The sequence below is a fragment of the Methylobacterium sp. Leaf106 genome (assembly GCF_001422895.1).
Taxonomy (GTDB): Bacteria; Pseudomonadota; Alphaproteobacteria; order Rhizobiales; family Beijerinckiaceae; genus Methylobacterium; species Methylobacterium bullatum.
The window spans coordinates 397012-451825 of sequence record NZ_LMNB01000023.1; the positions used below are offsets into that span (position 1 = coordinate 397012).

At 67.8% G+C, this 54814-nt stretch carries 53 protein-coding genes and 1 tRNA gene (2 of these 54 running past the window's edge); 26 read left to right on the forward strand and 28 right to left on the reverse strand.

Annotation, left to right across the window (positions count from 1 at the left end):
* The 5 genes from ASF34_RS13595 to ASF34_RS13615 all read right to left on the reverse strand — a co-directional run.
* Positions 1–335, reverse strand: partial view of a transglutaminase-like domain-containing protein gene (locus tag ASF34_RS13595; RefSeq protein ID WP_018045137.1) — the 5' end (the start) only. The gene continues 472 nt to the left of window position 1, outside the view; only the first 335 of its 807 coding nucleotides appear in the window; its start codon is at positions 333–335; the stop codon falls past the left edge of the window.
* Between the two features lie 72 nt (positions 336–407).
* A complete protein-coding gene (locus tag ASF34_RS13600; protein ID WP_051074427.1) occupies positions 408–1328 on the reverse strand; it encodes a transglutaminase family protein in 921 nt (306 codons plus the stop codon).
* Positions 1329–1549: 221 nt separating this feature from the next.
* The gene (locus ASF34_RS13605; RefSeq protein WP_018045135.1) at positions 1550–2161 is read right to left on the reverse strand and encodes a response regulator; all 612 of its coding nucleotides are present in this window, start codon (positions 2159–2161) and stop codon (positions 1550–1552) included.
* Positions 2162–2367: 206 nt separating this feature from the next.
* Positions 2368–3513 carry a transglycosylase SLT domain-containing protein gene (locus tag ASF34_RS13610; protein WP_018045134.1) on the reverse strand — a complete coding sequence of 382 codons (1146 nt, stop codon included), beginning with the start codon at positions 3511–3513 and terminating at the stop codon, positions 2368–2370.
* A gap of 317 nt (positions 3514–3830) precedes the next feature.
* A tRNA-His gene (locus ASF34_RS13615) sits at positions 3831–3907 on the reverse strand.
* A 235-nt stretch (positions 3908–4142) separates the two neighbouring features.
* Between ASF34_RS13615 and ASF34_RS13620 the strand changes: the two genes are divergently transcribed.
* Positions 4143–5975, forward strand: a complete 1833-nt coding sequence (locus ASF34_RS13620; protein WP_056161653.1) for a chloride channel protein — start codon at positions 4143–4145, stop codon at positions 5973–5975.
* 94 nt (positions 5976–6069) lie between these two features.
* Here the strand turns inward: ASF34_RS13620 and ASF34_RS13625 are convergent, their stop codons facing one another.
* Positions 6070–7431 carry an MFS family transporter gene (locus ASF34_RS13625; RefSeq protein WP_056161654.1) on the reverse strand — a complete coding sequence of 454 codons (1362 nt, stop codon included), beginning with the start codon at positions 7429–7431 and terminating at the stop codon, positions 6070–6072.
* Positions 7432–7831: 400 nt separating this feature from the next.
* Here ASF34_RS13625 and ASF34_RS23690 point away from each other — a divergent pair, with 400 nt between their 5' ends.
* Both ASF34_RS23690 and ASF34_RS23695 read left to right on the forward strand, forming a co-directional pair.
* Positions 7832–8269, forward strand: a complete 438-nt coding sequence (locus ASF34_RS23690) for a hypothetical protein (RefSeq protein WP_338011533.1) — start codon at positions 7832–7834, stop codon at positions 8267–8269.
* A complete protein-coding gene (locus ASF34_RS23695; RefSeq protein WP_338011534.1) occupies positions 8266–8643 on the forward strand; it encodes a DUF1236 domain-containing protein in 378 nt (125 codons plus the stop codon). The genes ASF34_RS23690 and ASF34_RS23695 overlap by 4 nt, the downstream gene beginning before the upstream one ends.
* Before the next feature lie 410 nt (positions 8644–9053).
* Here the strand turns inward: ASF34_RS23695 and hrcA are convergent, their stop codons facing one another.
* Positions 9054–10151 (reverse strand): heat-inducible transcriptional repressor HrcA, encoded by a 1098-nt coding sequence (gene hrcA, locus ASF34_RS13635; RefSeq protein ID WP_056140363.1) that lies wholly within the window; start codon positions 10149–10151, stop codon positions 9054–9056.
* A gap of 213 nt (positions 10152–10364) precedes the next feature.
* On the opposite strand from hrcA, the gene ASF34_RS13640 reads away from it, so the two are divergent.
* Complete coding sequence (locus ASF34_RS13640) at positions 10365–11294, forward strand: glutaminase (RefSeq protein ID WP_056161658.1); 930 nt, start codon at positions 10365–10367, stop codon at positions 11292–11294.
* A gap of 29 nt (positions 11295–11323) precedes the next feature.
* Here ASF34_RS13640 and ASF34_RS13645 read toward each other — a convergent pair whose 3' ends face one another.
* Positions 11324–12028 (reverse strand): helix-turn-helix transcriptional regulator, encoded by a 705-nt coding sequence (locus ASF34_RS13645; protein ID WP_056161659.1) that lies wholly within the window; start codon positions 12026–12028, stop codon positions 11324–11326.
* A 75-nt stretch (positions 12029–12103) separates the two neighbouring features.
* Here ASF34_RS13645 and ASF34_RS13650 point away from each other — a divergent pair, with 75 nt between their 5' ends.
* Complete coding sequence (locus tag ASF34_RS13650) at positions 12104–12706, forward strand: glutathione S-transferase family protein (protein WP_056161662.1); 603 nt, start codon at positions 12104–12106, stop codon at positions 12704–12706.
* A gap of 188 nt (positions 12707–12894) precedes the next feature.
* On the opposite strand, the gene ASF34_RS13655 is transcribed toward ASF34_RS13650, so the two are convergent.
* On the reverse strand, positions 12895–13935 hold the full coding sequence (locus ASF34_RS13655) for a glutamine synthetase beta-grasp domain-containing protein (RefSeq protein ID WP_018045125.1): 1041 nt from the start codon (positions 13933–13935) through the stop codon (positions 12895–12897).
* A gap of 490 nt (positions 13936–14425) precedes the next feature.
* On the opposite strand from ASF34_RS13655, the gene ASF34_RS22340 reads away from it, so the two are divergent.
* The 4 genes from ASF34_RS22340 to hemW all read left to right on the forward strand — a co-directional run bounded on the left by ASF34_RS22340 (position 14426) and on the right by hemW (position 17509).
* On the forward strand, positions 14426–14746 hold the full coding sequence (locus tag ASF34_RS22340; RefSeq protein WP_056140371.1) for a hypothetical protein: 321 nt from the start codon (positions 14426–14428) through the stop codon (positions 14744–14746).
* A gap of 124 nt (positions 14747–14870) precedes the next feature.
* On the forward strand, positions 14871–15584 hold the full coding sequence (gene rph, locus ASF34_RS13660) for a ribonuclease PH (RefSeq protein ID WP_018045122.1): 714 nt from the start codon (positions 14871–14873) through the stop codon (positions 15582–15584).
* Positions 15581–16216: an RdgB/HAM1 family non-canonical purine NTP pyrophosphatase gene (rdgB, locus tag ASF34_RS13665; RefSeq protein ID WP_056161663.1), complete on the forward strand. Its 636-nt coding sequence runs from the start codon at positions 15581–15583 to the stop codon at positions 16214–16216. The genes rph and rdgB overlap by 4 nt, the downstream gene beginning before the upstream one ends.
* Before the next feature lie 114 nt (positions 16217–16330).
* Positions 16331–17509, forward strand: coding sequence for a radical SAM family heme chaperone HemW (hemW, locus tag ASF34_RS13670; RefSeq protein ID WP_056162068.1), 1179 nt, complete (start codon positions 16331–16333; stop codon positions 17507–17509).
* A gap of 111 nt (positions 17510–17620) precedes the next feature.
* Here the strand turns inward: hemW and ASF34_RS13675 are convergent, their stop codons facing one another.
* Positions 17621–18793 carry a penicillin-binding protein activator gene (locus tag ASF34_RS13675; RefSeq protein ID WP_200913282.1) on the reverse strand — a complete coding sequence of 391 codons (1173 nt, stop codon included), beginning with the start codon at positions 18791–18793 and terminating at the stop codon, positions 17621–17623.
* A gap of 208 nt (positions 18794–19001) precedes the next feature.
* Between ASF34_RS13675 and rsmI the strand changes: the two genes are divergently transcribed.
* Positions 19002–19964 (forward strand): 16S rRNA (cytidine(1402)-2'-O)-methyltransferase, encoded by a 963-nt coding sequence (rsmI, locus tag ASF34_RS13680; protein WP_056161667.1) that lies wholly within the window; start codon positions 19002–19004, stop codon positions 19962–19964.
* Positions 19957–20343, forward strand: coding sequence for a YraN family protein (locus ASF34_RS13685; RefSeq protein WP_056162071.1), 387 nt, complete (start codon positions 19957–19959; stop codon positions 20341–20343). Before rsmI ends, ASF34_RS13685 begins: the two co-directional genes overlap by 8 nt.
* 40 nt (positions 20344–20383) lie before the next feature.
* On the opposite strand, the gene ASF34_RS13690 is transcribed toward ASF34_RS13685, so the two are convergent.
* Positions 20384–20773, reverse strand: a complete 390-nt coding sequence (locus ASF34_RS13690) for a response regulator (RefSeq protein ID WP_018045115.1) — start codon at positions 20771–20773, stop codon at positions 20384–20386.
* 187 nt (positions 20774–20960) lie between these two features.
* On the opposite strand from ASF34_RS13690, the gene ASF34_RS13695 reads away from it, so the two are divergent.
* The 4 genes from ASF34_RS13695 (at position 20961) to ASF34_RS13710 (ending at position 24403) form a co-directional block, all read left to right on the forward strand.
* Positions 20961–21929, forward strand: a complete 969-nt coding sequence (locus tag ASF34_RS13695; RefSeq protein ID WP_056161669.1) for a glycine betaine ABC transporter substrate-binding protein — start codon at positions 20961–20963, stop codon at positions 21927–21929.
* A 23-nt stretch (positions 21930–21952) separates the two neighbouring features.
* Positions 21953–23110: an ABC transporter permease subunit gene (locus tag ASF34_RS13700; RefSeq protein ID WP_056161671.1), complete on the forward strand. Its 1158-nt coding sequence runs from the start codon at positions 21953–21955 to the stop codon at positions 23108–23110.
* On the forward strand, positions 23107–23847 hold the full coding sequence (locus ASF34_RS13705; protein WP_056162073.1) for an ABC transporter permease: 741 nt from the start codon (positions 23107–23109) through the stop codon (positions 23845–23847). Before ASF34_RS13700 ends, ASF34_RS13705 begins: the two co-directional genes overlap by 4 nt.
* A gap of 259 nt (positions 23848–24106) precedes the next feature.
* Entirely contained in the window at positions 24107–24403 is a 297-nt protein-coding gene (locus ASF34_RS13710; RefSeq protein ID WP_056161673.1) for a hypothetical protein, read from the forward strand.
* Positions 24404–24744: 341 nt separating this feature from the next.
* On the opposite strand, the gene ASF34_RS13715 is transcribed toward ASF34_RS13710, so the two are convergent.
* Entirely contained in the window at positions 24745–25875 is a 1131-nt protein-coding gene (locus ASF34_RS13715; RefSeq protein ID WP_056161676.1) for an aldo/keto reductase, read from the reverse strand.
* Between the two features lie 96 nt (positions 25876–25971).
* Between ASF34_RS13715 and ASF34_RS13720 the strand changes: the two genes are divergently transcribed.
* Positions 25972–26871, forward strand: coding sequence for a LysR family transcriptional regulator (locus ASF34_RS13720; protein WP_056161677.1), 900 nt, complete (start codon positions 25972–25974; stop codon positions 26869–26871).
* Between the two features lie 51 nt (positions 26872–26922).
* Here ASF34_RS13720 and ASF34_RS13725 read toward each other — a convergent pair whose 3' ends face one another.
* The 6 genes from ASF34_RS13725 to ASF34_RS13750 all read right to left on the reverse strand — a co-directional run bounded on the left by ASF34_RS13725 (position 26923) and on the right by ASF34_RS13750 (position 32533).
* Positions 26923–28206: a L,D-transpeptidase family protein gene (locus ASF34_RS13725; RefSeq protein ID WP_082494169.1), complete on the reverse strand. Its 1284-nt coding sequence runs from the start codon at positions 28204–28206 to the stop codon at positions 26923–26925.
* A 77-nt stretch (positions 28207–28283) separates the two neighbouring features.
* Positions 28284–29063 carry an extensin-like domain-containing protein gene (locus tag ASF34_RS13730; protein ID WP_156465719.1) on the reverse strand — a complete coding sequence of 260 codons (780 nt, stop codon included), beginning with the start codon at positions 29061–29063 and terminating at the stop codon, positions 28284–28286.
* 390 nt (positions 29064–29453) lie between these two features.
* Positions 29454–29645 carry a hypothetical protein gene (locus ASF34_RS13735; protein ID WP_018045106.1) on the reverse strand — a complete coding sequence of 64 codons (192 nt, stop codon included), beginning with the start codon at positions 29643–29645 and terminating at the stop codon, positions 29454–29456.
* A 124-nt stretch (positions 29646–29769) separates the two neighbouring features.
* A complete protein-coding gene (locus ASF34_RS13740) occupies positions 29770–31176 on the reverse strand; it encodes an ATP-binding protein (RefSeq protein ID WP_082494170.1) in 1407 nt (468 codons plus the stop codon).
* 12 nt (positions 31177–31188) lie between these two features.
* On the reverse strand, positions 31189–31914 hold the full coding sequence (locus tag ASF34_RS13745; protein ID WP_018045104.1) for a response regulator: 726 nt from the start codon (positions 31912–31914) through the stop codon (positions 31189–31191).
* Position 31915: 1 nt separating this feature from the next.
* A complete protein-coding gene (locus ASF34_RS13750; protein WP_082494171.1) occupies positions 31916–32533 on the reverse strand; it encodes a MarR family winged helix-turn-helix transcriptional regulator in 618 nt (205 codons plus the stop codon).
* A gap of 204 nt (positions 32534–32737) precedes the next feature.
* On the opposite strand from ASF34_RS13750, the gene ASF34_RS13755 reads away from it, so the two are divergent.
* Positions 32738–33625, forward strand: coding sequence for a branched-chain amino acid aminotransferase (locus tag ASF34_RS13755; protein ID WP_056140863.1), 888 nt, complete (start codon positions 32738–32740; stop codon positions 33623–33625).
* 285 nt (positions 33626–33910) lie between these two features.
* Here ASF34_RS13755 and ASF34_RS13760 read toward each other — a convergent pair whose 3' ends face one another.
* On the reverse strand, positions 33911–34603 hold the full coding sequence (locus ASF34_RS13760) for a glutathione S-transferase family protein (protein ID WP_056161680.1): 693 nt from the start codon (positions 34601–34603) through the stop codon (positions 33911–33913).
* Positions 34604–34721: 118 nt separating this feature from the next.
* Here ASF34_RS13760 and ASF34_RS13765 point away from each other — a divergent pair, with 118 nt between their 5' ends.
* A complete protein-coding gene (locus tag ASF34_RS13765; RefSeq protein ID WP_056161682.1) occupies positions 34722–35285 on the forward strand; it encodes a TetR/AcrR family transcriptional regulator in 564 nt (187 codons plus the stop codon).
* Between the two features lie 110 nt (positions 35286–35395).
* Here the strand turns inward: ASF34_RS13765 and ASF34_RS13770 are convergent, their stop codons facing one another.
* Positions 35396–36439 carry a YihY/virulence factor BrkB family protein gene (locus ASF34_RS13770; protein WP_056161683.1) on the reverse strand — a complete coding sequence of 348 codons (1044 nt, stop codon included), beginning with the start codon at positions 36437–36439 and terminating at the stop codon, positions 35396–35398.
* A 189-nt stretch (positions 36440–36628) separates the two neighbouring features.
* On the opposite strand from ASF34_RS13770, the gene ASF34_RS13775 reads away from it, so the two are divergent.
* On the forward strand, positions 36629–36886 hold the full coding sequence (locus ASF34_RS13775; protein ID WP_056161685.1) for a DUF3072 domain-containing protein: 258 nt from the start codon (positions 36629–36631) through the stop codon (positions 36884–36886).
* A gap of 134 nt (positions 36887–37020) precedes the next feature.
* Positions 37021–37248 carry a Flp family type IVb pilin gene (locus ASF34_RS13780; protein ID WP_056161687.1) on the forward strand — a complete coding sequence of 76 codons (228 nt, stop codon included), beginning with the start codon at positions 37021–37023 and terminating at the stop codon, positions 37246–37248.
* 15 nt (positions 37249–37263) lie between these two features.
* Here the strand turns inward: ASF34_RS13780 and ASF34_RS13785 are convergent, their stop codons facing one another.
* The 5 genes from ASF34_RS13785 to ASF34_RS13805 form a co-directional block, all read right to left on the reverse strand.
* Positions 37264–38106 (reverse strand): DUF937 domain-containing protein, encoded by an 843-nt coding sequence (locus ASF34_RS13785; RefSeq protein ID WP_056161690.1) that lies wholly within the window; start codon positions 38104–38106, stop codon positions 37264–37266.
* A gap of 119 nt (positions 38107–38225) precedes the next feature.
* Positions 38226–39680: an MATE family efflux transporter gene (locus tag ASF34_RS13790; protein ID WP_018045095.1), complete on the reverse strand. Its 1455-nt coding sequence runs from the start codon at positions 39678–39680 to the stop codon at positions 38226–38228.
* Positions 39673–41565, reverse strand: a complete 1893-nt coding sequence (locus ASF34_RS13795) for a monovalent cation:proton antiporter-2 (CPA2) family protein (protein WP_056161691.1) — start codon at positions 41563–41565, stop codon at positions 39673–39675. The genes ASF34_RS13790 and ASF34_RS13795 overlap by 8 nt, the downstream gene beginning before the upstream one ends.
* A 155-nt stretch (positions 41566–41720) precedes the next feature.
* Positions 41721–42011: a DUF1127 domain-containing protein gene (locus ASF34_RS13800; RefSeq protein WP_056161693.1), complete on the reverse strand. Its 291-nt coding sequence runs from the start codon at positions 42009–42011 to the stop codon at positions 41721–41723.
* A 255-nt stretch (positions 42012–42266) separates the two neighbouring features.
* Positions 42267–42563, reverse strand: a complete 297-nt coding sequence (locus ASF34_RS13805) for a DUF1127 domain-containing protein (protein ID WP_056161695.1) — start codon at positions 42561–42563, stop codon at positions 42267–42269.
* Positions 42564–42704: 141 nt separating this feature from the next.
* On the opposite strand from ASF34_RS13805, the gene ASF34_RS13810 reads away from it, so the two are divergent.
* Both ASF34_RS13810 and ASF34_RS13815 read left to right on the forward strand, forming a co-directional pair.
* Positions 42705–44102 carry an aminotransferase-like domain-containing protein gene (locus ASF34_RS13810; RefSeq protein ID WP_056161697.1) on the forward strand — a complete coding sequence of 466 codons (1398 nt, stop codon included), beginning with the start codon at positions 42705–42707 and terminating at the stop codon, positions 44100–44102.
* Positions 44103–44193: 91 nt separating this feature from the next.
* Positions 44194–45435, forward strand: coding sequence for an acyl-CoA dehydrogenase family protein (locus tag ASF34_RS13815; RefSeq protein WP_056161699.1), 1242 nt, complete (start codon positions 44194–44196; stop codon positions 45433–45435).
* A gap of 55 nt (positions 45436–45490) precedes the next feature.
* Here the strand turns inward: ASF34_RS13815 and ASF34_RS13820 are convergent, their stop codons facing one another.
* Positions 45491–47113, reverse strand: a complete 1623-nt coding sequence (locus tag ASF34_RS13820) for a hypothetical protein (protein ID WP_056161701.1) — start codon at positions 47111–47113, stop codon at positions 45491–45493.
* 467 nt (positions 47114–47580) lie between these two features.
* Between ASF34_RS13820 and ispH the strand changes: the two genes are divergently transcribed.
* Both ispH and ASF34_RS13830 read left to right on the forward strand, forming a co-directional pair.
* Positions 47581–48576 (forward strand): 4-hydroxy-3-methylbut-2-enyl diphosphate reductase, encoded by a 996-nt coding sequence (gene ispH / locus ASF34_RS13825; RefSeq protein WP_018045088.1) that lies wholly within the window; start codon positions 47581–47583, stop codon positions 48574–48576.
* A gap of 79 nt (positions 48577–48655) precedes the next feature.
* Positions 48656–49621 carry a homoserine kinase gene (locus ASF34_RS13830; RefSeq protein ID WP_056161704.1) on the forward strand — a complete coding sequence of 322 codons (966 nt, stop codon included), beginning with the start codon at positions 48656–48658 and terminating at the stop codon, positions 49619–49621.
* A 76-nt stretch (positions 49622–49697) separates the two neighbouring features.
* Here the strand turns inward: ASF34_RS13830 and adh are convergent, their stop codons facing one another.
* Together adh and ASF34_RS13840 are read right to left on the reverse strand one after the other, a co-directional pair.
* Positions 49698–51218 carry an aldehyde dehydrogenase gene (adh, locus tag ASF34_RS13835; RefSeq protein WP_056161706.1) on the reverse strand — a complete coding sequence of 507 codons (1521 nt, stop codon included), beginning with the start codon at positions 51216–51218 and terminating at the stop codon, positions 49698–49700.
* Between the two features lie 353 nt (positions 51219–51571).
* Positions 51572–53011, reverse strand: coding sequence for a serine hydrolase (locus ASF34_RS13840; RefSeq protein ID WP_244478993.1), 1440 nt, complete (start codon positions 53009–53011; stop codon positions 51572–51574).
* Between the two features lie 259 nt (positions 53012–53270).
* Between ASF34_RS13840 and ASF34_RS13845 the strand changes: the two genes are divergently transcribed.
* Positions 53271–53858, forward strand: a complete 588-nt coding sequence (locus ASF34_RS13845) for a hypothetical protein (protein WP_056161711.1) — start codon at positions 53271–53273, stop codon at positions 53856–53858.
* Positions 53859–54119: 261 nt separating this feature from the next.
* Positions 54120–54814 carry the 5' portion of a multidrug effflux MFS transporter gene (locus ASF34_RS13850; protein ID WP_056162082.1) on the forward strand. Its footprint extends 472 nt past the window's final position, so 695 of the gene's 1167 nt are visible here — the first part of the coding sequence; the start codon lies at positions 54120–54122; its stop codon lies beyond the right edge, outside the window.

Here is a 54814-nt window from a genome sequence, read left to right on the forward strand (position 1 = left end):
TCGCAGTAGCGGCTGCCGAGAAGGTAGACCAGCACGTCGCTCGGCAGGTTCTGAACATCGATCTGCTGTGCGTAGGGAGCGTATTCGTCCGGCATTCCCGTGTCATAGACAGTGAAGTCGGCCGAGATGTCGAGACGCCCCACCGGCGTGACGATGCGGGTGCAGATGTTGTCGTAGACGTCCCGGTATTCCTGGAAGGGGATGGGCGGATTGAAGCTGATGACGTGCGGCGTCATCACATCCGGCATGCGTGACGGGTGCACGCTCAGTTCGAGGATCATGGGCGTCGGCTGAACCGATTCGAAGGCGATGTCGAACCCAGTCCTGATCTTCATCGTAATGGCCCCATGTCTGTAAAAATCTGGTCTGAACCCGGTCGCCGTCCGGCGACAGGGGCGTGATCGTCGTCAACGCACGAGGATCGGATCCGGTGTGCGCTGCTCGACGGAACCCGGTTCGATTTCGTCGACCTCGACACTCACCGACATGCCGAGATCGTCCGCGGGAAACCCGAAGAAGGAGCCGTGCAACGGCACCGCCTGGCGCGGGTCGCGCGCGACGGCGACGCGGATGAGGTCGCGGTTGCCGACGATGCCGTTGGTGGGGTCGAACTCGATCCAGCCCGCGCCCGGCAGGTAGACCTGGACCCAGGCATGGGTCGAGCCGCCGCCCACATGGCGGTTGCGGTCCCCGCGCGGGTTGTAGAGGTACCCGGAGACGAAGCGGGCGGCCATTCCGAGAGCGCGCACGGCCTCGATCATCAGCACCGCGAAATCGCGGCAGCTTCCGCGCTTGAGGCGCAGGGTGGTGACGGGATCCTGAACGCCTTTTTCCGAGCGGGCGAGATAAGCGAAATTGCGTCGGACATGGCGCGTCATGTCGGCCAGCAATTCCTGCGTGCCGACGCGGCCGGCGGGCGGGACGAAGCTGCGCGCCCAGGCATCGACCTCGTTCTTCGGGTCGCGATGCTCGCGCTCGATGGAGCGGCTGAGATCGGGCATGTCGTCGGCGCCGTAGCCGAAGGGGTAGAAAGCCGCGTGCGGCGCGATGGGGAATTCCGGCGCCAGTTCAGGCGTATGGTCGAGGGTGATCGAGCAATCGAAAATGAGGGACGAGGCCCGCCCCTGAAAGGTGGCCACCGCGACGCAATTGCCGAACACGTCGTGAAGCCAGCGCAGGGACGAGGGCTCCGGCGTGATCTTCAACGTCGCTGCGAGCAGGCGCTGGTCGTAGCTGTCGCGAGGCCGGAACATGATTCGATGCTCGCCCAACCCGACGGGCTGGCGGTAGCGGTACGTGGTGATGTGTCGGACGGACAGTATCGGCACGTTGACGGGCTCCGCGGCACCGGTCGGTACCACTCTCTTGGATCGACGCAATGCAAGAGGTGCGCCCAACTCCGTGGCGGAGCAGGATTCCGCCGCCACGCCTGCGCAGCATTGTCCTGGATATCATCGCCGGGGCAATGGTCGGCGGGCCTGCTCGACAGGGATGTTTTTGGATGAAGGACCGTGCGGCCCGAGTCGATGTCTCGGTGCGCAGCCGTCCATCAGGGTACGGCCGGCGGAGGATTGCTCGTGGCGTGCTCGGCCTCCACCAGAACGTCCTGCGGTCGCCAGGGTTTAGGGATGAACACCACTCTCTCGGGCAACGCGTCCGGTCGCGGGGCGCGCCGGCCGGAGGTGACGACCATGCGGGCCGTGGGCCACAGCATGGCCACGGCCCGTGCGAGCTGCAGGCCGTCCATGACACCGGAGAGCTGGATATCGGCAAAGACGAGAGCGACGTCCCCACCCCGATCCCGCATCACGGCGAGCGCCTCTTCCGCCGAGCTGCAGCCGATCGTGTCGAGTTCGGTCTCATCGAGAAGGGCGACCGCCAGACCTTGCGTCGACGCGTCGTCTTCCACCACTAAAGCGAGGCGACCGGACTTGCGCACCGGTGCGGAGACGACGGGCTCCGGCTCGGCCGCAGCGTCCGGCGAAGGAACCTGACGAACGAGGGCCGCCAGATTTTCGGGGATGCCCTCGGCGATCAGGTCGTCATAGAAGGAAGCGAGCGCCTCGCCGATCTGATCCAGGGCGAGGCTGGGCGCGAGGGTATCGTGACCGGCGCGCTTGGCGGGAGCGGCCTTGAACGGTGTGGGGGACCGATCCTTCAACGGGCCTTTTGGATCGAGCACGTCATCCCTCCGACTTTCGTAATCCGCCCCCGCACGACCTGCGCGACTGCAAGCTCAACGTCGGGAGTTCGGCGTCAGTTGCCCAATGGACAACAAGAGGGGCCGGCATGCGGCGAACGCGGCCGTAAGGCGCGTGGTCCGTGCCGGCGACGGACAGCATGAAGATGGAAATCGGTCTCGCGCGCCTACTCGGCCGACGCGTCGGCATAGGCCATCACGCCCGAGAGCGAGCGGACATCGCGGTAGCGGGCGCCGCGGGTGCTCATCATGGTCTCGAACTTCTCGTGAACCTCGGCCACCGACAGGCTTGCGGCCTTGCGACGACCGCGCTGCGCCGCGAAGAAGATGGTGCGGTTGGCGCGTGCCGGGCCGGGCAGCATCTGTGCCGCGGCGGATTTCGGCTTGTCGACCACGCTGGCGAGGAATTCCTCGGCATCGTCCGGCCCGAGGAAGTGCGCGAGGTAGACCTCGCCGAGGGTGAGTTCGCGGCCGATGCGCAGGGAGATTCGCGCCGCGTCGCGCTTGAGCATCTCGCCCGCCATCAGGGCAGCGAGGTAGGGATCGCGCCGCAATTCGAGGATGCGGGTCCGCTCGGCGGCATCGGCGACGCTCGGCTTGCCATTGTCGCCGGAGACCACGAGGGCCGCTTCCTGCGTCAGCCCGTATTTCGGTCCGAAGTCGCGCACGACGCCGAGCCAGGTCCGCTCGATGAACTGGAACAGACCGGTGGCCGAGGAGGTCTTGGCCTGCACTTCGGTGATGAAGCTCGATTCCTTGTCGGCCACCGCCATCAGCAGGACAGGATCGGTCTGGACGGCCTGGGCCGCGCGGACGATCTTCTGCACGAGGTGGCGCCGGATCTTCATCGGCCCGAATTCGAGGATGTCGTTCGGGTCGCCGACGGCGCTCTCGGTGAGCAGATAATCGTAAGACACCCGGTCGACCGCATTGGAGCCGATCTCGGTGTCGAGGTCGTGGACGGCAGCGAATGCCGAGGACGCCGTGAGCACGGTGGGCGCCGCATCGAGGACCGCCGGTACAGACGATTGAATTCTGGGCTTGGGCATCGACGGCTCGGTCATCGCCTGAGCCGACTGCACCACGGCGCCAAAGCCGCTCGTGCCGGTGCCGTTGAGGACGACGGCGCTGAGGCCGCCGGCAACCAGCATCATCGCGATAACGGAGCGCGTGAGTGCGGGGCGGCTGCCATGGTCGCGGCCGACGCGATTCTTGAGGGTCAGAGCATCGGACGATGTCGCGACGTCACCGCCAGCGCCGAAGCGGCGCGAGGGAGGGGAAATTCGTGATGATCCGACCTTCTGAACCCGCATCTGATCGACTCGTCTCCGTGTGGTGGCGCACATCGGCATTTACGAGGACAGTTGTGGCGACAAAACGGCTAGGCTTGTGCTCATCCCGTGGCGTCGATGGCCGCTTTGAGGCAGCTTGGCCGTAAGTCGAGGCAACGGCCGCGCTATCGCGCGCTCGATCGGACCCGCTCCGTGTCCATCGGACACTTACGGCATCGCCGATTCCAGTCTTTCGATGGAGGGATGGCGTCTCGGCCGTCGGACCTCATGGAAGTCCGTGACGCGAACCCGTGCCCGATGCCTTGCTGGGCGTCTTCATACGCGCCCGGAAGGTCGAATGGTACCACTGCCCCGGCTCGAACGGGGGACCTCTTGATCCACAATCAAGCGCTCTAACCAACTGAGCTACAGCGGCACTCGGGCTGCGATGTATCCCGAGGCCGCGGGCATTTCAAGCGCCTGCGGCGCAGGGAATGCAGAATGGGGAAAACTCATTGTCGCGCGCAGTCGGGCTCACACCGGAAACCGGTCGACGCCTCCGGCCTTTGCCCCCTAAGGTGGCGGCTGTTTCCCACCCCTTTCGTCTCACTCTTTCCCATCGGTCGATGAAGCCAAGAAGCGTGCCGCGCCGTGGATTTCCCGCCGGCCAGATGCTGGTTCACGTGCCCGGCCGATTGCGCGCCCTGGTGCGCGGCAGCGAGTTCGGCCTCGTGATCCTGGCCGCCTGCGTTGGAACCATCGCCGGGATCGCCGTCTCGGCCATGAGCCTCACGACTCAGGGCCTGCGGGAAATCCTCTATCGCCTGCCGCACGGCGCGCGCCTCAGCGCATCGACGGATGTGGATCCGCTCCTCATCCTGTTCGGCCCGGCCATCGGCGGCTTGGCTATCGGCTTCATCGCTTTCGGGCTCGCGCGCTGGCGCGGCGGCCCGCAACGGCCCATCGTCGATCCCATCGAGGCCAATGCCCTGCATGGGGGGCGGCTCTCGGTGAAGGGGTCCGTCGCCGTGGCGGCCCAGAACGTGATCTCGAACGGCAGCGGTGCCTCGGTCGGCCTCGAGGCCGGCTTCACCCAGATCTGCGCCAGCCTCGCCTCCCGTCTCGGCGTCGCCTTCGAGATGCGCCGCTCCGATCTACGGACCCTGGTTGGCTGCGGGTCGGCCGCTGCCATCGCCGCCGCCTTCGGCGCGCCGCTCACGGGGGCGTTCTATGCGTTCGAACTCATCATCGGCACCTACTCCATTGCCACACTGACACCGGTCGTGGTGGCGGCCCTGTGCGGCAGCCTCGTGGCCAAGGCGCTGGTGACGCAAAGCCCCCTCGTCAGCGCCAATGGGTTCGAGGCCCTGACGACCCGGGCGATTACGGGAATCGACACCCTGCCGAGCCTCGCCCTCGGTCTTGCCTGCGCCGGGCTCGGCATCCTGATCATGCGCGGCGTCACCCTGGTGGAGCAGGGGGTGCGGGCGACCGGTCTGCCGTCCTTCCTCGCGCCGGCCCTCGGCGGTCTCTGCGTCGGCGCCCTGGCTCTCGCGGTCTCGCCGCAGATTCTCTCCGGCGGTCATGGCGCGCTCCATCTCCACCTCGATGTCGACATGCCCGCCATGGGGATCGGTGCCCTGGCGCTGCTGTTCGTGGCCAAAGCTTCGGCCTCGGCGATCTCCATCGGATCTGGCTTTCGCGGCGGGCTGTTCTTCGCTTCCCTCTTTCTCGGCGCCCTTGCGGGGAAACTCTTCGCCGCGTTGGTGGCGGAGACGATCCCCGGCCTGTCAGGCCTTCACGGATTGTCCGGTCTGGAGAGCCTCACAATGTTCGGCCTCACGCCGCTCGCCTATGCGGTGATCGGCATGAGCGCGCTTGCGGTGGCCGTCATCGGCGGCCCGCTGACGATGACGTTCCTCGCCCTCGAACTCACCGGCAGCTTTCCCATAACCGGCCTCGTCCTCGTGGCCGTGATCGCCTCGTCGATGACCGTGCGAAAGACCTTCGGCTATTCCTTCGCCACCTGGCGCTTTCACCTTCGCGGCGAAAGCATCCGCAGCGCGCACGATATCGGCTGGATCCGGTCGCTCACCGTGGGGGCGCTCATGCGCCGCGAGGTCGAAACCACACCGGTCGACATGACGCTGCGGGATTTCCTGAAAGCCCATCCCCTCGGCTCGCCCTCGCGCGTGGTGCTGGTCGACGGGGAAGGGCGCTATGCGGGGATCGTGCTGGTGCCCGAGGCCCATGCCCTAGCTACCGCCGATGGCGAGGCCGCTCTCGCCGAGGCCATGCGTTATGCCGACGTGTTCCTCACTGCCGACATGAACGCCAAGCAGGCGGCCTCTGCCTTCGATGGTGCCGAGAGCGAGGCGTTGGCGGTGGTGGACGATCCGGCCTCGCGCCGGGTGGTTGGCCTGCTCACCGAGAGCCACACGCTGAAGCGCTACAGCGAGGAACTCGACCGGCAGAGGCGGGCGATCATGGGCGAGGCCGGATAAGCGCTGGACGCTTCGCGATCTTCCGTGCCGGACCCGGGAGTTGGTTCCGCCATCGCCCCATCCGCCCGGGAGGGGGCGGATGGGATTGGTCGTGTCAGGCCGGCAGCACCCGGCGCGACTTGCGCATCAGCGCCTCTTCTACGGTGCCGTCGCCGTCGAGATAGCCGTGGCGCTTGGGGTTCGGCATGATCAGCGAGCCGATGAAGGCAATGGCGAGCATCGCCGTGACGTACCAGAAGAAGCTGCTCTCAGAGCCGATCTGCTTCAGATACAGGGCCACCATTTCCGCCGTGCCGCCGAAGATGGAGTTCGCCACCGCGTAGGAGAGGCCGACGCCGAGCGCGCGGACCTGGGTCGGGAACAGTTCGGCTTTCACGATGCCGCTGATGCCGGTGTAGAAACTGATCACCGTGAGGCCGATCATGATCAGGCCGAACGAGAGGTATGGGTTGGTCGTGGCGCCGATGGCGGTCATCAGCGGCACCACCATCAGCGTGCCGAGCCCGCTATAGAGCAGCATATTGGTCTTGCGGCCGATCCGGTCCGACAACCAGCCGAAGAAGGGCTGGATCACCATGTAGACGAGAAGCGCCGCCGTGGAGATCTGCGAGGCGGTGATCTTGTCGATATGCGCCGTGTTGAAGAGATACTTCGGCATGTAGGTGGTGAAGGTGTAGAAGCTCAGGGAGCCGCCGGCGGTGTAGGCGAGCACCACGCAGAACGCCCGCCAATGCTTGAAGAGGGCGGCGAAGGTGCCGGATTCCTTCGAGGCCATGTCCTCTTTCGTGGCGGTTTCCGCGAGCGACGAGCGCAGGAACAGGGCGACCACAGCCGCCATCGCGCCGATCAAGAACGGGATGCGCCAGCCCCAGGCGGTGAGTTGCTGGGCGGTGAGGACGCTCTGCAGGATGATCAGCACCAGCGAGGCGAGGAGCTGGCCGCCGATCAGGGTGACGTACTGGAACGAGGCGAAGAACCCGCGCTGACCCTTCAGGGCGACCTCGCTCATGTAGGTCGCGCTGGTGCCGTACTCGCCGCCCACGGACAGGCCCTGGATCATGCGCGCGAGCAGCAGCAGGGCGGGAGCCCAGTGCCCGACGCTGGCATAGGTCGGCAACACGGCGATCATCAGCGATCCGCCGCACATCATCAGCACCGAGATCATCATCGAGGTTTTGCGGCCGAGACGGTCGGCGATGCGGCCGAACAACCAGCCGCCGATGGGGCGCATGAAGAACCCCACGGCGAACACGGCCGCGGATTTCAGGAGCTGGCTGGTATCGTCACCCTCTGGGAAGAAAACCGGCGCGAAGTAGAGGGCGAAGAAGGCGTAGCAATAAAAATCGAACCACTCGACCAGGTTGCCCGACGACGAGCCGACGATGGCGAAGATGCGGCGACGGCGATCTTCCGGATCGTCGGGCCGCGAAGGATCGATCGCGATAGCGTCGGACATGTGGACTCCCAGACTTCGAGCAGGACCTTCGGAGTAGGTCTCTTGGGCGGCGACGTTAAGCACCGGTCCACGATTCACAAGGGCTTAAGCGCGGCTTTTCTACAGCGCGCTTGAAATGTCAGCCGTTCTTCGCGCCGGGGCGGTTTGCTGTTCAGAGCCAAAGGATAGGCGAGCGCGCCCGTCCAATGAAAGGCGCATCATTCAAGCTTGAGCGTGCTTGAGCGTAGCGGTCTCCATGATGAGAGGCGTCATGTTACAAAAAATGAGGAACGGTTTTGCCGGTCTTTCTGTTTCGGCTTCGCATCGGCGCCTGTCGGCGTCTGAGTTCCACATGAGAATGGACTGATCGATATGAGCAAGCTCTTGCGGAGTACGATGACGGCTGCCGTTCTGGTCGTCGGTGCGGCGACTGCTTTCGCCCAAGGTGGGCCTGGAGCCGGCGGTGGAGGCGGTGCGGGCGGCGGCGCGGCAGGAGCCGGGGCGCCGGGTGGTGGCGGCGCGGGTGGTGCGGGATCGGCCGGTGGCGCCGGAATGCGTGGCGGCGGTGGCGCCGGAGCGGAACGTGGTGGAGCGGCAGGCGGTTCGGAGCGTGGCGGTTCCCCGGGGGAACGTGGCGGTCCGGCGGGCGAGCGTGGCGGATCTGCCGGGATGGAACGGGGCGGTGGCGACCGGAATGGCCGCATGGAGCAGGGTGAACGTCCGGGCGCCGGCGGAAGAACAGATGCAGGCCGGCCCGATCGTGACGGCAAGGCCGATCGCGATGGTAAGCCTGAACGCGATGACAAGCCGGACCGGGGCGAGCGCATGGAGCGAGGCGGCAAGGCCGATCGCGACATGAAGGACGGCAAGGCGGACCGTGGCGAGCGGATGGATCGCGAGAGGGGTGATCGCGGTGACAGGGGCGGGCGTGGAGATCGTGGCGGACGAGGCGACAGTGGCGCCGTGCGCGGAGCCTATGGCCGGCTTGGTGCTCCGCAGCGGACGGAGTTTCGCCAGAACGTGCTGCGTCGCGGCATTCCACGCCTCGCCGCCGGTGCCTTCGCCCTGACGGTGGGGACCGCCATTGCTCGCAATTACACCCTTTACGACCTCCCGCCGGATATCGTTCGGATCGTGCCGGAATACGAAGACTACCGCTACGTCCTCGTCGATGATGACATCGTCATCGTCGATCCCGATACCTACGAAATCGTGGACGTCATTCGCGGCTGATCTCGGATCGGCGGTTTCCCCGAGAGGGGAGCCGCCGCAGGGCGAAGCATCTTCCTTTGTCGTCCGTAGCCGCGATGCCGGCCATAGCGATACTGGTGCTCAACAGCCGCGACGTGATGATGCGAAAGTAAGTCCAGAGGCTCCGGATCGGTTGTCATTGCCGATCCGGAGTTTCTACGTTTAAGCTTTTCCACCGATCTGTCGCTCTCTGCGAAAGGCTCATCCTCCGCCGGCATCGGCATGCGATCCTGTTTTGTCGCCTTCATCTCTCGGTTCGTGGTTTCCGCCGCCGACACCGCTTGGTCGTTCGGGCCTTCGGCGCGTCACAGGTTCTCAAAGGCAGAAACGGGTGTGCCTTCGCGCGGCCCACTCGGCTCGGGCGAGCCGGCCCTCACGGTGCCTGGTTTCGCTCAGCGGCCGCCTCGATCCAGCATCCGCGAGACCACCCTGGCGGTGTAATCCACCATCGGAACGATCCGTGCGTAGTTGAGCCTGGTCGGACCGATCACGCCGACGACACCGACGATCTTCTGCGAACCGTCCCGGAACGGCGCCGCGATCATCGATGAGCCCGAGAGCGAGAACAGCTTGTTCTCCGAGCCGATGAAGATGCGGACGCCCTCGCCGCCCTCGGCGCGGGAGAGGAGTTCGATGACGTCCTTCTGCGTCTCGAGATCGTTGAACAGCAGGCGGATCCGTTCGAGATCCTCCACCGCGCGCAGGTCGTCGAGCAGGTTCGCCTGGCCGCGTACGATCAGTTGGCGTGCCTCTGACGGCCCGACCGTGGTGGCGAGACCGGCATCGACCAGCCGCTCGGTGATGACGTCGAGTTCGCGCTTCATCGCCTCGCGGCCAGCCTCGATTTCCGCTCTCAAGCCTCCGAGGGTCCGCCCCTGCAAGCGGGCATTGAGGTAGTTCGAGGCCTCCTGCAGGGCGCCCGCCGGAAGGCCGGGCGGCAGGTCGAGGAGGCGGTTCTCCACCGAGCCGTCATCGGAGACGAGGACGACGAGTGCGCGGGCGGGATCGAGCCGTACGAACTCGATGTGCTTGAGATGGACGTTGCTCTTGGTCGTGACGACCACGCCCGCCCCCCGCGAAATGCCCGACAGCATCGACGAGGCCTCGGCGAGGGCGCTTTCGAAGGTGTGGCCCGACGCGGCGGCGCGCATCTGCGCCTCGATCCGCTCCTGCTCCTCGCGGCCGACATCGCCGATCTCCAACATGGCGTCGACGAAGAAGCGCAGGCCGAGTTCCGTCGGCAGGCGCCCGGCGGAGGTGTGGGGCGCGAAGATGAGCCCGGAATGCTCCAGATCCGCCATGACGTTTCGGATCGAGGCCGGGGACAAGGCCATCGGCAGGATCCGCGCGAGGTTGCGTGACCCCACCGGTTCGCCGGTCGTGAGATAGCTCTCGACGATCTGCCGGAAGATCTCGCGTGTCCGCTCGTTCAGGGCCGAGAGGGCCTGAAGTTGCTGCGACGAGGAATAGGGATGCGCGCGTTCGGTCACTGGGTGTTTCCTGACCGCCGATTGTGTCCGGCCCGGAGCCCGGGCACAACCTTTACCGGTGAGGCATAGCCGCCCTGTGGTCTGCTAATCCGTTTGCCGCCCGAACGGAACGGCCTTTGCGTTGCGTCGCCGCCCTCGCGAGCCTGCTCGCCGTGGCCGGCGGGTCTGGTTGACGGACCCGCCGCTCCCGTCCGTTCGGAGGAACACGCCGCCGTGCCCGACCTCGACACCGTCGTCAAAGAGATCGCCGAGGAGATGGCGGACAGGCCGGACCGGGGGGAGGTCGCCACATACATACCGGAACTCGCCCGGGTCGATCCGAAGGCGTTCGGTCTCGTCGTCATCGATGCGGACGGTCACGTGGCGGCGGGAGGCGACAGCGACACGCCGTTCTCGATCCAGAGCATCTCGAAGGTTTTCACCCTCACCCTGGCACTCGGCATGGCCGGCGACCGTCTCTGGCGCCGGGTGGGACGCGAGCCCTCGGGCAGCCCCTTCAACTCCATCGTCCAGCTGGAGCGCGAGCGCGGCATTCCGCGCAATCCCTTCATCAATGCCGGTGCCATCGCGGTCACCGACGTGATCCTGTCGGGCCATCAGCCGAGGGAGGCCCTGGGCGAGATCCTGCGTTTCATGCAGTTCCTGGCGCAGGATCCCACGATCATCATCGACGAGGCGGTGGCGGCCTCGGAGCTGCGCACGGGCTTTCGCAACATCGCGCTCGCCAACTACATGAAATCCTTCGGCGTTCTCGACAATCCGGTGGATTTTACCCTCGGCGTCTATTTTCACCACTGCGCCATCGCCATGTCATGTCGGCAGCTCGCCAACGCCACCCGTTTCCTGGCGCATTCCGGGCGCAACCCGCTGACCGGTTATTCCGTGGTCTCGGCTGAGCGAGCCCGGCGTATCAATGCGGTGATGCTCACCTGCGGTCACTACGACGGCTCGGGTGAGTTCGCGTATCGGGTCGGCCTGCCGGGCAAGAGCGGAGTCGGCGGCGGGATCATCGCCGTGGCACCGGAAAAGGCTTCGATCGCGGTCTGGTCGCCGGGCCTCGACGCATCCGGCAATTCCCATCTTGGCCGGATCGCCCTCGAACAGCTGACCAAGCGCCTCGGCTGGTCGATCTTCGGCGCTTGATCGCGCTCGCCCGGGCGCCTTTCCGGTCCTCAGCCCTCCGGCGCGTCCGCGGCCTTTCTATTCAACACAGCGAGGTAGTCCCGCAGGAGCCCCACGCGTTTCGGCCGGAAGCTCGCGCCCGCGAGTTCGGCAGCGGCGATCCGGTCCACTCTGAACATCCGGTGCGCCTCGCGCAGACAGCACCAAGTGAGGACCACCAGCTTGCGGTCGAGATAGACGATCGCAAGCGGCCAGATCGTCCGTTCCGTGATCCGCGCCTCACCGTCCGCGTAGCGGATCGTCACCGCCTCTTCGCGCCAGCACCCTTCGCGGATCACCGCCGTGGCGGGGGAGGGGGCGAAGCGCTCCTCGGAGCGCCGGACCTTCGAGACCGCGTGGAGCAGGTGCTGTTGGCCGGTATCGGGGAGGGTCGCCGCCACCTTGGCGAGCACTGCGGCGGCGGCCCTCGCCAGCGCCGGATCCCCCATGTGCCGGACCTCGGACAAGCCGAGCACCAGTGCTTCGATCTCGATTCGATCGAAGATCTGCGGCGGCAGAGCCCCGTCCTCGATCAGTCGGTAGCCGTAGCCGCGCTCACCCTCGATATGGGCGCCGGCTGCGCGAAGGCTATCGATGTCGCGGTAGAGCGAGCGGAGGGAGACGCCCGTCTCCTCCGCCAGCCGGGCCGCCGTCACCGGCGCAGGCAGCATGCGCAGAGCCTGAAGCAGTCGGAAGAGGCGGTCCGTGCGAGCCAAAGTTCAACTGACGCAGAGTGGCAGTAGCGCTCGTCTATAAGCATCGGTGTCGACCCCGCCAACACGAGTACTTCGATGCTGACCCTCGTTCATTCGCCCAAAAGCCGCTCGACCCGCATCATCGCGCTGCTGCACGAACTCGGCGCCCTCGACGACGTGTCGGTGGAAATCGTCGCCATCGCGCGCCAGGACGGCTCCGGCCAGTGCGATCCCAGCAATCCCCATCCCGAGGGAAAGGTGCCGCTCCTCGTTCATGACGGCGTGACGATCTGGGAGAGCAGCGCGATCATGCTCTACCTCGCCGACCTCTTCCCGAAGGCTGGCCTGACTATCCCGCTGGGTCATCCGCAGCGGGGGGCCTATCTCAGCTGGTACGCGTGGTATTCGGGTGTGGTCGAGCCGGTCATGCTGCTGGAAGCGGTCGGGCTCACGCATCCCGCCATCGCTTCGACTTTTCGCGGGAGTGTGGAGGTGCGACAGCGGCTCGCTGCAGCACTCGCCAAGGGGCCCTATCTCTTCGGCGAGCGCTTCACGGCGGCGGACCTACTGCTTCACTCGCCTTATGCCTGGTTCGGCAAACCGGGCGATCCGGTCCTCGATGCGTGGGTCGAGCGCTGCATGGCCCGTCCTGGGGCGGCTTTCGCCACGGAGTTCGACCTCCTGCACCCACTGAAATGAGCGGTCTCAGCAGGCCATCTCATTCTCCGCATCGGTGAAGCGCGGCGGTTCTGATCTGATGCTTCGACTATCATCAGCGCAGCGTCGATATCGGGCATCGTGCCTAAAAAGACGTCATTTGGCTCATGAAGCAGTCATGGAGAACGAAAATTGCCACGGCGCCGAGGAGCGCCGTGGCGGATGTCGTGTCAGGCTGCTGCCTTCGCTTCCTCGGAAGTCGGAACCGAGGCGACGGTCTTCAGGATCTGCGAAGCGATCTGGTAGGGGTCCCCCTGGCTGTTGGGACGGCGGTCTTCCAGATAGCCCTTGTACTCATTGTTGACGAAGCTATGCGGCACGCGGATCGAGGCGCCGCGATCGGCGATGCCGTAGCTGAACTGGTCGATCGCCGCAGTCTCGTGCTTGCCGGTCAGACGCATGTGGTTGTCCGGGCCGTAGACGGCGATGTGGTCGTCCAGGTTCTCCTTGAACGCTGCCATGAGCGCCTCGAAATAGGCTTTGCCGCCTACCGTGCGGAGATGCTCCGTCGAGAAGTTGGCGTGCATGCCCGAGCCGTTCCAATCGGTCGCACCGAGTGGCTTGCAATGGTATTCGATGTCGATCTCGTACTTCTCGCACAGGCGCTGCAGGATGTAGCGGGCGACCCACATCTCGTCGGCGGCCTTCTTGGAGCCCTTGCCGAAGATCTGGAACTCCCACTGGCCCTTTGCCACCTCGGCGTTGATGCCCTCGTGGTTGATGCCCGCGTCCAGGCACAGGTCCAGGTGCTCTTCGACGATCTTGCGTGCGATCGAGCCGACTTCCTTGTAGCCGACGCCGCAGTAATACGGGCCCTGGGGGGCCGGGTAGCCGCTGGCGGGGAAGCCGAGCGGACGACCGTCCTTGTAGAAGAAATACTCCTGCTCGAAGCCGAACCAGGCGCCGTCGTCGTCGAGGATCGTGGCGCGCTTGTTGGAGGCATGCGGCGTCACGCCGTCCGGCATCATCACTTCGCACATCACCAGCACGCCGTTCTTGCGTGTGCTGTCGGGGAAGTGGCGCACGGGCTTGAGCATGCAGTCGGAGCTGCCGCCCTCGGCCTGCATCGTCGAGCTGCCGTCGAAGCCCCAAAGCGGAAGCTGCTCGAGGGTCGGGAAGCCGTCGAATTCCTTGATCTGGGTCTTGCCACGCAGGTTCGGCACCGGCGTGTATCCGTCGAGCCATAGATACTCGAGCTTATATTTCGTCATTTCGAGCCTCTCGTCCCTCAAGCGATCCGACGGCCGGGTCTCCCCCTCACATCGTTCGCGGCCGTTCGTAGCCGGAATCGCCGCTAGCATAACGTGTGCCAGCCATGGTCGTGGGGCCAGGCGCCATCGACGGCGGGATCCAGCCGCAACGAGGCGGACGCTTCACTCGCAGGGATAGAGAATCCTTAGCGCGGGAATGTTTCTGCCTACCGAATAAGCGCCCCTAAATGGGCATCCAGGAAGTGCTCGAGCGAATGCTCATATTCTGTTCGCCGTCAGTGCCTTGCCCATTTGCTTAGCAAGCGACGACGCAGCGTGGTCGTGTGGCTAGGAAAATCGTCTGATGGAAGCGCGCCTTCTGCTTAATCCCGAAACAAAAAATATAAATTCGGAGCAGCGCATGCTGCCTTTCCAGGCGAGCGCGCGTTCCATCGCATCCGCACCAATACGGTCGGCGATACGAGTAACTCACGGAACGGAGTCCGTCCTGATGAAGAACCCAACCCTGTCCGCCATGGCGAAGACCCTCGCCATCGTGGTCGCCCTGGTGGGCGCGATGATCCTCGGTACTCCGCGCGGCGCCCAAGCCGCACCGATGGCGGTGTCCAGCGAAGTCGCCGGCTCGGTCAACGTGGCCGCCACGCAGGTCCAGTACGGTGGTGGTCACTGGCGCCATCACGGCCGGCATCATCGCCGTCACTTCGGTCACCATCGCGGTCGCCACTTCGGCCATCACTACGGCCGTCGATTCGGCCACCACCACCATCACCGCCGTTTCGGTCATCATCATCGTCGCCACTACCGCTACTGAGCCGTGAGTTGGGGGCGCGTCCCCGTCGGCGCGCTCCTCTCCATTCTGGCCGCGCTTGCCGGTGGACAAACCGGGGCCTAAGAGCCCGGACGATCAATCCGGAACTCGACCAAGGAGAGTGCCCATGCGGCCCTCGAAGCGCGCGAACGACGAACTGCGCACCGTCACCCTGGAGCGCGCCGTCGCCCGCTATGCCGAGGGTTCCTGCCTCGTCACCTTCGGCCAGACGAAAGTGCTCTGCACGGCCTCCCTCGAGGAACGCGGCCCGCCATGGCTGCGCGGCTCGGGCAAGGGCTGGGTCACCGCCGAGTATTCCATGCTCCCCCGAGCCACCCACGAGCGCACTCGCCGCGAGGTGAATTCCGGCAAGCCCTCCGGGCGGACGCAGGAGATTCAGCGGCTGATCGGCCGCTCGCTCCGTGCCGTCACCAATCTTCCCGCCATCGGCGAGCGACAGATCACCGTGGATTGCGATGTGATTCAGGCGGATGGCGGTACCCGCACCGCTGCGATTACCGGAGCCTGGATTGCCCTGCACGATTGTTTCACCTGGATGCGCGGGCGCTCCATCATCTCGGTCGACCCCCTGCGCGAGCATGTCGCCGCGATTTCCTGCGGCATCTACAAGGGTACCCCGGTGCTCGATCTCGAATACGCGGAGGATTCCGCCGCCGAGACCGATGCGAATTTCGTCATGACCGGCTCCGGCGGCCTCGTGGAGGTGCAGGGCACCGCCGAGGGCAAGCCCTTTTCGGAGGCCGAACTCATCGAATTGCTGCGGCTGGCCCGTGGCGGAGTCGAGCAGCTCGTTTCCCTTCAGAAGCAGGCAATCGCATGAGCGAGCCGCGCATTCTCACAGGGCGGGTCGTCATCGCCACCCACAATCCCGGCAAGCTCGTGGAGATGCGCGAGCTGCTGGCGCCGTTCGGCGTGGAGGCCGTCTCGGCGGGCGAACTCGGTCTGCCCGAGCCCGATGAGACCGGTACAATGTTCTCCGAGAATGCGGCGATCAAGGCCATCGCCGCAGCCCAGGCCTCGGGCTTGCCCGCTTTCGCCGACGATTCCGGCCTCTGCGTCAATGCCCTCGACGGTGCACCCGGCCTGTTCTCCGCCCGCTGGGCTGGTCCGAACAAGGACTTCTCCGGCGCCATGGCCCGCATTGCGGCCGAACTCGACAAGCGTGGCGCCGCGACCCGCCGAGCTCACTTCGTCTCTGCCCTCGTCATCGCCTGGCCGGATGGCCATACCGAAACGTTCGAGGGTCGGGTGTTCGGCGATCTCGTGGAGCCGCGCGGCTCACAGGGCTTCGGCTACGACCCGATGTTCTTGCCGGACGGCTACGATCGCACCTTCGGCGAGATCTCCTCGGAGGAGAAGCATGGCGTCGACTGGCAGAGCGGGAACGCCCTGTCGCACCGCGCCCGCGCGTTCGTGCTTCTGGCTGCGAGCTGCCTGCGTCGGCCCGGCTGAACGGGCGGGCGAGCTTCTTTACGCCTCACCTCGGCCGCATGCGGAGGTGAGGCGGTAGACGTGGATCGTCCCGGCACCATTGCCAAAATCCCCAGCCGCGCGCACATCCGCCCGATGACCGATCGTTCAGGCCCGGACCACCCGACCCGCGATGCCGGGTTCGGCGTCTATGTCCATTGGCCCTTCTGTGCCTCGAAGTGCCCCTATTGCGACTTCAACAGCCATGTCCGTCACGCGCCGGTGGATGAAGTCCGCTTTCTCGCGGCGTTCCGGGCCGAGATCGCCCATGTGGCGGCGCGAGTTCCGGGCCGCACCGTGTCGAGCATCTTCCTGGGGGGCGGCACCCCGTCACTGATGCAGCCGAGCACCGTCGCGGGGTTGCTTGAGGCCATCGACGATGCCTGGGGCGCGGCGCCCGATATCGAGGTGACGCTGGAAGCGAACCCGACCAGCGTCGAGGCCGGCCGTTTTCGCGGTTATCGGGCCGCCGGCGTGAACCGCGTTTCCCTCGGGGTCCAGGCCATGGACGACGCCTCCCTGAAGGCCCTCGGGCGGCTCCACACGGCTGCAGAGGCGATGGCGGCGGTTGAGATGGCCGCCGCGCATTTCGAGCGCTACTCCTTCGATCTCATCTATGCGCGGCCGAACCAGAGCGCGGTCGCCTGGCGTGCCGAGCTGAGGGAGGCCATCGCCAGGGCGGCCGAGCACCTGTCGCTCTATCAACTGACCATCGAGCCAGGGACGCCGTTCTTCGGCCTTCACGCCGCCGGCAAGCTCGTCCCACCGGACAACGACATGGCGAGAGCGCTCTACGACGTGACGCAGGAGGTCTGTGACGCGGCCGGGCTCTCCTCCTACGAGATTTCCAACCATTCCCGCCCCGGCGCGCAATCGCGGCACAACCTCCTGTACTGGCGTTATGGCGAATATGCCGGCATCGGTCCCGGCGCGCATGGCCGGCTGGTGACCGGCGAAGGGCGGATCGGTACGGTCACCGAACGCGCGCCGGAAGCCTGGCTCGCCCGGGTCGAGCGCGACGGCCACGGCATCGTCGAGACCGAAACTCTCTCGGCCGCCGACCAGGGCGACGAGTTCCTCATGATGGGCCTGCGTCTCAGGGAAGGGGTCGATCCGGCCCGCTATGCAATGCTGAAGGGTCGCCAACTCGATCCGGTCCGTATCCAGGCCCTGATCGGTGACGGGCTCGTCGCCCGTCTGGATGGAGGCCGTATCGCCGCGACCCCCCGCGGTGCGCCGGTTCTGAACGCGGTGGTGGCGGAACTCGCTGCCTGATGCTGCGCCGCGCCCTGCCGCTCATGACCTATTGCAGCGGCGATCCCGGTGAGACCTACCCGATCACCCTCGGTAGGGCCTTCCTCTGCCACACCTGATGCGCAAACCGCATCATGTGCCGGAGGGGCCTAGCGTGCGCGGGGCCGGGCTGACGATGGTTGGTGCGCCGCTACGGATCTCGTAGATCGCCAGCGCCCTGTCGCTCACCCCCTCCGGCCGGAATCGGAAGGTGCCGTCGATCCCAGAGAAGCCTGCCTGCGTCGTGAGGGTGACGTCGGCGAAGCGCTGCGATCCGTATTGCCGTGTCAGCGCCGCCATGAGCGAGACGGCGTCGTAGGCTAACGTCGCCACGCGTGGCGGCACGGAGCCGAAACGCGCCTGATAACGCTGCGAGAAACCGTTGAACCCATTGGCATCCGCTGCTGCGAACCAGCCGCCCTGCAGGGCGGGGACGGCAAAGACGCGTGGATCGTTCCACACCGCCGTGCCAATGGGTTTGACCCGGCCGGGAGAAAACCCCGCCTTGGTGAGCGCGGGTGCGACGACGGCCAAGCCCTCCGGGCTTTCCGGCAGGAACAGGGCATCGGCCTGGGCGCCGGGACCGTTGATCAGGCCGGCGAGGCGCGAGATCGCGGGGGCGGGCGCGCCCGGCGCGTAGCGCTCGATTCCCACCAGGCGGGCGCCCTTCCTCGCCACCGCCTCGCGGAACTGCGCCTCCACGGCATTACCGTAGCTGCTCTCGGGGATCAGCGCGGCGAAGGAGCGGCGGCCGGCTGCGACCGCCTCGTCGACCACGCGGTCCACCTCGGCCTGCGGCAGGAAGCTGAGGAGGTAGACGCTGCGCGCCGCGACGCTCGCATCGGTGGAAAAGGCGATGATCGGCTTGCCGGCCCCACGCGTGACCCCCGCCGCCGCCTGGACATTGGCCGCGAAAAGCGGTCCGAGCACCAGCTCGGCGCCCTCGGCGAGGGCGGCCTGGGCCGCTTCGCGCGCGCCATCCGGCGAGCCGCGGTCATCCTTCACCAGAATCTGCAGGTCGGGTTTCTGGAAATCCTCCACGGCGAGTTCTGCGGCATTGCGCAGAGCCGCGCCGACTGCCGAACCCGGACCGGACAAGGGCAGGATGAGAGCGATCTTCACCGACCCGGTGCCGATCTTCGTTGCACCCAATGACGTCGCCTGCGGATCGCCCGCGGCGGCCATATCCGGGTTAGGCGCGGCTTTCGTGGCGCGCGGGCCGCCATCGGGACCGCCGATGCAGCCGCCAAGCCCCCCGACGAGCATGAGGATCGCCGCGGCCCTTGCCCAACCGACCGTGGCGGGACCGTGGCCCCTTGCAAGGCTTTTCCCCATTGCACGGTACTCCCCGTCGCTCATCTGCATCGCCCGCCCGATCCGTGCACGGTTAAAGCCTGGACGACAAAAGTAAATGTGCCGACACCCCCGGCGCGGGCATTCCTCCGGCCCGTGTCCCCGTGGCAAAGTCCGCCTCATGACTCAGAGAATCGACAATCGGACGCGCCGCTCCAAGGCGGTCCACGATCCGGCCAAGCCCGTCTCCACCTTCACCGCTTTCGGCCTTGCGGCGGAGGCCGAACCGCTCGACCCCGGACTGCACGTGGTGGCGACCCCGATCGGCAACCTCAAGGACGTCTCGTTCCGTGCGCTGGCGACTTTGGCGGCGGCCGATACCGTGCTCGCCGAAGACACCCGCGTCACCCGCACCCTGCTGATGCATTACGGCATCACGACGCCGCTGGTCGCCTATCACGAGCATTCGAACGCGGCGGTGCGTGAGCGTATGATCGCACGGATGCAGAACGGCGAGGCCTTGGCCCTGGTCTCGGATGCCGGAACGCCGTTGGTCTCCGACCCCGGTTTCAAGCTCGTCCAGGCTGCGATCGAGGCGGGCATTGCGGTGACGCCTATCCCCGGTCCATCCGCGGTGATGACCGCCATCGTCGCGGCGGGCCTGCCCACCGACCGCTTCTTTTTCGAAGGCTTTCTGCCGCAGAAATCCGGTGCCCGGCGCAATCGCCTTGCGGCGCTCGGGCAGATCCCCGGAACGCTGGTCCTGTTCGAATCACCCCACCGCCTGCCCGAGATGCTGGTGGATGCCGCCGCGATCCTCGGAGGGAGCCGGCCCGCGGCGGTCGCCCGCGAACTCACCAAGCTCTACGAGACGATCCGGCGTGGCACCCTCGCGACCCTGGCCGATACCTTTACCGAGGAGGGGGCTCCCAAGGGCGAGGTGGTGGTGGTGATCGGGACCAACCCGGAAGAACCGCCGGAGGAGGAGGTCGAGGCCGGTCTCGATGCGGCGATCGAAGCGGCGCTGTCCCGCCACTCGATCAAGGACGCCGCCGCCCTCGTGGCCGATGCCACCGGCCAGCCCCGTCGCGTGGTCTATGCCCGCGCCCTCGTCCTCGCCCGGCGCACCGATGCCGATGTCTAGGCTCGTCGACGCCAAAGAGCGGCGGCGCGCCACCTACCTGCGCGGCCATTCGGGCGAGACCCTCGCGCTCCTCGCCATGATGATGAGGGGGTATCGCCCGCTCGCCCGGCGCTTCAGCGCGAGCGGCGGGGAGATCGATCTGATCCTGCGCCGGGGCGACACGATCGCTTTCGTGGAGGTGAAGGCGAGAGCCACCCTCGACGCGGCCCGGACCGCCATCGATGCGAAGAAGCGCGCCCGTTTTTCGCGCGCGGTGCGCGCCTGGATGGCGCGCAATCCGCGCTATGCCACCATGACGTTGCGTGCGGATGCTGTCTTCGTGGCACCGCGCACTTGGCCGCGCCACCTGCCCGATGCCTTCGCGATCGAGGGCATGTGAGGCGGCGCGACGGCCGTTCCGCACATCGTAAGGTGGCCGCTTACTTCCTCGCTGCGGCGAGGGCGGCGATCAGCGTGCGCTTGAGATCCGCCTGGCTGAACGGCTTCTGCACCACGGGACGGTCGCGGAACGGCTCGCGGATTCCCGCGCCGCCATACCCCGTCGAGAACACGATGGGCAGGTTGCGCTCCGTGATCGCCTCGGCCACCGGATAGATGGGTTCGCCGGCGACGTTCACGTCGAGGATGGCGACCTCGAAGGTCTCGCTCCGTGCCATTTCCAGGGCCGTCGCGAGACGCGCCGCGGGCCCGACGACGGTGCACCCGAAATCGAGCAGCATGTCTTCGAGCAGCATGGAAATGGCGGCTTCGTCCTCCACCACCAGAACCCTGGCGCCGTCGAGGAGAGTGTCGTTCTGTTCAGCACTCACGCTGGGGATTCTTCCCTTCGATTCGTTCCGGCCTGGAACGGTGCCGTCATCCGGAGCCTTACAGGCTTGCCATCCGTGAGGTTGGCGAGAATGACGTTTAGCGCCTGCGGCAACGGTCGAGCCGTCGCCCGTTCCGCTTGGCGTGTCAAGGCGCAGAAAGTGGCCGCGGAGGTTCAGGATCGGGTTAATGTTATCGGACGATACATTTTCACGCAGATCGGCGGGACCTGTTGCGCCCGGAGCGACGAACCGGCGCGGTGCCCTGGCACTCCTTGTCAGCTGGGCCGTCGCGGCGGGCACCTCCGCCCGGGCGGAGCGACCCCTCGTCGTGGCCTCGAAGAGCGACACCGAAGGCGCGCTCACGGGGGCGATGATCGCCCTCGTGCTGGAGCATCTCGGCGTGCCGGTGGTCCGCAAGCTCGGCCTCGGCCCCACCCTGATCGTCCGCGAGGCCCTCCTCTCCGGCGAGGTCGATATCTACCCGGAATACACCGGCAACGGCGCGTTCTTCACCGGCACCGAGACCGATCCCGCCTGGAAGATCCCGCAGGAGGCCTACGAGACCATCCGGCGCAAGGACGCCGAACGGGGGTTGGTCTGGCTCGCCAGGGCGCCCGCCAACAACACCTGGCTCATTGCCCTCAACGGGGATTTCGCACGGACGCGGCATCTGGCCACGATGGCGGATTTCGCCAGGGCCGCCAATGACGGCCTCATCCTGCTGGCGGCCTCCACCGAGTTCGTGGAGAGCCCGGCGGCTTTGCCGTCCTTCGAGGCGGCCTACGGCTTCGGCCTGCCCCTCGACCGCATCGTCAGCCTGCCCGGCGGCGACACGGCGGTGACGGCCAGGGCCGCGGCGCAGCGGATCAGCGGGGTCAATGCGGGCATGGTCTATGGCACCGACGGGGCGCTCGCCGCCCTCGATCTCGTGGTCATGAGCGATCCCAAGGCGGCCCAGATCGTCTACGAGGTCGCCCCGGTGATCCGCGCCTCCGCGCTGGAGCGCTACCCGGCCATCGGTCCGGCCTTGGCGCGGGTCTTCGCCGGCCTCGATGCACCGACCCTGCGCGGCCTCAACGGGCGAATCACCGTGGACGGCGAGGTCGCGGATCGGGTCGCCCGGCGCTACCTCAACGAGCGCGGACTGATCGGGTGAGAGCGCCATCGCCACCCGCTTTCATGCGCCATGCGACGGGCCATCGAGCGCCATGGGCCGGGCTTTTCGCGGCCGGACTTCTCGTCGCGTCCCTCCATGGGATGGCGCTCCTCGACGTGGCTGCAAACCGCCTCCTGCCCGGCGATCCCGTCCGTGCGTCCGCGTTCCACGAATGGTCGATCGGCCTCGTCTCACTCCTGTCGCTGGCCGGCCTCGTCGTCGGCACGACACTGCCCCGGCGGACGGGCGGCCTTCTCGCCCTGGGATTTTTCCTGTCGGCCTGGGCCGTGTTCCTGCTCGGCCTCGGCGCGGAGGCGGCCCGGATCGTGTCCTCCATGCCGTCGGCCGCGAGAGCCAGCCTCGGCTCCGGCTTCTGGCTGGCCTCGTCCTGCCTCCTCGCGCTGGCCGGAGGCAGCATCGCACGGGTCCGACGCCGAGGGCTCGGCGTGCTCGCCATCCTCGCAGCCTCGGGATTCCTGGTCGCGGCCTGGCGCGGCGGCGGGTTGGACGGGCTGTCCCTGGCGGTGGAATATGCCGGGCGGCGGGAGGCGGTGCACGAGGCCATCGCCGAGCACCTGCTCCTGGCGGGGGGAGCGATCGCCCTCGCCATCCCGGCGGCCGTGCTCCTCTCTCTCTGGCGCTCCGCGCAGGGGCTCGTCGGGCTCCTCGTCAGCGGCGTGCAGGTGATCCCCGCCGTCGCCCTGCTGGGCGCCCTCGTGGCTCTCGTCGGCGGAGTGCTGCGCGCCGTGCCGGCGATGCGCGATCTCGGCCTCTCGGCCCTCGGTCCGTGGCCCGCGCTCCTCGGCATCGCCGCCTACCTGCTGCTGCCCCTCTGGCGCGGGATCGGCACGGCCCTGCGCGCCGCCGATCCCGCCGCCATCGATGCCGCCGAGGCCATGGGTCTGACGAAGGCCCAGATCCTGGCCCGAGTGACGCTGCCCCTCGGCGCGCCGATGCTCGTGGGCGCCCTGCGGGTCGCGGCGGTGCAGAGCCTCGGCCTCGCGACGTTGGGCGCCCTCATCGGAGCGGGCGGCCTCGGGCGGATCGTCTTCGACGGTATGGCTCAATTCGCCCCGGACCTGATCCTGCTGGGCGCCATCCCCATCATCCTCCTGTCCCTGGCAGCGGAAGGGTCGCTGAGCGCCGTCGAGGCCTCCTGCCGGGCACGGTGGCGCGCATGAGGCCCGGCCTGCGCACCGCCCTCGCCACCGGTCTCGTCGGGGCGGCCCTCGCCGCCATGAGCCATCCGACCGTGGCGGCCTGGATCGTCTCGGGCCTCGGGGAGGCGCCGCGACGCGGCTTGAGCGCGGAGCGCCTGCTGGCCCTGGCAACGCATCACCTCGCCCTCGCCGGGACCGGGCTCGCCCTGGTGGCGTTGCTCGGCCTCGGCCTCGGCATCCTCGCCACGCGCGCCGGCGCGGCGTCCCTGCGCGGCGGCATCGACGGCATCGCGGCCGCCGCGCAGGCGGTGCCGCCGGTGGTGATGGTGGCCCTGGCCCTGCCCATCCTCGGCTTCGGCGGTCCGCCGACCCTGCTGGCGCTCGTCGCCTACGGCATCATGCCGGTCCTGCGCGGCACGGTGGGTGCGCTGGAAGCGGTCTCGCCCGAGGCACGCGAGGCGGCGCAAGCCCTGGGGTTCACCCGCCTCCAGATCCTCTTGCTCGTGGAACTGCCCCTGGCGATGCCGGGCCTCGTCGATGCCCTGCGCACGGCCCTCGTCCTCGCCATCGCCACCACGGCGGTGGGCGCGCTCGCGGGGGCCTCCACCCTCGGCACGCCCATCGTCGCCGGGCTGCAGAACCAGAACGTCCTGCCGATGCTCCAGGGCGCGCTCGCCACCGCCGCCCTGGCCTTCCTCGGCGACGCGGGCATGCTGGCGCTGGCGAGCATCGGCTCGGCGGACCGGGCGCGGCGATGAGCGGGTTTCGCAAAGGCGGTGACCGATTTTGCGATCTGAAATCGGCGACGAGTTGGAGCCTGTTTGAGTTGTTTGTCCAACGCATTAACCTCATCCTGAGGTGCCGCGCAGCGGCCTCGAAGGAGGGCTCCAGAACCCGCTGCGCGAACTGGAGCCCTCCTTCGAGGCCTCCGCTCCGCTTCGGCACCTCAGGATGAGGTGGTCGGCTGGGGCGATCGGTGCGGTCGTTTCCTGGCCTGTTCGAACGTCACGAGGCGGCATGACAAACCCGACGGCGCAGGACATCGCGGCATTGCGGAGCGAGTGGATCACCGGAGGCCGGCTGGTCGTCGGCGACGATCCCTCTCCATCGGACCATGAAGCGGTCTACCGATGGGTCTTGGACTTCATCGACGGCGGCGCTGACGACCCCGATTACAGCACCGTCCTCGGCCTGATCTATCATAGCCTGAACTTCGACATCCCGTTCAGCGCGACGAAGTCGGTGCGGGACGATCTGATGCACATGGCACGGAGAAAACTCGAAGATCCGCAGTGGCGCAAACAAACGATCTAGCCGACAGGATGTGAGACTTTCTCGGTATCCGCGGCGACGCGAGCCTGCTCGGCGTTGGCACGTGATTGGCCGGACGGCGTGAACGGCCACCGAGGGCGCGTCGGGCCGGTGCCGTTGGCGGAACATCGTCCGGGGCGACCGGATGCGGCGCTCGCCTGTCGTCGACCAGAACGGCATGACGAGGCCGTGTCCATCCCGGGTGGTCTTGAGACGGGACGGTTCGTGGAAGCCGGTGCGTAAAATCAGACGTTCGAGGGGACAACGATCCCTGTTGTCCCTCGCGCGCGAGACGTCTGGCACGGCCCCTCGCGCGTTCTACAGCAAACCGCTCTAGGCGGATGTCAGCGGCATCGAGAGATGTCTGCCAAAGCGTGAACCTGCGCACCTCCGAAGACGACCTGTTGCCGCAACGGCGGTTGCGCCAGGGCGTAAATCAGTCGCGGCTCGGCGGGCATGCTGGCCGCATCGAGGGCGGCACGGTGCTGGGGTTCCAGTACGAGTCCGAGGGACGCCACATTGTCGGCGACCTGTGCCGCGCGGCTGACGCCCATCAGGGTCGAGGCCACGCCCGGTTTGCCCACGACCCAAGCGAGCGCGACACGGGCCGGCGATTGTCCGATCGCGTCGGCCACGCGGCGGACGGCCTCCACGATATCCCAGTTGCGCGGCGTGAACAGGCGGTCGCCGAACGGATTCGCGCCGTCGAGGCGCTTGTCGTCGGCCGGGCGCGCCTCACCGGCCTGCGCCGCGTCTTTCGGCAGGCCACCCGCGAGTGGGCCGGCCGCCTCCACGGTGGCGCGGTCGTACTTGCCCGTGAGCAACCCGTAGGCGAGAGGTGACCAAGGCACCATGCCCATGCTGAATTCAGCCGCGAGCGGGATGTGCTCGTCCTCCACCTCCCGATTGACGAGCGAGTAGAAATACTGGAGCGCGACCGGACCCCGCAGACCGCGCGAGGCGGCGAGGGTCGCGAGCTTGGCGGCATACCAGGCCGGTGTGTTCGACAGACCCCAGTAGCGAACCTTGCCCGCACGAACGAGGCCGACCATCGTTTCGAGGAGTTCTTCCGCCGGCGTGATCCCGTCCCAGACGTGAAGCCAGTACAGGTCGATGTAGTCCGTTCCCAGGCGGCGCAGCGAACCGTCGATCGCCGCGTGGACGTGCTTGGCGCCGCAACCACCCGCGTGCGGTCCACTCCCGGTGGCGAAACCCGATTTGGTGGCGAGGACGAGCCGGTCGCGCAGGCCGCGTTCGGCGACGAAACGACCGACCATCGTCTCGCTGCCGCCACTCGCGTAGACGTCGGCCGTATCGACGAAGTTGCCGCCACGCTCGACATAGGCATCGAACACCGCGCGACTGCCGGCCTCGTCGAGCCCCCAGCGCGCCGTGCCGAACGTCATGGTGCCCAAGGCCAGGGGGCTCACCGCGAGTCCCGAGCGGCCCAGCGTCCGATAATGCGTCAAATCCATTGTTGAGCCTCGCTAATGATCCGGCGGATGGTAGCGATACCGCCCCCAGGCGATTAGCCGTTGCCGGCGGCAAGGGTCTGTGAATGGAATGCAGCAATGCGGCGTGGCGCACTCGACGATCTCGCGGCCTTCGCGGCGGTGGCACGGACCCGCAGCTTCACGCGGGCCGCGGCCGAACTCGGCCTGTCGCCGTCGGCCCTCAGCCATGCGATGCGAGGCTTGGAGACGCGTCTGGGTGTGCGCCTGCTCGCGCGCACGACGCGTAGCGTCGCCCCGACGCCAGCCGGCGAGCGACTGTTGCGCTCGCTCGGCCCGGCGTTGGAAGAGGTCGAGCGTGGCCTCGCGGCGTTGGCCGATTGGCGCGACGCGCCGTCCGGCACCCTCCGGTTGACGACGTTCGCCTACGCCGCCCGCACCATCCTCGAGCCGACCCTGCCACGGTTCCTGCTCGAACACCCGGCGGTCTCGGTCGAGGTCGTGATCGACGATCGCCTCGCCGACGTCGTCACGGCCGGCTTCGATGCCGGCATACGCTTCGGCGACACGGTGGAGCAGGACATGGTGGCGGTCCGCGTCGGACCGGACCTGCGCACGGTCGTCGTCGGCACGCCAGGCTATTTCGCCCACCATCCTCGGCCGGCGACCCCAAGCGACCTGGAGGCCCATAACTGCGTGAACTACCGCCTGATCGGTGGCGGCGGCCTCCTGCCCTGGGAGTTCACCGACACAGACAAGGGCCGCGAGATACGGGTGCGCGCGGGCGGACAGCTCATCGTCAATGACGGCCCCCTCGCGGCTGCGGCGGTGCGCGCGGGGGCGGGGCTCGGCTACATGTTGGAGGACGAGGTCGCAGCCGATCTCGCGGCCGGAACGTTGGTTCAGGTGCTCGACGCGTGGTGCCCGCCCTTCTCGGGCTGTCACCTCTATTATCCCAACAGGCAGGTCACGCCAGCGCTCCGCGCTCTGATCGACGCCTTGCGATGGGTGAGACCGTGACCCCTATGGGTCGACGGCGCCCCAACCATCGATCCCACGCCGCAACAGGTCTCACTCGTCCTTGAACACCACCTTGGCGCCGCGCTCGATGCGGGTGGCGAGGTCGCGGGCGTCCCAGTTGGTCAGGCGGATGCAGCCGTGGGATTCGGTCTTGCCCACCTTCTCCGGCTCGGGCGTGCCGTGGATGCCGTAGGACGGGATCGACAGGTCGATCCAGACGATGCCGACCGGGTTGTTCGGGCCGGGGCGGATCGAGAAGGTCTTCTTCGTCTTCACGCCCTTGAACGCGTATTTGGGGTTGTAGGTGTAGACCGGCGCGAAGGCGACGCCCTTCACCTTGGCCTCGCCGGAGGGAGCGGGCTTCTCCGCGCTGCCGATGGAAGCGGGGTAATAGGCCCGCAGGGTGCCGTCCTCGCCGAAGCCACGGACATGGCGGGTGACCTTGTCGACCTCGACCCGCACGATGTCCTTCTTGGGGGTGTCATCCTTCTTGGAAGTATCAGCTTTCTTGGGCGCATCTTCGCCCTTGGTCGCATCGTCCTTCTTCGACGTCTCCGTGCCCTTCTCAGCGTCCGGCTTGTCCTCGGATTTGCTGGCGGACTTGCCCTCGGACTTGCCCTCGGATTTGCCCTCGGATTTGTTCTTCGGCTTCGCCTCGTCCTTCGCCGGCTTGCCGGTCTCCAGGGGCGGGACCGCCGCCACGGTGATGGTGGTGCCGGCCTTGTCGAGGGCGGCGTCCGGGTTCAGGGCGGTGAGGAGGTCGCGCGACATGTGAAAGCGCTCGGCCAGCATTTCGCGCGGATTGGTGTAGCTCATCGCCTCGAGATCGGCCTGCTCCTCCATCTTGGCGGGGATTTTCTCCGCGAAGGTGCCGGCCGCGTCGGACTCGGTGATCGTGTAGGGGACCACCACCGGGTCGGCGCTCGATGCGGCGAGCTTGTCGAAGAGCTCCTGGTTCAGGGTCTGGCTCGCAGGCAGCCCCTGCGCCACCGCGTAGGCCGACAGGGCGTTGCGCATGTTCTCGCCGTCGCGGCCGTCGATGGCGCCGGGGGAGAAATGCGCCCGGTCGAGGAGCACCTGGACCTTCACCAGAAGCGGCTGGGGCCGTTTGTCCTTCGCGCTCGTGCGGGCCTTCTTGTCGCCCGCCTTGTCGCCGCTCTCCGACCCCGTGAAGGTCGCGCCGTTGATCTCCTCGACGGTCAGGGCCTCCCCGGGTGTGGTCTTGCCCGCGTCGGAGGACGTGGTTCCTGCCGGCTTCGCCTCTAGTGCCGCCGGTGTCGCCAGGCAGACGAGGGCCATGAGCGCGACGGCGCTCGGCAGGGGCAGATGGGCCATTTCAGGGTCAACTTTCGCCGGGGGATCGACAGGTGCGCTCCTTAAAGCCGGCGCGCCCCTTCGGCGTTCCACATCTCCTACTGGCAGAGACGATGTCCCGCGTTCCTCTCGCGCTCGTCGAGATGGAGGTGGTTGCCGTGGGCCGCATCCGACCCCGGTCCGAGCACGGTGCGGAAGAAGCCGCAGGCCTTGGCCCGGATGGCGGCCTGGAACGTCGCCTCCGATGCGTCGTCGAGACCGGCGCCGACCTTGATCGGTGCACGCCCGTCGAAACCATAGCCCATGATATCGACGCCGTTGGCGAAGCTGTGCTCGCTGAGCTTGGCTTCGGGATCGTGGTTCTGGCCGCGGCACTCGTAGGAGGTGCCGATGGACAGGCTCCTGAGGGGGGCCTTCAGGATGCGCTCGGAGGCTTCCTGCGCCTCCGTCGCCAGGCGCGCCAGGGCCTCGGCCGTGTTGCAGACCAGGGTCGCGGGAGGCGTGAGCGCCACGTCGCCGGAGAGGCGGGTGAGCTTCAGCGGCTTCTCGGCGCCGCATTGGCCGTTCGAGATCGGCGGCAGCGCCTCGAAGGTCGCCCCCAGGCGCTCCAGGCGCTTGCGGCAGGCGGTGTCGTCGAGGGGGGCGACCGTCAGGGTGAGGGCGGGCGATGTGGTCGGCGGCGTCGAAAGATCGGCCGGGCGCGGGGGCGGCGGCGGCATCTCGGCAGCCGGACCCGTCTCCGGCGCGGCCGGGGGAGGGGGCGTCAGTTCGGCCGGGCGTTCGGGCGGGGCCGGAGCGTCCGGGAGCGGCGGAACCGTCGCGGGTGTCGGCGCCGGTTCGGGCTTTAGCTCGGCGGGCCGGGCCGGGGGCTCGGGCATCGAAGCGGGCGGAGGGGCCGACTTTTCCTCGGCGGCCAGGGCCGGAAGCGACAGCGCTGAGACGCCCGCCGCGAGGCAGAGAGCGAGGATTCGAACCGTCCCCCGCCATCTACGGGCTTCGCCGATCTGCGCGACGGGCTTCCTCTCTTGGAAGGAGAGGGTTGGGGAGAGGTGCGTGGACTCTCCGAAAAGGTCGCACACCTCACCCTGTCCCTCTCCTTCCAGGAGAGGGGACCCGAGCGGCCCGCGAGATCTGCGACTATCGTCGTTCTGCCGGGCAGACGCAGAGATGCGAGCGAGGGCGGCCTTCATGTCGTCCTCGATCCCATCGTCACCGTTGCGTCAGAGCAGGACCGGCCCCGCCACGGGGCCGGTCCGGAGACGCGGTTGTCAGCCTTCCGAGCGGGCGGCGAGCCGGCTCGCGCCGTAGGACAGGATCCCGGCGATGGCGAACAGGGCGACGAAGGTCTTCACGGTGGCGGTGAACAGCGCCGGCTCGATGCCGGTATCGGTGTAGAGCAGGAGGCCGATGGCGGAGATCGGCAGGAGCAGGACGATCAGGACGGGACCCAGCGGGTTCATGGCGTACTCGCGTATGTCGGGACCGGGGTTCGGCCCTTCTCTCTGTAAAGCGGCCCCGGTCATAGCATTGCTCAGCGCCCGAGGGGACACCCCGGACGCAACAAAATTCACAGGGATCGGACGGTCACGCCGGGATGCGGACGGTGGCGCGCAATCCCCCCAGCGGACTGTCGTGAAGGGCGACGTCGCCGCCATGGGCGCGGGCGATGTCGCGGGCGATGGCGAGGCCGAGGCCCGATCCGCCGGCATCCTGGCGCGCATCGTCGAGGCGGACGAAGGGCTTGAACACCTCCTCGCGGCTCTCGACGGCGATGCCCGGACCGTCGTCGTCGATGCAGACGAGGAAGGACCGCGCCTCCGTGCGGCCCCGGATCGCCACCGTCTCGCCGTAGCGGGCGGCGTTGGCGGCGAGGTTGAACAGGCAGCGGCGGAACGCGTCCGGCCGCAGCGTCACCATGGCGCGGCCGTCGAACTTCACCTCGGCCACGTGGGCGCCGAGGCGCTCCACGTCGGTGCGCAGATCCTCCAGCATCGCCCGCATGTCGGTGGGCACGGCGGCCTCGCCGGAATCGCCCCGCGCGAAGGCGAGGTAGGCCTCCAGCATCCGGCTCATCTCGTCGACGTCGCGCTGGAGGTCTTCCACCTCCGACGTCTGCTCCACCAGGGCGAGCGACAGCTTGAACCGGGTGATGATGGTGCGCAGGTCGTGGCTGACGCCGTTGAGCATGGTCGTGCGCTGTTCCATCGCCCGCTCGATGCGCCGCTTCATCTCGATGAAGGCGTGGCCGGCCTGGCGCACCTCGCGGGCGCCGCGCGGCCGGAACTCGATCTCGCGGCCCTTGCCGAAACTCTCCGCCACGTCGGCCAGCCGGAGGATCGGCTTGATCTGGTTGCGCAGGAACAGGATCGCCACGCCGAGGAGCACCAGGGACGAACCGCTCATCCACAGCAGGAAAATGTGCGAGTTCGAGGCGTAGGCCATGCTCCGCCGCGCGGTCACCCGCAGCACCCCGTCCGGGATCTCGACGCGGATCTCGATGAGGCTGGACCGGCCCACCGTGTCGATCCAGAACGGCCGGCCGATCTGCTTGGCGAGTTCCTCGGAGAGCGTCTCGTCGAGGATGGAGAAGAACGGCCGCGGCCCCGGCAGGGGGAGCTTGGCGCCTTTCAGGATGTCGAGATCGAGGTTCAGCCGCGTGCCGGCGATGCGGGTGAGGGTGTCGGCGTCCTTGTCCTGGGGGTAGCTCTCGTAGACGTCGATCATCGCCGCCACGTCGGCGGTGACGGCCGCCGAGAGGCGGCGGGTCACGAGTTGCCAGTGCCGCTCCATGAAGGTGTAGGCGATGACCGATTGCAGCAGCACCACCGGGGCGATGATGATGATGAGCGAGCGCGCATAGAGCCCCTTCGGCAGGGCGTTGCCGATGGCGCGCGCGAGCCTCTTCCATATCCGGCGCGGATGCGGCCTCGCGCGCCAGGCGGCGGCGGTGCTGGTTCTGATCCGCGACAGGTTCAGGCCGGCGAGGGCCATGGCGGGTCCCGTCTAATCGATCGCGAGGCGGTAGCCGATGCCGCGGACCGTCTGGAGGAAGAGGGGATTGCCCGGATCGACCTCGGTCTTGCGGCGCAGGCGGTTGATCTGCACGTCGATGGTGCGCTCGGCGGCGAGCCCGCCATTCCCGGCCAGCACGTCGCGGTCGACATTGCCGCCCTTGGCCTCGGCCAGGATCGTCAGGATCTCGCGCTCGCGGTCGGTGATGCGGATGGTCTCCTCGTCGCGGCGCAACTCGCCCCGGTCGATGCGGTAGGAGAACGGCCCGAACGTCACCGTGGCGATGGTGCGGTCGGAGGGCGGAGCGCCGTCCGGGCGGCGCTTGATGATGTTGTTGAGGCGCAGGATCAGCTCGCGCGGCTCGAAGGGCTTGGGCAGGTAATCGTCGGCCCCGATCTCGAGCCCCATCACCCGGTCGTTGGGGTTGGAACGGGCGGTGAGCATCAGGATCGGCACCCGCGAGGTCTCGCGCACCTGCCGGGCGTAATCGAACCCGTTCTCCCCCGGCATCATCACGTCGAGGACGAGGGCGTCGAAGACGAAGCTCTGTGCCCGCTGCCGGGCCTCCTCGACATTCCCGGCCGCCGTGACCCGGAACCCCTGCTCGTAGAGATAGCGCGACAGTAGCTCGCGCACCCGGCGGTCGTCGTCCACCACGAGGATGTGGGGGGCGTGGTCGGGAAGCTCGGCGCGGATTCTCGGCTCCGGCGACGCCATGTCAGCGACGGCTCCGGGCGCGGCGCGCCATGAGGCTGGTCACCGCCGCGCGCTCCTCGGGTTCGATCATCGCCATGAGAAATCCCTGTGCCGCGGCAAATCCGTTTCCGTCCCGGGCGCCCGTCGGTTCGTCCGCCACCGGATCGGCGATGGCGCGGGCGACCCGCCGCACCTGGACCCGCGTCAGCTCCGCCGTGAGCGTCGCGCCCGTCTCCGAACAATAGAGCAGCCTCTGGCGGCGGTCGCTCCGGCCGGTCTTCTGCACGATGTGGCCCTGTTCGATCAAATCCTTGAGAACCCGGTTCAGACTCTGCTTCGTGATCCGTAGGATGTCGAGGAGTTCGGCGATGGTCAGGCCAGGATAGTGATAGACGAAATGGAGCACCCTGTGGTGCGCCCGCCCGAAGCCGTATTCGGCCAGCATCCGGTCCGGGTCGCCGACGAAGTCGCGATAGGCGAAGAATAGCAATTCGACGAGATCGTTGGTGATGCCGTTGTCGGATGTGGGCACGCCTTCGGGCGCGAGACCTGAATCCGCCGGCCCGTCATCCTCCTCGGACAGGGATAGGGGGGCCGGGCCCGTTGCCAGGGTGGATTGGCGCGTCACGTCCGGCGACATCCTCAATATACGTCAGTGTTGTTGACATATCTCAGGGGCGTTGATACCCGTCAAGCCTTACCGGGGCCGGCTCGCCGTAACGGCCGTCTTGCGGACCTCCGTCCTCGCGGATACTGCGCGGGGCATTGCCTGGCCATCGCGCCAACCCGATCGATCGACCCCGCAGGCGCCCCGATGCGAGCCCGCGGTTTCAAGGAATTCGTCATGTCCGTGATCCCGTTCGACGAACGCGAGGGCACCATCTGGTTCGATGGGGTGCTGGTGCCGTGGCGCGAGGCCAAGATCCACGTGCTCAGCCACGGCCTGCATTACGGCTCGGCGGTGTTCGAGGGCGAGCGCGCCTATGGCGGACGGATCTTCAAGAGCCACGAGCATGCCGAGCGCCTGCTCCGCTCGGCGCAGTACCTCGATTTCACGATTCCCTACGGCGTCGCCGAGATCGAGGCGGCCAAGGAACTCGTGCTCAAGACCAGCGGCCTCACCGACGCCTACCTGCGTCCCGTGGCCTGGCGCGGTTCGGAGATGATGGGCGTCTCGGCCCAGAACAATACCATCCACCTCGCCGTCGCCGCCTGGGAATGGCCGAGCTATTTCGATCCCGAGACCAAGATGAAGGGCATCCGCCTCGACATGGCCGATTATCGCCGGCCCGATCCGCGGACGATCCCCTCCGCCTCGAAGGCGGCCGGTCTCTACATGATCTGCACGATCTCGAAGCACCGGGCCGAGAACAAGGGCTATGCCGATGCCCTGATGCTCGATTGGGAGGATTACGTCGCCGAATGCACCGGCGCGAACATCTTCTTCATCCAGGACGGCGTGGTCCACACCCCGCTCGCCGACCGCTTCCTCAACGGCATCACCCGCCAGACCGTCATCGACCTCGCCCGCCGGCGCGGCTTCGAGGTGATCGAGCGGCGGATCAGGCCCGAGGAGATGGAGGGCTTCTCCGAGTGCTTCATCACCGGCTCCGCCGCGGAAGTGACGCCGGTCTCCGAGATCGGCCCCTACCGCTTCACCCCGGCCGCCATGACCAAGACGCTCATGGACGATTACACCGCTGAGGTTCAGCCGAAGGCGGTGGCGGCGTAGTTCGGGCCGCTCTTCGCGCGGCCACGTCGTGGGCGATCGCGAGGACGAGGCGCGAACGACGCCTTGCCCTCGCTCACCGGGGACTCACATCGAGTTGGTCCTTCGTGACGAGGCGTCGCCGTCCATGACGCAAGCGGACGCGATGGACGGTCCCGGCGTCGAAGCCTGTTGCTTTCAATAGGCTGTCTGATCGCATCTCTCGGTGGATGATCCTGCCGATGTCGATCATCCAAGCAGATTTCCTCATCCTGAGATGAAGCTTAGGAAAAACAGCTCGAACGGGCCCTAAGCCGCGTCTCCGTATCGCGCCAGGTCTTCCGGACGCGGGACCTGACCGCTGCGGTTCTTCACGGCCGGACGATCGGCGACCTTGCCGCGCCAGGCGTGAAGAGCGGCGAGTTCCGGGGCGATGGGCAGTGCGACGATGTCGGCGAACATCAGGCCGGCGAACAAGGTGATGTCGGCCATCGAGAAGTGCTCTCCCGCAAGGTACGGCTGGTTGGCCAGCACGCCGTTGAAATAGGGCATGTTGGCCACGGCATAGGCGCCCCGCCTCTGGCCCCATTCCTTCGCCCCGCTCCAATCCGGCATCCGCCATGGCCGCAGCGCGCCTCCGAGGCCGGGGGTGCCGTAATGGAAATAATCGTCGACGGCGTCGATCAGCATCATCTCGGCGCGCCGCTGCATCATGTGGATGACGCCCTTCTCACGCGGTGTCCTGCCGGTGAGGGTCGGGTCGCCATCGAGGGTGTCGAAATATTCGGTGATCGCCGTCGATTCGCTGATGATCGTCCCGTCGTCGAGTTCGAGGACCGGGACCTTACCGATCGGGTTCATCGCCAGGAAGGCCGGCTGCTTCTGCTCGGCGGCCATGAGATCGACGCTGACGAACTCGACCCTTTCCTCGAGCCCCTTCTCGCCCAGAACGATGCGGATTCGTGCGGGGTGCGGACCCGCCTCCCGGTCGTAGATCTTCATCGCGGATGTCCCCTATCTGCCAGTTGGTAGATATATCAACCAGATCGGAATCGACGCGTCAACGTCTATCTGCCATGTGACAGGCGGCAGGTTCGAGGGCTCCGGCGAAGGTACCAGGATGAGTGAGAGCACCAGGGAGCTGATCCTGAGCGCCGCCAGGCTGACCGCGCAGGCGCGCGGCTATGGCGGCCTGAATTTTCGCGATCTCGCCGAGGAGGTGGGCATCAGGGCGGCGAGCATCCATTACTATTTCCCCGGCAAGGCCGCCCTGGGTGCGGCGGTGGCCGGGCGCTACCGGGAGGATGCGGCGGCGGCGCTCGAAACCATGGCGGACGAATTCCCGAACCCCCTCGACTGTCTGCGGCGCTACCCCGACACGTTCCGCGCTGCGCTCCAGAACGACAACCGGATGTGCCTCGCCAGCATGATGGCCGCCGAACACGACGACCTGCCGGAGGAGGTGAGGGCCGAGGTGCGGGCCTTCGCCGAGGTCAACGTGGCATGGATCGGCCGACGGCTCTCCGCCGCCTCCCTGGTCACGGTGGAGGACAGCACGCCGAGGGCATGGGCTATCTTCGCGGCCATCGTCGGCGCGCAGCTCCTGGCGAGAAGCCGGTCGGACATCGCCGTCTACGATTCGGCGATCGACACCTACCGGAAGGCGGGACTTTTGCCTGACTAAGACCGGACCTCGATAAGCCTGACTCGTCGAGGTCTCCCCGCGCGACGGCGCGGCGGCGGTCGTCCGCCGGACGTCACTGCCCCTGACGGATGGATCAGAGTCGGTGAGACTCAGTCCCGGCCCGGACCGACATTGTCGGCGGCGAAAGCATCCCGGACGCCGAGGGGTTTCGGCCGCCCCTCTGTGCTGTCGCGGGCGGTCTGGCGTTCCATCTCCGAGTTGATCTCGGCGCCGAGCAGGACGACCACGATCGACAGCCACATCCACGACATCAGGCCGATGCCGGCGCCGAGCGACCCGTAGATGCGGTTGTAGCTGTCGAAGCTGGCGACGTACCAGGAGAAGATTCCGGAGGTGCAGACCCAGAGAAACGCCGCCAGTGCACTGCCCCAGCTCACCCAGCGCCATTTCGCCCGGCGCCGGCTCGGGCCGTAGCGATAGATCAACGACAGGCTGAAGCTCACCACGACCAGGATGACCGGCCACCGCGCCACGGACAGGATCGTGTCGGCCCATCCCTGGAACCCGAAGCGCTCCACGATCGCGGGAAGGACCACGACCACGCTGATCGTGAGGAGGAGAAACGCGGCCCCGCCGAGGGTGAACAGGAAGGTCGTCGCATAGAACCGGACGAGGGTCCGGTCCTCCCGCTCACGGTAGATGACGTTGAGGGCATCGAAGAGCGCGCTGACCCCGGAATTCGCGCTCCACAGGGCGATGAGCAGGCTGATCGTCGAGGTGAGACCGAGGGACCCCGTGCTGCGTTCGGCGATCCGCACCAGTTGTTCGGACAGGAGATCGAGGGCGGCGGCGGGGAGGATGTAGGTCAGGAGGCCGACATGCTGGCTGATCACGGCGGGATCGGAGAACACCCCGTAGATCGAGACCACGGCCACGAGGCCGGGAAACACCGCGAGCAGGGCGAAGAAGGCGACGCCGCCGGATGTAGTCAGCACGCGATCCTGCGGTAGAGCCCACAGGACGCGCCAGAGGATGTCCTTCCATCCCGCCTGCGGAATGTCGGAGGGACGGCTCGCATCGCGGCCCCTGTCCGGCTCCCGTGCCCGCCGCCGCGCCGTTTCGAGGGCCGCTTTATCCTGCGACCGCGTCCCCACCGAGCGCCAGTCGTCACCCTCGTCGACGTCCTGGGCCATGGCTGCGTCTCTCGTGAGGGCTGACACCCGTGATCGGGCTGCGGATCCACCTTATGGCATCGGCAGGGGCGGGTGTACGGATGAAGCGCCCAGTCGATCGATCCCTCGGGTCGGGAGAGGGGAGACGGCGCGGAACTCATCGGCGAGGCCCTCGTTATGAAGAGAACAATTCATGAACGAGGTTGCGCGATGACGAAGAAGCAGGCGACGGACGAGAACGAGAACGAGAACGAGAACCCGAAGACGGCCGGTGGCGACGCGTCGAACCGGATCAAGGATCCGAGCGAGTGGACCACGGGCGACGAGCCGATGACCGGCGCGCAGGCCTCCTACCTCAAGACCCTTTCGGAGGAGGCGAAGTCGCCGGACGCGTTCGAGCCCGATCTCGACAAGGCCGAGGCTTCCAAGCGCATCGACGCCCTTCGCAAGGAAGCCGGACGGGGCTGATCCGCCCTCATCCTCGGTTTCCGCTGCTCCCTGCGTGGAGAAGCGGGCGTTTTACGGGAAACGTTTAAACGGGCGGCAACGATTTCCGGCGTAGGACAACCTGCGCCGGCTTCGTCGAGGATAGCCCCACTTCCATGACGAACCGCGAGACAATTCGGGCGACGCAGCGGGATCGGGCTCGATCCCGTGTCCCGGGCCTCGCCGCGCGGTTCAAGCGGGACACGCGCGGCACGACCGCGATCGAATATACGCTGATCACCGGACTGATCTTCCTGGCGATCGTCACGGCTCTTCATCTCTATGCCGACAGCGTCGGCGCGATGTACAAATATATCGGTGACGCCATCGCCCGGAGCACGTGAGGCTTCGCGCGACGCTCAGCGCCGTGTCGGGCCGGGTTTGGCGGCGGGTTTCGCCTTCGACGGATCCATGGCCGTCAGGCCGTCGCGCCACAGGCTGTCGAACAGGCTCTGCATCGTCCGTGCGTTCTCCTGCTGGGCCTCCAGCCCGGACTGGAACATCTGCTGCAACAGGTCGAACGGGTTGAGGGGGGAGGCTTGCGCCGCTTCTGTGGTCCTTGTGCCCGAGCCGGGTTTGGAACCCGACGCAGCCTTCGAACTCGCGGATAGGCTGGGCTCCGGGAAGAAGCGCGCCGGCGGCAGGCTTCTCTGGGCCGGGGTTGCGCGGGAAGTCGTCACGTCCTTGGGCGCGGACAGCATCGAGCCGCCCGCCGCCATGAACGCGTTCATCATCTCCGTCCAATAGGGATGGGTCGGGATGCCGAAGGGGGAGGGTGGAGGCGCCGCCGGGGCCGGAGCCGCCTGGCCGGGGTTCATCATGACGTGGACGATCCCCGCCACCACCATCCCGGCCATGAGCGGCAGCATCTGCCGCAACGCCGGTGTCGCGACGCCGCTCGCCGCCGCGGCCTGCTGCAGCACGGCCTGCCCCAGATGCTGCGAGCCGAAGAGCTGGCGCATCATGGCGTCCATCTGCGGCTTGGCCTGCGTGGTGGCGGACGCGCTCGGGTCCATGAAGCTGAACATCTGGGTGAAGCCGGTGGGATCGGCGGCGGCGTTGCGCTGAAGGCCCAGCGTCAGGGCCGGCATCAGCGCTTCCATGGCCCGCCGGGTCTGGTCCGGCGACAGGCCGAATTGCTGGCCGAAACCGTTGGCGCCCATTCCGCCTTGCGCCTGCATGAGATCGAACAGGTTGAACATGGCGGAAGCCTTCTGAATCCCATCGCGGCCAGGCGGACATGCTTCAGCCCGCTGTCGAGGAGCGAACTCTGTCGCATCCCAGCGGCACTTACCAGCCCGGGATCATGCCCGTACCGGCACTAAACCAGTGCGTTCGGCCTCTCCGGGGCCGGAATATCGCCTCCGGCGGCATCCGCCTCGGCTTCCGATGCCATTTTCGGCGCGTGACCGGTCCGTTTCTCCAGTTGCGCCACCGTCCGGAAGGCCAGCGCGATCCCGATCGCCCCGAAGGCGACCGAGCCGAAGCCCACCCCGGCGATGATGCCCTTCGGGCCGTACAGATGGGCGCCGAGGAGGGCCGGCGGAACGGTCCCGATGGTCGCCCGGCCCCAGTTGAGGAAGGTCGACAGGAAGGGAAAGCCCAGATTGTTGAACGAGGCGTTGGCCAGAAACAGGAGGCCGGTGAAGAACCACACGCCCCCGCTCACGAGGCAGAAGAAGACGAAGAGCTCGGCGGCGGTGCCGGTCAGTTCGAACAGGCCCGTCAGCGGTCCACGAAAGACGATCAGGGCGGCCCAGACCACCACGACATAGGCCGCCGTCACCAGCGCCCCATCCCGCAGCACGCCGCGCATGCGGTCGAACCGGCCCGCTCCCCAGTTCTGCCCGAGGATGGGGCCGATGGAGCCGGACATGGCGAAGAGGCCGCCGAAGGCCACCGGGGTCAGCCGGTCGATCACTACGTTGCCGGCCACCGCGACGGCGCCGAACTTGGCCAGCGCATGGGCGATGAAGGCGCTCGCCACCGAGGGGGCGAGGTTGGTGAGCACGGCGGGCAGGGCGATCCTGAACACGGTGGGCGCGTCCGCGATCACGTCCGCCAATGTGGGGGCGGCCAGCATCCGGTGCTGGCGCACGCCCCACAGGCCGACGAGGGCGAAGGTCGCCCGCGCCACGCAGGTGGTGATCGCCGCCCCGTCGATCCCCAGACCCGCCGTGAAGATGAGGAGAGGGTCGAGACCGGCGGTGACGATGGCGCCGCCCAGCGTCACGTACATCGCCTGGCGCGCCGCGCCGACGGCGCGCAGCAGGCCCGAGAACATCATGCCCGGCCCCATGAGCATGTTCGAGGGCAGGGCGATCCAGAGGAATCGCTCGGCCACCGGAAGCGTCTCGGCATCGGCGCCGATCCAGGACAGGATGAGGGGCAGGAACGGCAGCATGGCGAGGACGAGGATGCCCGAGACGACGATGCCGTGGATCGAGGCCGAGGTGGCGAGCCGCCGCGCACCCGCTTCGTCGCCGGCCCCGATCGCCCGCGAGACCAGGGCCCCGGCGGCGATCATCAGGCCGATATTGATGGCGATGGCGAAGAACTGGACGATGGTGGCGAAACCCACCGCCGCCGTGAGCGTCGGGTCGCCGAGCTTGGAGACGTAGATCAGCGAGAGCAGGTCGACCACGAAGATCGCCATCAGGCCGATGGAGCCCGTGCCGGTCATCACCACCACGTGCCGCAGGATCGATCCCGTGACGAACCGTCCGGCCTCCTGTCGGACGGCGGGATGTCCCGCCGCCTTGCGGGTGTCAGGCATCCGACGGGGTGTCCTGGGGTTGCAGCGTGCGGGTCGCCGCCTCGCGCCGCTCGAGGCCGATGATGTCCCGCGTCTCGGTGCTCAGCGCGCGCGAGGGGCGCTTGGGTTCGGTGAGCGGTTCCGGCTTGATCTCGGGGCTGCCGCCCATGTAGCGCGATTCCTCCGGAAGGGCGCCCGCCTGCTGCAGGACGAGGCGGGCGACGTCGCGCTTGCGCACGTCCTGGGCCGTGGCGGCGGCGGCCTCCGCCGGGATGCCGAGCCCTTCCAGGGTGGCGCGGCCGAAGGCGATGGCCGATTCCACCGTCTCGCGCAGCTGGTAATCCACGTCCCGGTTCATCAGTTCCACCGCATGCATCCGGTCGTAGGCGCGCACATAGGTGCGCACCGCCGTGAATTCCTCGTGCACGATGTCGACGATCTTCAGGGCGGCCTGCGGGTCGTCGACGCAGATGCAGAGCAGTTCCGCCCGGCCCACTCCGGCGGCGCGCAGCACGTCGAGGCGGGTGCCGTCGCCGTAATAGATGCGGAAGCCGAAGCGCGAGGCACTGCGGATCTGCTCCACGTCCTTGTCGATCACCGTGACGCTGATCCCCTCGGCGAGCAGCACCTGGGTCAGGATCTGGCCGAAGCGGCCGAAGCCGACGACGAGGACGCGGGCCTCGGTGCTCTCGATCTGGTCGGGGGCATGCTCGGCCACCTCCGGTCGGTGGCGGGACAGGTAGCCGTCGAGGGCCTTGGCGGCGACGGGGCCGACCAGCATGGTGAGGGCGGCCAGCGCCACCGCGAAGCGCGTGGAGGGCTGGTCGATCAGGCCGAGTTCGGCGCCCGCCGGCAGCAGCACGAAGGCGAACTCGCCGGCCGGCGCGAGAATCGCGGCCCCGCGCACCGCGTCGAGCCAGGGCGAGCCGAACAGGCGGAACAGGCTGGCCACCAGCCCGACCTTGATGAGGATGGCCGCCGCCGTCGCCCCGAGCAGGGCGGGCCACGCGCTCTTGAGCAGGCCGCCGTCGATGGACATGCCCACGCTCATGAAGAACAGGCCGAGGAGCATGCCGCGGAACGGCTCGATATCGGCTTCGAGCTGGTGCCGGAAATTCGATTCGGCGAGCAGCACGCCGGCGAGGAAGGCGCCCATGGGCATCGACAGGCCGACATGCTCCATCAGCATCGCCGTGCCGAGCACCACGAGGAGGGCCGCTGCCGTCATCACCTCGCGCGCACCGCTGGCCGCGAGCAGGCTGAAGAACGGGTTGAGGCCGTAGCGGCCCACCAGAACCACGGCGAGGAGGGCGCCCCCCACCGTGGCGGTGGATTGAAGGGCCTGGCCGAGCCACGCGTCGTTGCCGCTGCTGCCGGTGGAGGCGAGGAGCGGCATCAGGGCGAGGATCGCCACGACGGAGATGTCCTGGAACAGGAGCACCGCGAAGGCGCGGCCGCCATAGGGCGTGCCGAGGTCTCCGCGCTCCTCGAGGAGCTGCAGCGCCACCGCCGTGGCCGACAGGGCGAGGGCGACGCCGATGATGAGACTCGCGGCCGGGGTGAGCCCGAACAGGGCACCGGCGCCGGCAAGCACAATGGTGCAGAGCAGCAGCTGCGTCGCACCGAGCCCGAAAATGTCGCGCCGCATCGAGATCAGCCGCGAAATCTCGAGTTCGAGGCCGACGATGAAGAGAAGGAGGACGACGCCGAGCTCCGCGACGCTCGCGGCGGTCTCCGGCTCGGCGATGAGCGAGAACCCGAAGGGGCCGATGACGACGCCCGCGACGAGATATCCGAGCACCGCGCTCTGGCCGATGAGACGGAAGATCGGCACGCCGATCACCGCCGCCGACAGGAAGGTCAGCACCGGCGGCAGGAAGCTCACATGGGTTGAGGCGCTCGCCATGTCGATCCGGTCTGTGAGGAGTGGGGTCGCCCGCGGCCGATGCCGTAGGCGCGTCGCCGTGCTCTCCTCTTAGACCAGGGGCACCGCCCCCGCCACGCCTGCATGGCGTGGACGGGCGGTGTCGGATCCATCACCGGTGCGGAGCGGCACGCGGTTCAGGCGAAGCGGCGCGTCACCTGGCGGACGGCGCGATGGGCCAGGATGATCTTCGTGGCGTCCGAAGGCGTAGGCGCGTCGTAGGCGTCGAGGACGTCCCAGCGGGTCAGGCCGATATCGTTCAATTCCCGCTCGGAAAGCGAGCCGAGCTCCACGAGGCCGCGCTCGTCGGCATCGTTACGCGAGAAAACGGAGGCGGCCTTGGTGAGGAGGCTGCCGACGAAGCGGGTGGCCCGTCCGACCTGTTCGGCTGCTGCGTCGCCCGGGGTCCAGTTGAGGGTGCTGTTCATGATCCTAGTGTCCAAGTTCTCGGCGCACGTTCACGATGAGGAAGGTGATGCACGACGAGGAAGGTGATGGGGGTGATGTGCGCCCCCTTCGCCGTGAATGACGTGCGATCGAACACTTAGCCTCAATAGACTTGCGGTGCCTGCAGGTCTGGTAGAACCGGACCACGGATAAACCTCAATCACCACCTGATTGACCAGTTTGGCGGCATGCCGAATTCGAAGTCATGCTCAATAATGCACGTTCCGCCATCTTGATCAGATCTTAACGATTCGGGACGGGCGTGCCTCCCGTCTCTCGTCCTGGCGGACCAGCAGGAACTGGGAGGCGTCGGCTTCGCCTGCGCCTGCATCCATCACGTCCTGCCGGATCAGGCCGATATCCTTCAATTCGCGATCGGTCATGACACTGAGCTTGCGCAGGACCCGCCGGTTGATCGCCTGGCGCGACAACTCGGCGGCCAGTCCGGCGAACAGCCGGGCGGCGGCGAGCGAGACGCGCCGAGCGAGGTCGCCCGTCCGCGTTGTGTTCCGCTGCTGCAGGATCGTAGTCATCGATGGGCCTTTCCTTCGCCGGCCTGCCGCGCGGGCCTGACGGCGTTTCGTCGGAGGGCAGGGATGGCCCCGTCCCGCTGGCGGAGACAGGGACAGTCCAGTACGCTTTGGCTGAATTGTCCGGGCGAAGGATCAGTACAGATGGCGGGATCGGCGCGGACCACGCTCACCCTGGTGGATACGGTTTCCTCCGCGATCACGGAGCGGATCGCCGGGCGGCAGCTCATGCCCGGCGCGCGGCTGCCCTCGGTGCGGGCTTTCGCCGAATCCATGGGCGTGTCGAAATCCACCGTGGTGGAGGCCTATGAGCGCCTCGGCGCGGAAGGCGCCATCGTCGCGCGCCGGGGCTCGGGGTTCTATGTGGCGGGCAAGACCCGCCCGCTTTGCCTCAAGGAGATCGGGCCGCAGCTCGACCGGGCCGTGGACCCGCTCTGGATCACCCGACAATCCATGCAATCCGGGCCGGAGCTGCTGAAGCCCGGTTCCGGCTGGCTGCCGTCGTCATGGATGCCCGAGGAGGCGATCCGGCGCGCCCTGCGCCACATCGCCCGCGACGCCGATTCGAACGTGATCTGCTACGACAAGCCCCTCGGCTTTCCGCCGCTGCGGAGCCAGATCGCCCGGCGGCTCGCCGACAAGGGTGTCGAGGCGGAGGCCGACCAGATTGTCCTGACGGATTCGGCGACACAGGCCGTCGATCTGCTGTGCCGCTTCCTCCTCGACCCGGGCGATACCGTGCTGGTCGATGACCCCTGCTACTTCAACTACCATGCGCTGCTGCGGGCGAACCGCGCGAAGGTGGTTGGCGTGTCCTTCACCCCCGCCGGGCCGGACGTCGCCGAGCTCGAACGGCTGATCGTCGAGCACCGGCCCCGGTTCTACCTGACCAATTCCGCGCTCCATAACCCCACCGGCGCCACCCTGGCCCCGGCCGTGGCCCACCGCGTCCTCAAGCTCGCCGAGGCGCACGACATGCTCATCGTCGAGGACGACATCTTCGGGGACCTCGAAGCCGACCCGGCCCCGCGTCTGGCGGGGTTCGACGGGCTCGACCGGGTGATCGCGGTGGGCAGCTTCTCCAAGACCCTCTCGGCCTCGATCCGCTGCGGCTACATCGCCCTGCGCCCCGACTGGGTGGAGGGGCTGATCGACCTGAAGCTCGCCCTCAGCCTCGGCAACGGACATCTCTCCGCGGCGCTGATGCACCGCCTCATCACCGACGGGGCCTATCGCCGCCACCTCGCCGAGATCCGCGAAAAACTCGCCCGCGCCATGGGCGAGACCGCACGGCGGCTGGAGCGCTGCGGCCTGACGATCTGGACCGAGCCGCGCGGCGGTCTTTTCCTCTGGGCGCGCCTGCCGGACGGGCTCGATTCGGCGGATGTCGCGCGCCATGCCCTCGCCAGGGACGTGGTGCTGGCCCCGGGCGCCGCCTTCAGCGCCGGGGCGGGCGGCCGCGAGTTCCTGCGCTTCAACGTGGCCCATTGCGCCGATCCGAGGACGTTTTCGGTGTTGGAAGACGCCATGTCGGCGGTTTGATCGGCGTCCGGCTGGCCCTGCCCGGAACCCACCGCCCGGGCCGAGGCTTTGAAGAGATACGGCAAAGCTCAAAAATATGTCGGGAGGACCCATGTCGAAGCCGGAGTCGTCGAAGCCGGAGTTGAAACAGCCGCGTCCGCCCGAACTGTTCTCGCCCTGGCGCACGGAGGCGCGCGCCCGGCTCCAGCAGGAGGCCCGCGATTTCGCCAGGGATGTGGTCCTGCCGCTTGCCGACGAACTCGACCGGCAGAAGGCCGAGATGCCGCGCTCGCTCATCGACGCCATGGCGAAGAAGGGCTGGTTCGGCATCACCATCCCGGCCGAGCATGGCGGGCTCGGCCTCGGCGTGTTCGAATATTGCCTCGTCTCGGAGGAATTGGCCCGCGCCTGGCTCTCGGTCGGCAGCATCCTGGCGCGGGGGCAGGGGCTCGGCACCCAGACCCTCGACGAGGAGCGCCGCCGCGCCTTGCTGCGCAAGTCCGCCCGCGGTGAGTGGATCGGCGGCATCGCCCTGTCCGAGCCCACCGCCGGCTCCGATCTCGCCGGCGTGAAGACCCGCGCGGTGCGGGACGGGGACGATTGGGTGCTCACCGGCACCAAGCGCTGGGCCGGCTTCGCGCTCGCCGCCGACTTCATCGAAGTCCTGGCCCGCACCCGCGAGCCGGAGCCGGGCGAGCCGCGCTCGGCCGGGCTGGAGCCGTTCCTCGTGGTCAAGACGCCCGGCACCTTCCCCGAGGGCATGACGGGCCATGTCATCGACAAGATCGGCTATCACGGCTTCCTCACCTTCGAGCTCGAACTCGACGGCGTGCGCGTGCCCGAGGGCGATCGCCTCACCGGCCTCTACGGCGATGGCGGGGCGGATGCGGATTCCGGCGGCTTCGCCTCGGTGCAGCGCGGCCTCAACATCGCCCGCGTCCATACCGCCGCCCGCGCCGTCGGTGTCGCCCGCGCGGCGGTGGAGGATTGCCAACTCTACCTGCAGGAGCGCGAGCAGTTCGGCCATCCGATCGGCGAGTTCCAGGCCCTGCGCTTCGCGCTCGCCGACATGTCGGCAGAGGTCGATCAGGCCCGCGCCTACTGGCAACAGGTGGCCCACCTCCTCGACGCGGGCGAGGCGGCCGAGAGCGAATCCGCCAAGGTGAAGCTGCTGGCCACCGAGATGGCGGTGCGCGTGACCAACCAGGCGATGCAGCTCCACGGCGGCAACGGCTACACCACTGAACGGCGCGTGGAACGCTACTGGCGCGACGCGCGGCTCACCACGATCTTCGAGGGAACGAGCGAGATCCAGCGGCGGATCATCAGCGACCGGATGTTGGGGCGGGGGTGAGGGAAACGCCCTCACGCTCGGACGGTGTGACCGCTGGCGGATCGACCGTCGCGGATCACTCCCAGCGGTCGATCCGATAGGTTGCGGTGCCGATAGCGCTCTCGACGCGGATCCGATGATCCCCATCCTGGCCGACGAGGAGACCGTTGGCCGTGCCCTCCTCGACGCCCTCGATCCTGTGGGCTTTCGAATAGGTCTCGATCACGGCCCGTACCCCGTGCAGGTCCGAGCGCAGGAACTCTGGAAACAGGCAGAGGCCCGAGGCGGCATCATCCTGCGCGCCGTCGAGGATCAGCACCGCGCCCGTCCTGTGGTGGCGATACCGGTCCGCGCCGGACCACAGGACGGGCAGGAGCGTGGCCCCCGTCACCGGCACCCACGCCCCTTCGGGCAGGCGCCAGCGCGTCGGGGTCGAGCCGTTCACGTAGATGTACCAGGAGACCGGGTTGCGCGCCTCGGGTCGGTCCCATTGCAGGAGGGGCGGCGCCTCGGGATCGACGGCGGTGACGAGGCCGCAAAAGGTCATCCGCTCCGCCGTGAACACCCACATCCGCTGCGCGTCAGGGAGGACGTCGCGGGCGAACTTCGACCAGGTGACCGTCTGGGCCGGCATGTCGAGCACGGCTTCGGGCACGGCCGCCTGCCTCGCCTTCAGACCCCCGAAGATGCCGGATGCGGTGTGGGAGGCCGTCGCTTCGGCCGCCGCCGCCCCATGGCGCGGGCGCCAGATCGTCGGGATCTCGTCGAGGCGCGCGTAGCGGCGGCGCAAGGCCGGTTCGAGACCGAGCTGGGCGAAGAGGCGTTCGGCCTGGGCGATGGTGCCCGCTCTCGGCGCGGCCTGCGGGCGCTGGTAGGCGAGCGGGTGCATCTTGGCGGTGAAGCGTGCCTTGACCGTCGCGAAATCCCGGCCCTCTGCGATGTCCGCCAGCAGCGTGCCGATCATCCCGCCGCGCGGCGTGCAGAAGCCGGGCGGCGCATTGGCGACGGCCCGCCACAGGATCGCGTCCCGCTTCGGGCCGGCCTTGCGCGGAACCTCGTCGTGCAGGCGCAGGAGAAACTCGGCCGGGCCGATCACCTTCTCGGAGCGGTACAGCGCCTCGGCCCGCAGGAGGGTGAGGGCCTGCGCCACGACGCGCCGGTCGAACACGTCGAGGGCGTGGGAGAGCGTGCGGAAATCCTCGCGCCGCGCCGCCATCGCCTGCCGGGCGGTGACCACGATGCCGCCGTAGCGTCGCGTTTCCGGCACCGCGAGCGAGAAATGGGGAAAGCCGCCGGCCGTGGGGCGGCCCCAGGTCTCGCCGGAGGCCAGGAAGGCGGAGCGGATCGGGGCGCCGGTGACGGCCCCCATCATCGCCGTGACGGCGGGCCGGTAGAGGTCGGGAACGGTATCGGGGCTCCACAGCGCGGAGGCGATGCCGCCGTTCTTCGTGACGGTGACGAGGCGGCCGAAGCGGCGCAGGAAGGTCAGGCAGCAGGAGCAGGTGTGATAGGGCCGCCGCTCCGCCGGCAGGTGCTCGAGGAAGAGCGGACCGAGATCGGGAGCGCCGACCTCGAAGAGATGGCCGTCGGCCGCGACGACGGCGTCGAACCGCGCCTGCACGGCGCGCGAAAACGCGTCGAACGTGGCCGCTTCGCCCGCCGCCGGGGGCGGAGGCGCGGTTCCGGCGTCACTGGTCATGGTCGGCCTCCGTTATTGGCCCAGAGGCTCGCCTCCGCGCCCGAGAGAGATCGATGCTCTGCCCGTCGACAGATGAAGGGCGCCCAAGAATGCGATCAGATCGAGGGAGGATCGAGCAATACTCCCCCGGAACGGTATATTGGGGAGCTTAAGGCAGAGGGTTTGTCGGTACAATGCCGTGCATCTCGTCCGGCGAGAATGACTTATAGCCTGAGACGGGGCCGGCCGGTCTATCGCGGAGGCCGTGGGCGGGAGCGGGGGAGACGGTGGGATAGGGAGAGCTTGCCACGTTCGTGATTCGTCTTCGACGGCGGTGCAGCGTTCCCGGAACGTCAGCCGGCGGGGGCGGGGCCCGTGGCGGAAGCGATGGGGATGGCAGGTGTGCCCCACCTGCCCTGACACCGCGGCACATTATGCGCTATAGGAGGTTGACAGGGGCGGCCTCGCCTCGCCACATCCCGGCTATCATGAGCGATCCTCTTTCGAAGACCTTTCCCGACGGTTCGGCCAAGCCGCCGCTGGAGATTCTGCTCTGCGCGCCGCGGGGGTTCTGCGCGGGCGTGGTCCGCGCCATCGACGTGGTGGAGCGGGCGCTGGCGATCTACGGACCTCCGGTCTACGTGCGTCACGAGATCGTCCACAACAAATACGTGGTCGAGAGCCTGAAGCGCAAAGGCGCGGTGTTCGTGCGCGAGCTCGACGAAGTGCCGGACGGCAACGCCCCGGTGATCTTCTCGGCCCATGGCGTCGCCAAGACGGTGCCGGCCAATGCGGACAATCGCGGCCTCGTCACCATCGACGCCACCTGCCCGCTGGTGACCAAGGTCCACCGCGAGGCGGAGATCCACCACAAGCGCGGCCGCCACGTGCTCCTGGTCGGCCATTCCGGCCATCCGGAAGTGGTCGGCACCATGGGCCAGCTGCCCAAGGGCTCGATCACCCTGGTGGAGGATCTGGAGCAGATCGCCGCCCTGGAGCCGGACAACCGCGACAACCTCGCCTGGGTCACGCAGACGACCCTGTCGGTGGACGACACCCGCCACATCGTCGCCGCCCTGAAGCAGAAGTTCCCGACCATCACCGGTCCGCACAAGGACGACATCTGCTACGCCACCACCAACCGCCAGGAAGCGGTGAAGCAGGTGGCCCCGCTGGTGGATGCGGTGATCGTCGTCGGCTCCTCGAACTCCTCGAACTCGCAGCGCCTGCGCGAGGTCGCCGAGCGCGTCGGCTGCCCGATCACCCGCCTCGTGCTCCGCGCCGAGGAGATCGACTGGCCGGCCTTCGAGGGCATCCGCAAGCTCGGCCTCACCGCCGGCGCTTCGGCGCCCGAGGTGCTGGTGGAGGAGATCATCGACGCCTTCGCCGCCCGTTACGACGTCACTGTCGACACGGTTTCCACGGTGGTGGAGGACATGTCCTTCCCGCTGCCGCGCGAATTGCGCAGCGAAGCCGCCGAGTAGGCCGCATCGCCCGTTATCCTCGCTGGGGGCGCCGAAGGGCGCCCCTTCTCATGTCTGCCCTCCAACGTCAGCGAAGCCCGTGGCCGTCTATACCGAGGTCTCCGACGAGGCGCTGACCGCCTTCCTCGCCCAATACGAGATCGGCACGCTGCTCTCCTACAAGGGCATCGCCGAGGGCGTCGAGAACACCAACTTCTTCCTGCACACCACCGCCGGCTCCTACATCCTCACCCTCTACGAGAAGCGGGTGAATGCCGGCGACCTGCCGTTCTTCCTCAACCTGATGCAGCATCTGGCCGCCCGTGGTCTCGCCTGCCCGCAGCCCATCGCGAAGCGCGATGGCGTGGCGCTCGGCGAACTCTGCGGCCGGCCGGCGGTGATCGTGACCTTCCTCGACGGCGTCTCGGTCAAGCGCCCGACGGTCGACCATTGCCGGGCTCTCGGCGTCGCTCTCGCCGGGCTGCACCGGGCGGGCAGCGATTTCGGCATGACCCGCGCCAACAACCTCTCGGTTGAATCCTGGAAGCCGCTGTTCGAGGCTGCCGGCCCCGCCGCCGACACCGTGTCCGAGGGTCTGACCGAGCGCGTGCGCGGCGACCTCGCGGTGCTCCGGGCCGGCTGGCCGCGCGGCCTGCCCTCCGGCGTGATCCATGCCGACCTGTTCACCGACAACGTGTTCTTCATCGGCGACGACCTGTCGGGCCTGATCGATTTCTACTTCGCCTGCACCGACGCCTTCGCCTACGACCTCGCCATCTGCCTCAATGCCTGGTGCTTCGAGCCCGACGGCAGGTTCTTCCCCGACAAGGGCGAGGCGATGATCGCCGGCTACCAATCCGTGCGGCGCCTGCAGGACGACGAGGTCGCGGCGCTGCCGATCCTGTGTCGGGGTGCCGCCCTGCGCTTCATGCTGACGCGCCTCGTCGACTGGCTCAACGTGCCCCCCGGCGCCCTGGTCCAGCCGAAGGACCCGCTCGAATACGACCGCCGGCTGGTGTTCCACCGGGCGGCGACGCATGCGCGGGATTACGGCTGGCGCGAATAGCGTCTTCGCAGAGATCAGGGCATGAAAAAGCCCCGGCCGTTTCCGGCCGGGGCAAGGTGGTCTCGTTCGTGAAGGCCTAGAAGAAGCCGAGCTTCTTGGCCGAGTAGCTGACCAGCATGTTCTTGGTCTGCTGGTAATGGTCGAGCATCATCTTGTGGTTCTCACGGCCGATGCCGGACTGCTTGTAGCCGCCGAAGGCCGCATGGGCCGGGTAGGCATGGTAGCAGTTGGTCCAGACGCGGCCGGCCTGGATCGCCCGGCCGAAGCGGTAGGCGCGGGTTCCGTCACGGGTCCAGACGCCGGCGCCGAGGCCGTAGAGCGTGTCGTTGGCGATGGAGAGCGCGTCGGCATCGTCCTTGAAGGTGGTAACCGAGAGGACGGGGCCGAAGATCTCCTCCTGGAAGATCCGCATCTTGTTGTGGCCCTTGAACACGGTGGGCTTCATGTAGAAGCCTTCCGCGAACTCGCCGTCCTTCACGTTGCGCTCACCGCCGGTGAGGCATTCGGCGCCCTCCTGGCGGCCGATATCGACGTAGGACAAGATCTTCTCCAACTGCTCGGAGGAGGCCTGCGCGCCGATCATCGTGGCGGGGTCGAGGGGCGAGCCCTGGGTGATCGCCTCGACGCGCTTGATCGCCCGCTCCATGAAGCGGTCGTAGATCGATTCGTGCACCAGCGCGCGGCTCGGGCAGGTGCAGACCTCGCCCTGGTTGAGGGCGAACATGGTGAAGCCTTCGAGGGCCTTGTCGAAGAAGTCGTCATCCTCGTTGGCCACATCGGCGAAGAAGATGTTCGGCGACTTGCCGCCGAGCTCCAGCGTCACCGGGATGAGGTTCTGCGAGGCGTATTGCATGATGAGGCGGCCCGTCGTCGTCTCGCCGGTGAAGGCGATCTTGGCGATGCGGGGCGAGGAGGCGAGCGGCTTGCCGCATTCCAGGCCGAAGCCGTTGACGATGTTGAGGGTGCCGGGCGGCAGCAGGTCGGCGATGAGCTCGGCGACCACGAGGATCGAGGCCGGGGTCTGCTCGGCGGGCTTGAGCACCACGCAATTGCCGGCGGCGAGCGCGGGTGCCAGCTTCCACACCGCCATCAGGATCGGAAAGTTCCACGGGATGATCTGGCCGACGACGCCGAGCGGCTCGTGGAAATGGTAGGCGACGGTGTCGTGGTCGATCTCGGAGATCGAGCCTTCCTGCGCGCGGACGCAGCCGGCGAAGTAGCGGAAATGGTCGATGGCGAGCGGGATGTCGGCGTTGGTCGTCTCGCGGATCGGCTTGCCGTTGTCCCAGGTCTCGGCGAGGGCGATCAGGTCGAGATTCTCCTCCATCCGGTCGGCGATGCGGTTGAGGATGAGCGCGCGCTCGCCCGGCGAGGTGCGGCCCCAGGCCTCCTTGGCGGCATGGGCCGCATCGAGGGCCTTCTCCACGTCCTGCGCGTCGGACCGGGCGACCTCGCAGATGACGCGGCCTGTGACCGGCGAAGTGTTCTCGAAATACCGGCCGGCGACGGGGGCGACCCACTGGCCGCCAATGAAGTTCTCGTAACGGGCCGAGAACGGCGCCTTGGTACCTGACGACAGGAATTCGGGCTTGTTCATGTGCGTTTCCTCCGTGTTGTTCTTGTGTGCGCCAGCAGAAGCCGGGCGGATTGCCAAATCAAGATAGACTTTTGGCCTAACCGACTCGGAGCGACGGCATCGAGCGGGTCGGCGCGTGGTCCCGCTTCTATGGCGGGGAGCTACGCGCTGCGGCAGTCTAGCGCCTCTGCGGCGGCCTGGCGATGCCGTGGGCCGGCGATTTGGAAGGCCTTGCAAAACTCTCGATCACCGGCGGTTATCTCCGGGAGTGCGGTTCCGCAGCGGGAGTTCTGCCAAAATCGATCATCCGATCAGATCACCTCAGGATGAGGTAAAGCCTTGGACGAACAACCCAAACAGGCTCGGCAAGACACTCACCGTCCTGACGGCAGCCGGGTGAAGCGCCGGGCGGTGATCCGCCGGGCGATGGCGCGGTCGATCCTGGGGCCGGCCCGTTCGGTGCCGTCGCGGTGGATCATCACGCCCGTGGCGCGTCCGTCCGGTTCGATGTCGAAAGCCACGCGGATCGCGCCGTTCTCCGCCACGAAGGCCCTGTCGCTCTCGGCGACGAGGGTGATGCGGGACTCGGTCGATCCCTGACCGAGCGCCTGCGCCGTGAGGCGGTCGCCGTCGCGGGTGACGCCCAGGACCGAGCGCGGGCCCGTCCGGTAGAAGCCGACATAGCGGTCGAGAACGGTCTGGCCGACGCTGATCTCGGTGCGCGCGGGCTCGCCGAGATAGAGGGCCGCGAGTTGTCGCGAGAGGGCCTGGGCCGGCACGATCTCGGAATTGCCGAGCACCACGATGGTGAGGCCGAGATCGGGGTAGGCATCCTTGATCGCGCTGAACCCGCTGATGAACCCGCCATGCGACCACAGGCGGTGCCCGTAGGCCGTGCCGATGTACAAACCGAGGCCGTAGCCGTGGCCGTAATCCGTCACCATGGCCCGGCGCGACGCCTCCGACAGGACACGGCCGGAGAACAGCGCCCTGTCCCAGGCGACGAGATCGTCGAGGGTCGAGGCCAGCATGCCGGCACCCGACGGAGCGCTGGCCGCCAGGGGCAGGGCGTGGCGCCATTCGCCCGAGACGCGGCGGTAGCCGGCGGCACGCCGGGGGATGATGGCGCCCGGATCGGCGTCCCGGGTCGAGGCCAATCCGGCCGGCGCCAGGATGGCGTCGTTGAGGTAGCGCGCGAAACTCTGGCCGGTGATCCGCTCGATCAGGCCGGCGAGGAGGATGTAGCCGGTATTGCTGTATTCGTGGCCGGTCCCCGGCGGGAAGAGCAGATCCTCGCGGTAGAGGAGGGCCACCGTCTCCATCGGCGAGCGCTCGATCCGCCCGAGCTGCGTCGCGTAGCCCGGCAGGGCGGTGACGTTGGGCAGGCCGGAACTGTGGTTGAGGAGCATCCGGATCGTCATCGGCGCCCAGGCCGGCGGCAATTCGGGCAGGGTGCGGATGGCGGGATCGTCGAGGGAGAGGGAACCGGCCTCGGCGAGTTTCAGGATCGCCGCCGCGGTGAACTGCTTCGTGATGGAGCCGATGCGGAACATTGTGTCCGGCGTGTTGGGGATCACCCATTCGCGGTCGGCCATGCCGTAGGCGCGGCGGAACAGGGGGATGCCGTCCCGCGCCACGATCACGGCACCCGAGAAGACGCCGCCCCTGGCGTGCGAGTCCATGAGGGCCGAGGCCTCGCGCGCGAAGTCGCCGGTCCCGTCCTGCATGGGAGCGCCTGACGCCCTGTCCTGGGCAGTCGCCGCGCCGAGCAGCAGCAACAGGGCGCAAGCGCCGGAAAGGAAGCGTGAAAGCATGAGGCGCGGTGATCCGTCGGCTGCGATCCTGCCAAGGTTGCGCGGGAATGTGGCGTGGTTGCGCGGGAGTGCCACCCCCGGTCGAGATCGGCGGCATTCCCGCGAAACCGTGATCGGCATCGGCGCCGAGATCACTGTTTTGCCCCGAAGCTCGGCAACATGGCCCGCCTTCGTGCCGACGGACGAAGCCATCCGTCGCGACCGGACTCGCTCCGCCGATGACGGCCCTTCCCCAACCACGCAACAGGAAGAGACATCCATGAGCCGCACCACTCGCGCCCTGCTGGCAGCGTCCCTCACCTTTGGTACCTCCGCCCTGGTCTCGCAGGTCAGCTTCGCCCAGGCGCCGCAGAAGGCGCCGGCACCCGCCAAGGCCGCCCCCGCCGCTCCCACCCCGGCCCCCGAGGCCGAGGAGCAGAAGGAGGTCGCCCTGACCCAGGCGCTGATCGACGGCCTCGTGGCGGCGCAGCCCGAACTGGCGAAACTCCCCGGCGGCAACGCGGACAAGCCCGATCCGAAGGTCCAGGCACAGGCCGTGGCCATCGCGAAGAAGAACGGTTTTGCCAGCGTCGACGACCTGCAGGACGCGGCCGACAGCGTCGAGGCGGTGCTGGATGGCGTGGACCCCGAGACGAAGACCTATGTCGGCGTCGTGCCGCTGCTGAAGAAGCAGGTCGCCGCCATCGAGGCCGACACGAAGATGAAGCCCAAGGACAAGGCCGCCGCGCTGAAGGACATCAACGAGGCGATCGCCGCCGGCGAGCCCACCAAGCCCTCCGACAGCAACATCGCCCTCGTCACCAAGAACATCGACAAGCTCGGTCAGATGGCGGGCGGCGGGCAGTAGCACCCGGCCGAGCCGAGCCCGGCCTCCGGGAATGGCGGTCCGCGAAGGGCTCGTGCAACCGGAGGTCGGGCCGCTGACTTTCCATCACGACGTCGCCGGCGCAGGAGCCGGCGACCGCAGCGAGGCTCAGGACCAGTGACTGCACCTTTGAGGCCGGTTCCGCCGAGCGGCCGGCCGGTAACGGAACGGGCTTTTCCGCAGGGCGGTCCGGCTTGGAACGGCCCGGGCTTCGGCGAATTCGTCGGTATCGTCGCCCTGATGATGGCCGTGACCGCCATCTCCATCGACAATCTGCTGCCGGCCTTCCCCGCGATCCAGGCACGGTTCTCGGTCGCCGACCCGAATGCGCTGCAGCTTCTCGTCTACGTCTACATGATCGGTTTCGGCGTCGCCCAGATCGTCTACGGGCCGGTCTCGGATGCGCTGGGGCGCCGGCGGGTGCTGCTCGGGAGTCTGGCGGTCTACGGCGCGGGCACGGGCCTCGCCATGGTCGCGCCGTCCTTCGAATGGCTCTTGGCCGCCCGCGTCATCCAGGGGATCGGGGCGGCGGGTGGGCGCGTCCTCTCCACCGCCATCGTGCGCGACCGTTATTCGGGGCGCGAGATGGCCAGCGTCATGTCGCTGATCATGATGGTGTTCCTCATCGTGCCGATGATCGCGCCCGCCATCGGCGGGGCGATGCTGCTGCTCGGCTCCTGGCACTACGTCTTCGTCTCCATGCTGGCCCTGGCCGGCATCCTCACCCTCTGGTTCTCCTGGCGCATGCCGGAGACCCTGCACCCGGAATTCCGACGTCCGCTCTCCCTGCGGTCGATCGGGCAGGCTATCTCCCTGACCTTCCGCACCCGCGTGGCGGTCGGCTATGCCACCGCCCTTGGGCTGCTGACCGGCTGCATCATGGGCTATGTCGGCTCGGCCCAGCAGCTCTTCGATACAGGGCTGTACCGGCTCGGCGC

Excerpts from the sequence above, each read along its gene's own strand:
- adh (WP_056161706.1), bottom strand. The coding sequence starts at position 51,218 with ATGAACAAGCCCGAATTCCTGTCGTCAGGTACCAAGGCGCCGTTCTCG.
- ASF34_RS13650 (WP_056161662.1), top strand. The coding sequence starts at position 12,104 with ATGCTGACCCTCGTTCATTCGCCCAAAAGCCGCTCGACCCGCATCATC.
- ASF34_RS13780 (WP_056161687.1), top strand. The coding sequence starts at position 37,021 with ATGACGAACCGCGAGACAATTCGGGCGACGCAGCGGGATCGGGCTCGA.
- ASF34_RS13810 (WP_056161697.1), top strand. The coding sequence starts at position 42,705 with ATGGCGGGATCGGCGCGGACCACGCTCACCCTGGTGGATACGGTTTCC.
- ASF34_RS13765 (WP_056161682.1), top strand. The coding sequence starts at position 34,722 with ATGAGTGAGAGCACCAGGGAGCTGATCCTGAGCGCCGCCAGGCTGACC.
- ASF34_RS13840 (WP_244478993.1), bottom strand. The coding sequence starts at position 53,011 with ATGCTTTCACGCTTCCTTTCCGGCGCTTGCGCCCTGTTGCTGCTGCTC.
- ASF34_RS13625 (WP_056161654.1), bottom strand. The coding sequence starts at position 7,431 with ATGTCCGACGCTATCGCGATCGATCCTTCGCGGCCCGACGATCCGGAA.
- ASF34_RS13815 (WP_056161699.1), top strand. The coding sequence starts at position 44,194 with ATGTCGAAGCCGGAGTCGTCGAAGCCGGAGTTGAAACAGCCGCGTCCG.
- ASF34_RS13710 (WP_056161673.1), top strand. The coding sequence starts at position 24,107 with ATGACAAACCCGACGGCGCAGGACATCGCGGCATTGCGGAGCGAGTGG.
- ASF34_RS13735 (WP_018045106.1), bottom strand. The coding sequence starts at position 29,645 with ATGAACCCGCTGGGTCCCGTCCTGATCGTCCTGCTCCTGCCGATCTCC.
- ASF34_RS13795 (WP_056161691.1), bottom strand. The coding sequence starts at position 41,565 with ATGGCGAGCGCCTCAACCCATGTGAGCTTCCTGCCGCCGGTGCTGACC.
- ASF34_RS13755 (WP_056140863.1), top strand. The coding sequence starts at position 32,738 with ATGTCCGTGATCCCGTTCGACGAACGCGAGGGCACCATCTGGTTCGAT.
- ASF34_RS13770 (WP_056161683.1), bottom strand. The coding sequence starts at position 36,439 with ATGGCCCAGGACGTCGACGAGGGTGACGACTGGCGCTCGGTGGGGACG.
- ASF34_RS13610 (WP_018045134.1), bottom strand. The coding sequence starts at position 3,513 with ATGCGGGTTCAGAAGGTCGGATCATCACGAATTTCCCCTCCCTCGCGC.
- ASF34_RS13715 (WP_056161676.1), bottom strand. The coding sequence starts at position 25,875 with ATGGATTTGACGCATTATCGGACGCTGGGCCGCTCGGGACTCGCGGTG.
- ASF34_RS13775 (WP_056161685.1), top strand. The coding sequence starts at position 36,629 with ATGACGAAGAAGCAGGCGACGGACGAGAACGAGAACGAGAACGAGAAC.
- ispH (WP_018045088.1), top strand. The coding sequence starts at position 47,581 with ATGAGCGATCCTCTTTCGAAGACCTTTCCCGACGGTTCGGCCAAGCCG.
- rsmI (WP_056161667.1), top strand. The coding sequence starts at position 19,002 with ATGACTCAGAGAATCGACAATCGGACGCGCCGCTCCAAGGCGGTCCAC.
- ASF34_RS13785 (WP_056161690.1), bottom strand. The coding sequence starts at position 38,106 with ATGTTCAACCTGTTCGATCTCATGCAGGCGCAAGGCGGAATGGGCGCC.
- rph (WP_018045122.1), top strand. The coding sequence starts at position 14,871 with ATGCGGCCCTCGAAGCGCGCGAACGACGAACTGCGCACCGTCACCCTG.
- hemW (WP_056162068.1), top strand. The coding sequence starts at position 16,331 with ATGACCGATCGTTCAGGCCCGGACCACCCGACCCGCGATGCCGGGTTC.
- ASF34_RS13820 (WP_056161701.1), bottom strand. The coding sequence starts at position 47,113 with ATGACCAGTGACGCCGGAACCGCGCCTCCGCCCCCGGCGGCGGGCGAA.
- ASF34_RS13655 (WP_018045125.1), bottom strand. The coding sequence starts at position 13,935 with ATGACGAAATATAAGCTCGAGTATCTATGGCTCGACGGATACACGCCG.
- ASF34_RS13685 (WP_056162071.1), top strand. The coding sequence starts at position 19,957 with ATGTCTAGGCTCGTCGACGCCAAAGAGCGGCGGCGCGCCACCTACCTG.
- ASF34_RS13760 (WP_056161680.1), bottom strand. The coding sequence starts at position 34,603 with ATGAAGATCTACGACCGGGAGGCGGGTCCGCACCCCGCACGAATCCGC.
- rdgB (WP_056161663.1), top strand. The coding sequence starts at position 15,581 with ATGAGCGAGCCGCGCATTCTCACAGGGCGGGTCGTCATCGCCACCCAC.
- ASF34_RS13790 (WP_018045095.1), bottom strand. The coding sequence starts at position 39,680 with ATGCCTGACACCCGCAAGGCGGCGGGACATCCCGCCGTCCGACAGGAG.
- ASF34_RS13720 (WP_056161677.1), top strand. The coding sequence starts at position 25,972 with ATGCGGCGTGGCGCACTCGACGATCTCGCGGCCTTCGCGGCGGTGGCA.
- ASF34_RS13845 (WP_056161711.1), top strand. The coding sequence starts at position 53,271 with ATGAGCCGCACCACTCGCGCCCTGCTGGCAGCGTCCCTCACCTTTGGT.
- ASF34_RS13750 (WP_082494171.1), bottom strand. The coding sequence starts at position 32,533 with ATGTCGCCGGACGTGACGCGCCAATCCACCCTGGCAACGGGCCCGGCC.
- ASF34_RS13695 (WP_056161669.1), top strand. The coding sequence starts at position 20,961 with ATGTTATCGGACGATACATTTTCACGCAGATCGGCGGGACCTGTTGCG.
- ASF34_RS13700 (WP_056161671.1), top strand. The coding sequence starts at position 21,953 with ATGCGCCATGCGACGGGCCATCGAGCGCCATGGGCCGGGCTTTTCGCG.
- ASF34_RS13620 (WP_056161653.1), top strand. The coding sequence starts at position 4,143 with ATGCTGGTTCACGTGCCCGGCCGATTGCGCGCCCTGGTGCGCGGCAGC.
- ASF34_RS22340 (WP_056140371.1), top strand. The coding sequence starts at position 14,426 with ATGAAGAACCCAACCCTGTCCGCCATGGCGAAGACCCTCGCCATCGTG.
- ASF34_RS13740 (WP_082494170.1), bottom strand. The coding sequence starts at position 31,176 with ATGGCCCTCGCCGGCCTGAACCTGTCGCGGATCAGAACCAGCACCGCC.
- ASF34_RS13800 (WP_056161693.1), bottom strand. The coding sequence starts at position 42,011 with ATGAACAGCACCCTCAACTGGACCCCGGGCGACGCAGCAGCCGAACAG.
- ASF34_RS13730 (WP_156465719.1), bottom strand. The coding sequence starts at position 29,063 with ATGCCCGAGCCCCCGGCCCGGCCCGCCGAGCTAAAGCCCGAACCGGCG.
- ASF34_RS23695 (WP_338011534.1), top strand. The coding sequence starts at position 8,266 with ATGAAGGACGGCAAGGCGGACCGTGGCGAGCGGATGGATCGCGAGAGG.
- ASF34_RS13725 (WP_082494169.1), bottom strand. The coding sequence starts at position 28,206 with ATGGCCCATCTGCCCCTGCCGAGCGCCGTCGCGCTCATGGCCCTCGTC.
- ASF34_RS13705 (WP_056162073.1), top strand. The coding sequence starts at position 23,107 with ATGAGGCCCGGCCTGCGCACCGCCCTCGCCACCGGTCTCGTCGGGGCG.
- ASF34_RS13675 (WP_200913282.1), bottom strand. The coding sequence starts at position 18,793 with ATGCTCGTCGGGGGGCTTGGCGGCTGCATCGGCGGTCCCGATGGCGGC.
- ASF34_RS13805 (WP_056161695.1), bottom strand. The coding sequence starts at position 42,563 with ATGACTACGATCCTGCAGCAGCGGAACACAACGCGGACGGGCGACCTC.
- ASF34_RS13745 (WP_018045104.1), bottom strand. The coding sequence starts at position 31,914 with ATGGCGTCGCCGGAGCCGAGAATCCGCGCCGAGCTTCCCGACCACGCC.